Below are 55,666 nucleotides of genomic sequence, written 5' to 3'. Positions count from 1 at the left end.
CCTCGGGCCGGTCGCCACTTCGTTAGCAAGCGCGAATGCGTCGCCATGACATTGACCCATATCAACGCCCGGCGGGGCAACGCTCATGCCCACAAGGCTGCGGCCGGTCCTGTCGTCGATCGCGCCGCGGCCTTTTCGTTCGGCCTCGCATGCGCCGGTAGCACCGGCTGTGCGCGGCCCCTTTATCTGCAACACCATGGAGAATGGACAATCATGAGGAAACGAGATCCAAAGACCGGGGTCGAACGGTCGAGGCTCGCATTGTTGGGCGCGCTTTTCCTGACCGCCCCTTTGGCCGCATGCGGCATAGGCGATCCGGGCTCCTACATGACACCATCGCGCTACGCTGCAACGCCGAGCCAGAAAGCAAAGTGGGCCTATGAGGAGGCCGTGCGCCGATGGCAGCGTTCCGAGGTCAGTCGTCAGGAACTCAATAGAAGCCGGATGGAGCTATGGGAGAAAAAGGGCGGCCGGCGCCCCGTGCTGCTGGAGCCTAAGCCACGGCCGCGACCGGAGGATTACGGCGTTCCTGGCACCAGTGCGCAACCCCGCGAGCTTGGCGGCGAGGGTGGCGGCGGTGGCGGCAGCGGCCACTGACCGCAGGCCGCTATTCCGTTCGATTGTCTTCACCCTGTGAAAACGAGTCGAAAACCGTGAAACACCGCCTGACACGCCGCGCGCTATTGGGGCGCGCGGCGGCCACCACGGCTGCGACGATCGTGGCGGCGCCGGCGGCTGCCGAGCCGGCGCGGGATCGCGCCTTTCGCGATGCCGCGCTCTATGTGCCCGGCTACTATCCGCAGAATGGCTGGGCCAATGGACGGCCGCTGCGGCAGCACCGGCAGTTCTCCCGGCATATCCGCGACTGGGACGGCCCGGCGCGCATGCTGACCCGCATCGGCCCGGACGGCTCCATCCGCCAGACGCTGCTGCCGGTCCATGCGCATGACGTCGACATATCGCCCGACCGCTCCGTCGGCGTGCTCTGCGGCTTCGAGGGCCGGACCCATGTCGCCTTCGATCCGCAGACGCTGGAGCTTGCGGCCGTCGCCGCATCCGTCGGCGACGGCTGGCGCGGCGGCGGCCATGCCGCCTATCTCGGCGAGGACAAGGTCCTGCTCTCGGAACGCGCACCGCGTGCCCCCCTGAACGGTCCACTGGAGCGTCATTTCGGCAAGGTCACGATCCGCGAAGCCGCGACGCTGAAAACCCTGGAGACCTATTCCACCTACGGCGTCGATCCGCACGAGATCCAGTTGATCGAGGGTGGGCGCTATCTGGTCGCTGCCAATTACGGTTCGCTGCCGGACCTGAAGTCGCGCGAGCTGACCGTGCCGCGCCAGGTGATCGACGCCTCGATCACCGTGGTCGACATGCGCGACGGCAGCCTGGTCGACAAATACCGCACGGGCGCGAGCGACATCGAGCTGCGGCACCTGGCGAGCGGCAGGCTCGACCGCATCTTCGCCATACAGGCCCGCCTCGGCGACGACGAGGCCGTGCGCGCGGTCGAGCGGGGCGTCGATGAAGCCTATCCCTTCGATATCACCACCGACCCCGGAGCGAACTACCTTCCCGCCGCGACCCTGCGCTACGACGCCAAGAAGAAGCGCGCGACCAGGATGGGTGGCCGCAACGAGACGGCGCTGATGCGCCACGGCCTGTCGATCATCTATGACGAGCGCAACGACGAGGCGATCGCGACCTATCCCACCGCCCACCGCGTCATGGCCTTCGACGGCGCCAGCGGGGCGGTGACGGCTGTCGTCGATACCAGCCGGATGGGGCTACGTTATCCCTGCGGCATCGCGCTCCTGCCCGACGGCGCCCACTACGCCGTCACCGGATACTGGGAAAACCTCTTTGTATTCGAACGCCGCACCCATCGGCTGGTGCGGGAGCTGTGCCAGTATCCCGTCTTCTTCGGGCACAGCCATATTTCAGTCGGCTGACGCCGTGGCAGCGCCGCGCCGCCGGAGTGAGACAGCGGAGTGATCCTCGCGGATATGCCGTCACCGACCGCCTCAGCATGCGGAGCGAATATCTCTACACCTCGCTCACTTCACCTCCACCATTCCCGGCGAGAACCACGAACCGGATCGCGGTCGGCCCACCGGCCCCGAGTCATAGGTCGCGGCCAGAGTCCTTGCAGATGACCGATGGAGGCGCCCCACTGTCCTTCCAACGCCGATACTCGCCGAATTCAAACTACTTGGATTCGGAGGCGACGGTGATTTGCGCATTGCCGGCTTTGATGGCCTCGGACAAGGCTCGGCCGGGGTGTGAATCTGTCACAAGATGGATGTTCGGTGTCCATGTGGCAATGTCCACGAGTGCGCGCTTGTCGAATTTCAACGCGTCGGCGAGGATCAACGAGCGTCGGGACTGTTCCACCATCGCCGAATACACTTGCGCTCCAGCGATAAAAGAGCCGCTCGCGCCACGCTCGTCGATTCCCGAAACTCCCAATACCGCGACCGGTGCGCTGTATTTCCCAATGGCCGCGAGCGTATCGGGCCCATGCACCAGACCTTCACTGCCGTCGAAGAGCCCAGGCAGCGACATGATCCGCATGCGCGGATTGGACGAAAGCTCCATGGCGACGCTGAAGGACGGCGTCAGGACATAGAGAGGTCTCGAAAGCCTGCGCAGCGCCCTGGCGAAATGCAGCACCGTCGAGCCCCCGCCGATGAACAGCGTGTCGACCCCGTCGAGGAGCGAGAGCGCGGCTTCCGCGATCTCCCAACGCTCGCGGACCTGCAGTTTGAGCCGCTCGGCGAGCCCCGGCTCGAAGACGACGTTGCGAACGGCGCCGCCATAGGTGCGGCTTATCTTTCCAGCCTCGTCCAGCACGGCAAGATCGCGGCGGATTGTCTCGGAGGATACGCCGAACTCATCCGACAGCTCGTTCACCCTGAGAGCGGGGTTCCGGTCCAGAGCGGCCAGGATTTTCTCATGCCGTACCGATTTCTTGCTCATTGCGCGCCATCACGATCGTTCGGTCGAACATACTGAGGCGCCTTGCCCGTGTCGACCTTAAGAAAATTCCGACTTTCAACTTTTTTATGTTGCAAGAAAAAAATTTTTGGCTCACCATTTTATCAATGGAGGGGGCCGTGTTCGATTACGGATCATTTCAATTCGCCTCGAAGGCGGATCTGCTGGAACGGTCGGCGGCCTCATGGAATCCGGGCAAGACCCGTTTCTGGCAGGATGCCGGCACGCCGATGGTCATCGATCGGCGCGAGGGCTACGTCATGCACGACATGTCCGGGAAGCGGCTGATCGACCTTCACCTGAATGGCGGCACGTATAATTTCGGGCACCGCCATCCCGAGCTGGTCGCCGTGCTGAAATCGGCGCTCGATTATTTCGACATGGGCAACCACTGGTTTCCCTCGGTCGCCCGCACCGCTTTCGCGGAAAACCTGGTAGCGACCGCTCCCCACATGAAATACGCGATTTTCGGCGCCGGCGGGGCCGAGGCCGTCGAGATCGCGATCAAGACCGCCCGCTACGCCACGAAGCGCAAGAAGATCGTCTCGATCATCAAGGGCTATCACGGCCATTCCGGCCTCTCGGTCGCCACCGGCGACGAGCGCTTCAGCAAGATCTTCCTCTGCGACCGGCCCGAGGAGTTCATCCAGGTGCCGTTCAACGACGTCGACGCGCTCGAGCGCGTGCTGCGGCAAGGAGACGTCGCGGCTTTCATCATCGAGACGATTCCGGCCACCTACGGCTTTCCGCTGCCTGCGGAAGGTTATCTGGGGGCCTGTCACGACCTGTGCCTGCGCCATGGCGCGAAGTTCATCGCCGACGAGGTCCAGACCGGGCTGATGCGCACCGGCACGATGTGGGGCTGGCAGGGCTACGGCATCGAGCCGGACATCTTCGTCACCGGCAAGGGGCTGGGCGGCGGCATCTATCCTATCAGCGCCTGCCTCACGACGGAGGCGTGCGGAGGCTGGCTGCATGAGGACGGGGCGGCCCATATCAGCACGGCCGGCGGCGCCGAGCTCGGCTGCCTCGTCGGGCATCGCGTCATCGAGATGCTGCAGCGTCCCGAAATTATCGCCAATGTCGGCGTCGTGACCGACTACTTCGCCGGCGCGATGGCCGCGATGATGCAGCGCCACAGCGACATCTTCGTCGGCGTGCGCCAGCGCGGCGTGGTGCTCGGCCTGGAATTCGACCATCCCGAGGGGGCGGCCGCGGTCTCGCGGGCGCTCTATGAGAACGGCGTCTGGGCCATCTTCTCCTCGCTCGACAAGCGCGTCCTGCAGTTCAAGCCGGGCGTGCTTCTCGATACAGACCTTTGCCAGGAGATCATGGATCGGTTCGACGCGGCGATGCCCAGGGCGCGCGAGCTCATGGGCTCCCTGCGGCCCGCAGCGTGAGCGGCAGGTCGATCGCGATGGCTCGCCATGCCCCCGCTTCGATCGGACCCGCCCGAAGATCCTGCTCCCGGTTGCTGGCGCATCGGCCAGCCTTCTTCCCTGGGCCGGCCTCGGCGCCGAAATTCGGCTCATCTGCAAGCACAGGAAGATTCACCGCGGAAACATCGAGAGAACCAGCCGGGCGAAGAGGTCGGAATTCGCGCCGGTGCCGGCAGCGCCGGACCGTTGCCCAGAGGAATGAACGATGAATATCCAGGACCTTTCGCAGATGACGCTGGCCGCGCTACGTGAGGGTTACGCTGCCCGGCGGATCAGCCCGGTCGAGGTCATGGAGCGGACCTTCGCCCAGATCGATGCCGCCAACGGCGCGATCAATGCCCTTTACGACCTACGGCGCGACGAGAGCCTGGCCGCCGCCAAGGACGCGGCCCAGCGCTTCAAGCGCGGAACGCCCGCGGGCGCCCTCGACGGCATCCCCGTCACGATCAAGGATTCCGTCAATGCCGTCGGCATGACCTGGCACCATGGCGCCAGGCTCCACGGCGCCGGCGTGAAGGGCGCGTCCGACGCGCCGCCGACCGCGAAGCTGAAGGCCGCCGGCGCCATCATCATCGCCAAGACGACCATGCCCGATTTCGGCCTGAGCGGCTCGGGCGTCTCGTCCTGCCACGGCATCGCCCGCAATCCCTGGGGGCTGGCCTGGAACACCGGCGGCTCCAGCGCCGGGGCGGGAGCCTCGCTCGCGGCGGGGATCGGCGTGATGTCGGTCGGTTCGGACATCGCCGGCTCGGTGAGGCTGCCGGCGAGCCATTGTGGGCTGGCCGCGCTCAAGCCGACGCAGGGCATGATTCCGCACACGCCCGCCTCCGACGTGCGCTCGGCCGGACCGATGACGCGCCATGCCGCCGATCTGGAAGCCCATCTGCGCATCCTCGGCGGCGTCCATCAGGAAGATCGTTTCTCGGTGCCCGTGGTGGAAGCCTCGGGCGGCTTCGAAGCGGCCCGCGTCGCGGTCTATCGCGATTTCGGCTTCGGCCCGCCGGTCGAGCCGGCGGTGATCGCAGTCCTCGAAGCGGCCGAACGGGCACTCGGCGAACTGGTTGCCGAAGTGTCCTGCAAGGATGCGGCCTTCGACCACGACATCTATCTCGCCATCGACGACCTGCTGAAACTCAGGGGCTGGCGCGAATACGCCCCTGCCTCTGCCGTGCTGCGCCAGGAGATTCCTGCGGGACTCCTGAACTGGTTCAAGGAAGCGGAACATTGGAACGGTGACCGCATCGCCCTTTTCGAGCGCGAGATCGCCCGCGGCGTGCTCCAGACGGCGCAACTGTTCGACGAGGCCGATTTCCTCCTCACCCCGGTGATGCCGGTCGTTAATTTTCCGGCCGAGGAATGCGGTCTCGATCCGGCGATGCCCTTGCGGCACTGCACCTTCACCGCGCCGTTCAACCAGTCCGGCCATCCCGCGGTCAGCCTCTGCGGCGGCTTCGATGCGCGCGGCCTGCCGGTCGGCGTGCAGCTCGTCGGCCGGCGCTTCGACGATGTGCGGCTGTGCCGTCTGGCCACCGCGCTGGAGGCACGGATGCGGGCCGCGGCCGGCGCGATCGACTGGCCGCTCGAGCCGCGCCACTGAACGGGAGACGACCGCCACGCCGGCATGCGCGAGGCAAAAAGCCGGCCCGAGCGCCAATCCGCCGGGCCTTGACACCATGAAACAGAAGAGGGGAGCCAACCGTGAAACTCAGATATCTGGCTGCGACCATTCCGTTCCTGCTCGCCGGCTCCGCCAGCGCGCAGGACATCACCCGTGGCGGCACGCTGACCTATTCCTACAATCCGGAACCGGCCGCGCTGTCGACGATCGCCACCACCTCCGTGCCGGTCGTGATCGCCGCCACCAAGATCTATGAGAGCCTGCTCGAATTCGAAGGGCCGAGCCTCGATCCGAAGCCAGGGCTTGCCGAGAAATGGGAGATCTCGGACGACAAGCTGACCTACACCTTCCACCTGCGGCCCGGCGTCAAATGGCATGACGGCAAGCCCTTCACCAGCCAGGACGTCAAGTTCTCGATCGAGAAGGTGGTCAAGCCGTTCCACTCGCGCGGGCAGACCTATTTCGGCACGCTCCAGGCGATCGATACGCCAGACGACCTGACCGTGATCTTCCGGCTCGGCGCGCCGGTGCCGTTCTTCATGAAGGCGTTCCAGCCGGGCGAGAGCCCGATGATGCCCCGCCACGGCTTCACCGAGGAGGAGATCGCCCAGAACCGGATCCGGCAGGCCGGCATCATGCAAAAGCCGATCGGCACCGGGCCGTTCCGCCTCGCCGAATGGACCAAGGGCAGCCACGTCATCCTGGAGCGCAACGCGGATTACTGGAAACAGGGCAAGCCCTATCTCGACCGCATCGTCATGCGCGCCATCCCCGACGGCGCCGCCCGGGCGATCGCGCTGGAAACCGGCGAGATCGACCTCGTGCCGATGTCGGGCCTGCCGCCGGCGGAGATGAAGCGCCTGGCCGGGCTCGACCACCTCACCGCGACGCTCGCCGGCAGCGAGGCGCTCGGGCCGCTGATGTGGCTCGAGGTCAATGTCCGCGAGAAGCCGCTTGCCGACATGCGCGTGCGCCAGGCGATCAGCTTCGCCATCGACCGCCAGCGCCTGGTCAACGTGATCTGGTACGGCAACGGCAAGCCGGCGCGCGGCCCGCTCGTCAGCTCCAACCCGCGCTTCTTCAACACGGCGCTCGAGCCGCTGCGCTACGATCCGAAGGAGGCGGAAAAGCTGCTCGACGAGGCCGGCTTCAAGCGCGGCAAGGACGGGGTGCGCTTCGAGCTGACCCAGAACGCCCTGCCCTATGGCGAGGAGTGGGTGCGCCAGGCGGAATACATCCGCCAGGAGCTCGGCAAGATCGGCATCAAGGTCAACAACGAAGCGCTCGACATGGGCGGCTGGCTGAAGAAGATCTACACCGACTGGAATTTCCACTTCACCAGCAACTTCATCCACAACCATTCGGACCCGTCGATCGGCCTGCCGCGCAGCTTCACCACCTCCGGCATCCGCAAGGGCGCCTCCTTCACCAACTCGATGGGTTACTCGAACCCGCGCATCGACGAGCTGTTCGTGCAGGCCGCCAAGCTTCCGGACGGCGCAGAGCGTAAGAAGATCTGGGACGAAGTGCAGGTCATTCTGCAGAAGGAGCTGCCGGTCATCTTCCTGATAGAGATGGGCTACAACAACGTCTTCAACAAGCGCGTGAACGGCCTGATCACCAACGGCATCTCGCTCTATTCCAACTGGGATTCCGTCTGGATCAAGAAATAGCCCCGCCTTGAGCGGCGCAAGCCTCGGCCTGCGATCGCGACTTGTCAGAAGGGAACAGCCATGAATCAGGGCGGCCTGTCTTCATTCCTGCGGAAGCTCCTTCATCTCGTTCCCGTCGTCATCGCGATCGCGAGCCTGAACTTCGTCCTGCTCAAGCTCGCCCCCGGCGATGCCGCCGACATCCTCGGCGGCATGACGGGAAGCGCGACGGTGGAGTATCTCGAGCAGCTGCGCCGGGAACTCGGGCTCGATCAGCCGGTCTGGCTGCAATACGTCCACTACATGAAGAGGATGCTGACGCTCGATCTCGGCATGTCGGCGATCCAGGGCGTTCCCGTGATCGACCTCATCCTGCAGCGCCTGCCGGCGACCCTCATCCTGATGCTCGCCGCACTGGTCATCGCCGTGTTCTGCGGCGTGCTGGCCGGCGTCACGGCGGCCCGGTTCAAGGGGAGCTGGATCGACAACCTGACCTCCGTCCTCGCCCTCGTCATCTATGCCACGCCGCAATTCTGGCTCGGCCTGATGCTGATCGTGCTGTTCTCGATCACCCTGGGGCTTCTACCATCCGGGGGGATGATGCGCATCGGCGTCACGCAGACGCCGCTCAGCGCGGCGCTCGACATCGCTCATCACCTGATCCTGCCGGCCGTCACGCTCGGCCTGTTCTACATGGCCGTCTACGCCCGGCTGATGCGCGCCTCGATGCTCGAGGTGCTCTCGCTCGACTATATCTCGACCGCCCGCGCCAAGGGGTTGAGCGAGTCGAAGGTCACCTGGCGCCATGCCTTCCGCAACGCGCTGCTGCCGGTGGTGACCCTGATCGGCATCCAGGTCGGCCATCTCCTCGGCGGTTCGATCCTGGTCGAGACGGTCTTCGGCTGGCCCGGCCTCGGCCGGCTGATCTTCGACGCGCTGCTGCAACGGGACACCGATCTCCTCCTGGGGATTCTCTTCATCTCCTCGGTGAGCGTCGTTCTGGTCAGCCTGATCGTCGACCTTATCTACGGCCTGCTCGATCCCCGGAGTGCTGTGGCATGAGCGGCTTTCGCCTCTTCCTCAAGCGGTTCGGTCAGAACCGCACCGCCGTCGCGGGCCTGATCGTACTCGTGCTGGTGATCGCCATGGCGGTCTTCGGACCGCTGCTCTATCCGCTCGACCCGTTCGAGATGGTCGATCGCCCGTCCTTGCCGCCGCTCGACGGCTATCTGCTCGGCACGGACGTCTCCGGGCGCGACATCCTCGCCGGCGTGCTGCATGGCGCCCGCGTCTCCCTGCTGATCGGAATCCTCGCCAGCGCCTGCGCCACCCTGATCGGGATCGCGATCGGAGCCGTCGCCGGCTACTATGGCGGCACGATCGATACCATCCTGATGCGTGCGACGGATTTCTTCCTGACGATCCCGTCCTTCGTCTTCACGGTCGTGGTGGTCGCGATCTTCTCGCCCACCGTCACCAATGTGATCCTCGCGATCGCGCTCGTCTCCTGGCCTTCGGTCGCCAGGCTCGCCCGGGCGGAATTCCTGTCGCACCGCACGCGCGACTACGTCCAGGCTTGCAAGCTCATCGGCATGGGCGACGGGCGGATCATCATCCGCCAGATCCTGCCGAACGCGCTGCCGCCGATCATCGTGGTGGCGTCGCTCATGGTCGCGACGGCGATCCTGACCGAGGCGGGACTGTCCTTTCTCGGGCTCAGCGACCCCAATGTGATGTCGTGGGGCTATATGATCGGCGTCGCGCGGACTGTCCTGCGGACGGCCTGGTGGATGGCGGCGATTCCCGGTGTCCTCATCCTCGTCACCGTGCTGGCGATCAGCCTGGTCGGAGAGGCGTTGAACGATGCCCTCAATCCGAGGCTCCACCAGCGATAATCCGCGGGCATCGGGTGTTCGGCACCGGCTCATCGAAGGAGTTCCGCGTCATGAGGGCGCAGCCCCGCACCCCTGAAGGAATCCGTGTCAGAGGCGGCCGGGTCGCGCGGCTGGTCGAGGATTTCGCCGGCTTCGGCGCCCTTACCAGCGGAGGCGTATCGCGGCCCTGCGCTTCCCGGGCCGATGGGCTCGCCCGCGACAGGCTGAGCGACATGCTGCGGGAAGCGGGTGCGGAGGTTCTGATCGACGGCGTCGGCAACCAGTTCGGGCTGTTCGGCCTCGCGGCGCGGAACGGGCAGCCTGCCGTGATGATGGGCTCGCATCTGGACAGCCAACCGCGCGGCGGCCGGATCGACGGAACCTTGGGCGTGATGGCGGCCGTCGAGGTCGCGGAGCTGCTCATGGAGGCGAAACGAGGCGGGCAAGGATTCGAGCGGGACTTCTGCATCGTCAACTGGACCAACGAGGAGGGCGCGCGCTTTCGTCCGAGCCTGATGGGCAGCGGGGTGTTCGCCGGGCATCGGACGCAGGCGGAGGTTCTTGCCGCATGCGATGATCAAGGCGTTTCGCTGGCCGATGCGCTTTCCGGGATTGGATATCGGGGGACGGATACGCCGCCGCCGATCCCCGTCTTCTATCTGGAGCTGCATGCGGAGCAGGCCGTAAGGCTTGAGCGCCACGGTTTCCAGATCGGCCTGGTGACCCGCAACTGGGGAGCCGTCAAGCTCGATCTCGTCTTCGAAGGCGAGCAGGCCCATACCGGGCCGACACCGATGAGCGACAGGCGAGATGCCCTGCTGGCCGCATCGCGTGCCATCGTCGCCTTGCGGGCACTCGCGGATTCCGAGCCCGAGGGTCTTCACAGCTCTGTCGGGCGCCTTCTGGTTTCGCCGAATTCGTCCAATGTCGTGCCGGACCGCGTCGTGATGACGGCCGAGGTCCGGGCCGCGGATGACGGCATTCTCGGCGCTGCCGAGGAGGCCATGCTTCGGCTTATCCGCGATGCCGCGGCGTCGGCGAATGTGGAGGTCGGCCTTTCGTCACGATCGTCCCGCCTCGGCCAATCCCTGCCGGCAGGGCCGGTCGATTTCCTCGAAGATTGCGCTCATGCGATTGGTCTTCCCGTCATGCGTCTGGATACCGTCGCCGGGCACGACGCGCTGAGCTTCATCGGCTGCTGCCCGACGGCGCTCGTCTTCGTGCCGAGCGTGAACGGCCTCGCCCATAACGAGGCCGAGCGGACGAGGCCGGAAGACATGGATGCCGGGACGGCCCTGATGCTCGAGGCGGCCTTCCGGCTGTGTCGCGGGGGCGATGCCGCAGCCGCCCCCGACATAACGGCTTCAGGCGGCTGCGAACATCGTGCCGGCGATGCTCTTGCCCCCCTTCGATCTCGACCTTGATCCGGGACCCGCAAGCGGATGCAGGCGCGCCAGATCGCCCTCCAGCCGCGATGGACCATGCTTGAAGGCATTGCATTATGACGGCGACAGACGAATTGCTTGCGAAGACCAGGGATTATCTTTCCTTCGCCGCGGAGATGGCCGATGCGGTGAGGCCGTTGGCGCGGTCCTATTTTCGAACCACGCTCGACATCGATACGAAGCTCGACGAGAGCCCGGTCACCGTGGCGGATCGGACGATCGAGCGGACCTTGCGTGAGCTGATCGACGCACGATTTCCGCATCACGGAATCATCGGTGAGGAGGCCGGACGGAAAGACGGCGGCGATCTGACCTGGGTGATCGACCCGATCGATGGCACCAAGAGCTTCATCACGGGTTTTCCGCTGTTCGGGACCCTGATAGCGCTGGCTTTTCTCGGCGAGCCGCTTTGCGGATTGATCGATATTCCGGCGATCGATGAAAGATGGGCGGCGCTGCCGGGTGCGACACTGTTCAATGGCGAAAGCGCGTCGACCAGCAGCTGCCGGACGATGCGCGAGGCGCGCTTCTACACGACGTCGCCGGATATCTTTACCGGCCGGGAGGCGGAACAATTTGAGCGGCTGTCGCGGGAGACGAAGTTCAGACGCTTCGGTGGGGATTGCTACATGTATGGCCTCCTGGCCTCGGGACATGTCGACCTAATCCTGGAACGCGGGCTCTTGCCGTATGACTACATGGCCCTGGTACCGGTTGTGACCGGCGCGGGAGGTGTCATTACCGACTGGGATGGCAAGCCGCTGACGCTCCAATCGACCGGACGGGTCCTGGCTGCCGCGACCCCGGAACTCCACAGCCGGGCGTTGGAAATCCTCGATCATTAGACCCGGAACTCCATCATTCCATTTGAACCGCCCGCGGTGTCCTGGAGGATGGCGCGCCCTTTTGTGAAGATCGTGCAGACGGATGACCGAGATGACGCAGAGCCACACGCCTGGAAGCTACACGCTCGATGCCTTGAGAGATGACGTGGCCGCCGGCCGCATCGACACCGTGCTGGCCTGCCTCACCGACATGCAGGGGCGCCTGATGGGCAAGCGCTTCCACGCCGCCTTCTTCCTCGAAAGCGGGCATGCGGAGACGCATGCCTGCAACTATCTTCTGGCGACGGACATCGAGATGGAAACCGTTGCCGGCTATGCGGCGACGAGCTGGGCGGCCGGCTATGGCGACTACACGATGAGGCCGGACCTCTCGACGCTGTGCCGGGTGCCCTGGCTGGAAGGGACGGCGCTCGTGCTCTGCGACGTGCTCGACCATCACGGCCATGAGGTCGCGCATTCGCCGCGCGCGGTGCTGAAGCGGCAGGTGAAGCGGCTCGAGGCGATGGGGCTCAAGGCCTGTATGGCGACCGAGCTGGAGTTCTTCCTGTTCGACCAGAGCTATGCCGACGCGTCCGCCTGCGGCTATCGCGACCTGAAGACCGCCAGCTCCTACAACGAGGACTACCACATCTTCCAGACGACCAAGGAAGAGGCGGTGATGCGGGCGATCCGCAACGGCTTGCAGGGCGCCGGCATCCCGGTCGAGAACTCCAAGGGCGAGGCTTCGGCCGGGCAGGAGGAGATCAATGTGCGCTATGCCGAGGCGCTGACGATGGCGGACCGGCACGCGATCATCAAGAACGCCTGCAAGGAGATCGCCTGGGCGCAGGGCAAGTCGATCACCTTCCTCGCCAAGTGGAGCAACGGGCATGCCGGCTCCTCCTCGCATATCCACCAGTCGCTGTGGAGCGCCGACGGCAGGCAGCCGCGCTTTTTCGACCCGCAGGCCGAGCACGGCATGTCGCCGCTGATGCGCAGCTACGTCGCGGGGCTTTTGGCGCATGCTTCCGAGATCACCTTGTTCCTCGCGCCCTACATCAACTCCTACAAGCGCTTCGTCGCCGGCACCTTCGCGCCGACCAAGGCGGTCTGGAGCGCCGACAACCGCACCGCCGGCTACCGGCTCTGCGGCGCCGGCAGCAAGGCCATCCGCATCGAATGCCGGGTCGGCGGCTCGGACCTCAACCCCTATCTCGCCATGGCGGCGCTGATCGCCGCCGGCCTCGACGGCATCGAGAAGAAGATGGCGCTGGAGGAGGCCTTCGTCGGCGACGCCTATGGCGGCCGGGACGTCCGCGAGATCCCGAAGACGCTGCGCGACGCGACCGCCGCGCTCGACGGCTCGGCGATGCTGCGGGCGGCGTTCGGCGACGCGGTGATCGACCATTATGTCCGCACCGCCGCATGGGAGCAGGAGGAATACGACCGCCGGATCACCGATTGGGAAGTGAGGCGCGGCTTCGAGCGCGCCTGATCCCCCTCTTCAACCAGACGGACGATGACGATGACGATGATCCGATGCGTGTCGCCGGTGGACGGCGCGGTCTATGCCGAGCGGCCGGGTTTGAGCCTCGACGCGGCGAAGGCGGTGGTCGCCCGCGCGCGAAAAGCCCGGACGGCCTGGGCGCGGCGCCCGCTCGACGAGCGGATCGCGCTGGTTTTGAAGGGCGTCGCGCGGCTCAACGAGATGGGCGATGAGGTCGTCGCCGAGCTCGCCTGGCAGATGGGCCGGCCGGTGAAGTATGGCGGCGAGTTCAGGGGCTTCAACGAGCGCTCGAACTACATGGCCTCGATCGCGGCTGCGGCGCTGGCGCCGCTCGTCATCGAGGACAGCGCCGCCTTCGAGCGGCGGATCGCGCGCGAGCCGCATGGCGTCGTCTTCGTCATCGCGCCGTGGAACTACCCTTATATGACCGCGATCAATGCGGTCGCGCCGGCGCTGATCGCCGGCAACGCGGTCGTGCTCAAGCAGGCCAGCCAGACGCTGCTGACGGGCGAGCGGCTGGCGCGGGCCTTCCACGAGGCGGGCGTGCCGGAGGAGGTGTTCGCCAACGTCTTCCTCGACCATGAGACGGCCTCGCGCCTGATCGCCGAGAAGCAGTTCGACTTCGTCAACTTCACCGGCTCGGTCGAAGCCGGGCGGGCGATCGAGCGCGCCGCGGCCGGCACCTTCACCGGGATCGGGCTCGAGCTCGGCGGCAAGGACCCGGGCTATGTCATGGAGGATGCCGATCTCGACAAGGCGGTCGATACGCTGATGGACGGCGCGACCTTCAACTCGGGGCAGTGCTGCTGCGGCATCGAGCGCATCTATGTGCATGAGAGCCTCTACGACGCCTTCGTCGAGAAAGCGGTCGCCTGGGTCTCGAACTACCGCCTCGGCAACCCGCTCGATCCGCAGACCTCGCTCGGGCCGATGGCGCATAAGCGCTTCGCGCAGGTGGTGCGCGAGCAGATCGCCGAGGCGGTCGCGAAGGGGGCGCGGGCGCTGGTCGATCCGAAGCTCTTCCCGCAGGACGATGGCGGCGCCTATCTCGCGCCGCAGATCCTGGTCGATGTCGACCATGCGATGAGCTTCATGCGCGAGGAGACCTTCGGCCCCGCCGTCGGCATCATGAAGGTGCGCAGCGATGCCGAGGCGCTGGCGCTGATGAACGATTCCAGATACGGCCTCACCGTCTCGCTGTGGACCGGCGATGCCGGGCGCGCCGCCCGGCTGGGCGAGGCGCTCGAAACCGGCACCGTCTTCATGAACCGTGCCGATTATCTCGACCCGGCCCTGTGCTGGACCGGCGTCAAGGAGACCGGGCGCGGCGGCTCGCTCTCCGTCATCGGCTTCCACACCCTCACCCGTCCGAAATCCTACCATCTCAGGAAGGCAGGCTGATGCCGATCACCGCGAATTGGAGCTATCCGACCGCCGTCAAGCTGGGCGCCGGGCGGATCGCCGAACTGGCCGATCACTGCAGGGCGCTCGGCATGAAGCGGCCGCTGCTCGTCACCGACCGGGGGCTGGCGGGGATGGCGATCACCGCCAAGGCGCTCGACATCCTCGAAGCCGGCGGGCTCGGCCGGGCGATCTTCGCCGATGTCGATCCCAACCCGAACGAGCGCAATCTCGATGCCGGTGTGCGGGCCTTCAAGGCGGGCGGGCATGACGGCGTCGTCGCCTTCGGCGGTGGCTCGGGGCTCGACCTCGGCAAATGCGTCGCCTTCATGGCCGGGCAGACCCGGCCGGTCTGGGATTTCGAGGATGTCGGCGACTGGTGGACGCGCGCCGCGCTCGAGGGCATCGCGCCGATCGTCGCCGTGCCGACCACGGCGGGAACCGGCTCCGAGGTCGGGCGCGCCTCGGTCATCACCAACTCGCGGACGCAGACCAAGAAGATCATCTTCCACCCGAAGTTCCTGCCGGGGGTGACGATCTGCGATCCCGAGCTCACCGTCGGCATGCCGAAGGCGATTACCGCCGGCACCGGCATGGACGCCTTCGCGCATTGCCTGGAAGCCTATTCCTCGCCCTTCTTCCATCCGATGAGCCAGGGCATCGCGCTTGAAGGCATGCGGCTGGTCAAGAGCTATCTGCCGCGCGCCTATGCCGATGGCGGGGACATCGAGGCGCGCACGCAGATGATGGCCGCGGCCGCGATGGGGGCGGTGGCCTTCCAGAAGGGGCTGGGTGCGATCCACTCGCTCTCCCATCCGGTCGGGGCGGTCTACCACACCCATCACGGCACCACGAACGCGGTCGTCATGCCGCCGGTGCTGCGCTTCAACCGCCCGGCGATCGAGGAGAAGATCGCGGCGGCGGCGGCCTATCTCGGCATTGCCGGCGGCTTCGACGGCTTCTACGATTTCGTGCTGGGCCTGCGCGAAGAGCTCGGCATCCCCGACAAGCTCGCGGCGCTCGGCGTCGGCACCGACCGGATCGACGAGCTCGCCGAGGCGGCCGTCGCCGACCCCTCCACCGCCGGGAACCCGGTCGAGCTGACGGTCGAGGCGGCGCGCAAGCTGCTGATCGAGTCGATCTGAAGCCACGGCAGGAAGCGGATCGTTGTGGGCGCGGCAATCAACTGAAGTTGGGCCGCGCGGTAACGAGCGCGCCAACGGCATCGGCCGTGGCTGTGAGATCGCCTGCAATGTTGGCTCTGACTCAGTTTCGCTGCAGGTTGGGGCTGTTCTGACGCTGGTTTCCAGAAGGAATCAGCATGATGAAGCAGCGGTTTCGGCCAGCCAGCCTGGTTCCCTCAGGATTGATGGTCGACGGGATCGCGATCGAAGGCGATCGTGTTGTGCACTGTCCTCCATCCTCTGTTCAGATGATATACTGCTACGGAACGTGGACCTAAACTTCGCCGCCGATGCTGTTTCAAGCGACCCGGGGAGCCCCATCGCATGATCGCTAATCCGCCTTCCGCGACGACGACCGGCACCTGCAATGCCGGAGCATGAACCATGACCTTCCTGCGCGAGGTCCCGCTCGGCGTCTTCCTGTTCGCGCTGATGATGGTGGCGCTGCTCGGCGGCGTCATGATCGTCGCGGCCCTGTGGGCGCGGCGCAACGCGCAGGCGATCCGCGACCTGCCGCCGACCGGGATGTCCGCGCTGACCGAGGGGCGGCATCTGGTCTGGGGCCGCGTTTCCGCGCCGAAGCTGAAAGCGCCGCTGACCGGAAGACCCTGCGCATGGTGGCAGGTCGAGGTCTGGGAATCGCGACGTGAGAAGCAGCCCGACGGCAAGATGGACTATTTCTGGACGCAGGTGCGCAACGAGCAGTCGCAGAAGCCGCTGCGGATTTCCGATGGCGAGGCGGAATGCGGCGTCGACGCCTATGGCGCCACGCTGATGCCGTCCGCCTGGAGCGACTGGCGCGGCGACCGCGAAACGCCCACAGGCGAGGAACCGGAGCTTCTCACCGAAGGCACGCCCGGGTTCGGCATCAGGCATGACGTGCAGGGCACGCTCGGCCCCCGTTTCCGCTATGTCGAGCAATATATCTGGCATGATGCGCCGATCTTCGTGCTGGGGGAGTTCGCCGAGGATGCAAGCGCCTCCCGCAAGCGCAACGCCCCGGCGAAGTGGCTGGCGCGGGGGCCGGCGCGCGCGGATGGCGGCCGCCGGCTGCCGCGCTACCTGCCGCCGGAATTCAGGGCCTTCTTCGCCAGACTGTCCGGTCCGCCCTTCATCGTTTCGACCAGGCATCCGAAGGAGATCGTCGAGACGCAGGAGCTGGGTGCCAAGGCCGGGTTGCCGTTCGGCCTCGCCTTCGCGGCGCTCGGCGCCTTCATGGTCTGGGGCCGGTATTTCGCATAAATGTCGTGGAGCGGCGTGCCACGAGGCTTCCGCGCGGCTTGAGATGCCGAGCTTGCGGTAGATCGAGCGGATATGGCTGGCCACCGTGCTTTCGGTCATCGAGGCGAGCCATTCCAACTGGGTGTTCGACGCCCTCTCCGGCGCGGGCGGGCGCACGATCGTCAGCGCCAGCCAGCCGGCATAGCGCCCCAGCGGTAGTGCTTGCCACATTTAGGGTCCTCGTCTTGTCCAGGCGATAATGGCCAGTGCGGCCATCATCAGGATCATCGCCGTCGCCAGCAACGGAGCGTGGTTCGCCACCTCGATCCATGGCACTCCTAAATGGCTGCGGCGGTCCGGAACCTCTCCTTTCCCGAAACTTTATAAATGGCCTCAAAGGTGCTGACGGCGGACAAATCTCTCCATACAAACATTCTAGAAGAACAGTTTGTCGGTGATGCGCAGAGGTAAATTGCTATGTACCTTGCGTCTACCTCCAAGAAATCGTACCTTTGAACACAAATTTTTTATTTGAATTGCGGTTTCTACGCATGGAAACCTCGTTAGTCTCTGATTATTGATGTGCATCAATGCAGGGATTTGAGCCTTGGCGCATGTTTGGTGGACAGCCGGTGCCATTTAGCTGCCTCGGAGCCATGAAAGGCTTTCCTCATGCCGACCGAAAAAACCGCGACTTCGGATGGTCCCGTTCCCTTCGCGCCGACAGGTCGTTCTGCATCGTGAAGCCTGTGCGGATACAGGGGGAAAGATGACGAGGACGCGCTGCCGCGGCATCGATCTGTTTTTCGCCGGACAGGCGGTGCAGGCCGTCGTGCCGCATCCCCTGCCGCGCCATCTGGCGCTGGTCGGCGAGGATTATCCCGGGCTGCGGCCGCGCTTCGCCGTAAGCGAAGGCGACAGGGTCGCGGCCGGCGATCTGCTGTTCACCGACAGGCGGCGTCCGGGGTCGCGTCATGTCGCGCCTGCCTCCGGCATTGTCGCGGAAATCCGCAAGGGCGGCCGGCAATCGCTCGATCGGGTCGTGATCGCGCTGGATGAGGGCGAGGCGCGCGCCTTCGCCGTTCCGGCCGCGCTCGAGAGCGCGACGCTGCGCGCGCTGCTGATCGAAAGCGGCGCCTGGCAGGCGATCCGGACCCGGCCCTTCGACGACGTCCCGGAGCCGGAGGCCACGCCCGATGCGATCTTCGTGACGGCGATCGACACCCGCCCGCTGGCGCCCGATCCCGCCGTGGTGATCGCACGCCATCGCGCCTGGTTCGCGCGCGGCCTTAAGGCCCTGACGCATCTGGGCGCGGGAGCCGTGCATCTGTGCCATCGGGCCGGCGTCGAGATGCCCGCGGTACCGGATGTGCGCCCCGCCGGCTTTACCGGGCCCCATCCGGCGGGGCTCGCCGGCACGCATATCCACTATCTCCACCCGGTGGAGGCCGGCGGCGCCTGCGTCTGGCATATCGGCTACCAGGAGGTCATCGCCATCGGCCACCTGCTCGAGACCGGCCGGATCTGGGCGCGCCGGGTCGTCGCGCTGGCCGGCGACGGGCTCAGCGCCCCGCGCCTGATCGAGACCGTGCCGGGGGCGGAGCTGCGCGCGCTCTGCGGCGAGGGGCTGGTGGAAGGGGCGGTGCGAATCCGCTCCGGCTCTCCGCTGGACGGACGCGCCGACGCCTATCTGGCGCGCGGCCACCTTCAGGTCACCGTGGAACGGCAGGCACATGGCGCCGCGGCCGGGAGCGGGTTGCTCGCACGCCTGCGGACCTTTCTGGCGGTCGGCGGTTCCGCGATCATCCCCAATGCCGCCCATGAGCGCGCGGCGCCGCCCGGCGTCCTGCCCATCCCCCTGCTGCGGGCGCTCAGCGTCGGCGATGTCGAGACGGCCCGCCAGCTGGGCGCGCTCGGCCTCGCCGAGGAGGACATGGCGCTGCTGAGCCATGTCGATGGCGGGCGCACGGATTTCGGCGCGCTGCTGCGGCGCGCGCTTGACGAACTCAGGGACGCGGCATGAGCGGGCTCGCCAACCGGCTTTACGGGCTGATCGGCCGGCGTGAGGTCGCGCGTAGCAATGTGCCGGCCCTGCTCGGGTTGATGGCGCCGCTCGTCGTGCTGTTCGGGCTCGAAGCCGGGCTCGTCGCGGGCCGGGTCGCGCTGCTCGTCCTGCTGGTGCTGGGCTGGCAGCTGGCCTTCCGCAAGCTGCGCGGGCAGCCCTTCGGGCCCGAAGGGCTGGTCACGGCGCTGCTGATCGCGTTGCTGACGCCGCCTTCCGCACCCTATTGGCAGCTCCTGTTCGCCGGCAGCTTCGGCGTGGTGCTGGCGGAGCTGGCCTTCGGCGGACGGGGGCGCAATTTCGTCCATCCCGCGGTGGCGGCGCTCGCCTTCCTGATGTTCTCCTTCACCGGCGAAGGCTACCGCGCCGGCCCGCAGATTCCGGTCTGGACGCTCGTGCCGGCGCTCGTCCTGCTGCTGGCGAGCGGACAGGCGTCCTGGCGGGTGCTGCTGGCGGCGGGCGGGAGCATGGCTGCGGTCGCCTGGGGCCTCAGCGGCGCCGCTGCCCAGGCCGTTCCGCTCGACGGCGCGGTCGCGGCGGCGCTGCTCTTCCTCGCCGCCGATCCGGTCGCCTCGGCCGCGACCAATCCGGGGCGCTTCGTCCATGGCCTGCTCGCCGGTAGCCTGGCGGCGCTGTTTGCGCTCTCGGGCGAGGCGTTCGGCGCGACGGTGTTCGCGATCCTCGTCGCCTCGGTTTTCGCACCGCTGATCGACCATTGCGTGATCGCGCTGCATGGTCTGCGCAGGAGGCGGCGCCATGTCTGAGCGCCTCTCGCCCCTCGCCCGGTTGCGGGCCGTGCTCGCCCGCCCCAACAGCGACCGGAGCAAGACGCTGCTCGTTTCGCTCCTGGTCGCGCTCGGCTGCGGGCTGTCGGTCTCGATCGCGGCGGTCGTGCTGCGCCCGGCCATCCAAGCGAATGTCGCGGCCGCCCGCAGCGCGCAGATGAGCGCGATGCTTGCGGGCATCCCCGGCATCGGCGAAATCCTCGCCCGGGCCGGGGCGGACGCGATCGAGACCGCGATCGTCGATTTGGCCAGCGGCTTGCGCGCCGAGGGCGTCGACGCGGCGGGCTTCGACCAGGCGGCGATCGCCGCCGATGCCGGCACCAGCACCCAGCTCACCCGCGCACAGGACGTCGTCGGCCTGGGCCGCCGCGAGAACCTGGCGCGGGTCCATCTGGTGCGCCGGGAGGGCAAGCTCGCGCTTATCGTGCTGCCGGTGCGCGGGCGCGGCTACCAGTCGACGATCCGGGCCTATCTGGCGTTGGAGGGCGATCTCGACACGGTCGCCGCCTTCACCGTCTACGACCATGGCGAGACGCCGGGGCTGGGCGCGCGCATCGCGGATGCCGCCTGGCAGGCGCAATGGGCCGGCAAGAAGCTGACCGAGGGCGGCAAGGTGGCGATCGAGGTGGTCACCGGCACGGCCGATGGCCCCAACGAGGTCGACGGCATCTCGGGTGCCTCGGTCACCGGCTATGCGATCACCGACATGATCCATTTCTGGCTCGGCCCGCTCGGCTATGGCCGCTTCCTCGAACGGCTGCGCGCGGGGGAATTCCGATGAACGTCTCGCTGCGCACCCTGACCGATCCGCTGGTCGACAGGAACCCGGTCACGGTCCATATCCTCGGCATCTGTTCGGCGCTCGCCGTCACCACCTCGGTCGGCACCGCCTTCGCGCTCTCCCTGGCGCTCGTCGTCGTGCTGACGGTGGCCGCCGGCATCGTCAGCCTGATCCGCAACCACATCCCATCCTCGATCCGGATCATCATCCAGATCACCATCATCGCCTCGCTGGTGATCGTGGCCGACCAGCTGCTGCAGGCCTTCGCTTATGCGATGAGCCAGCGCCTGTCGGTCTTCGTCGCGCTGATCGCGACGAACTGCATCGTGCTCGGCCGCACCGAAGCCTATGCGATGCACAACCCGCCGCTGCCTGCCATGCTCGACGGGCTCGGCAACGGCCTCGGCTACAGCCTCGTCCTGCTGGTGGTGGCGGCGATCCGCGAATTGTTCGGCGCCGGCACGCTCGCCGGCCTGCCCGTGCTGCCGCTGGCGGCCGAGGGCGGCTGGTACGCGCCGATGCGGCTGATGCTGCTGGCACCCTCCGCCTTCATCATCCTGGGGCTGCTGGTCTGGGCGGTGCGCAGCGTCAAGCGCGGCCAGGTCGAGCCGCGCGAATTCGCGCCGCGGCAGGCCGAGCGGGGCGCGCAGCCATGATCGACCTGTTCCAGCGCTCGATCTTCGAGGAGAATCTGGCGCTCTCCTTCTTCCTCGGCATGTGCACCTTCCTGGCGGTATCGAAGCGGGTGGAGACCGCCTTCGGCGTCGGCGTGGCGCTGATCGCGATCCAGTCGATCAGCGTGCCGCTCAACCATCTCTTCCACGCCTGGCTGCTGGGGGCGGGCGCGCTGGCATGGCTCGGGCTGCCGGAGGTCGATCTCGGCTTCATGCGGCTGCTAACCTTCATCGGCATCGTCGCGGCGCTGGTGCAGATCGCCGAGATGCTGCTCGACCGTTTCGCGCCCGGCCTCTACCGGGCGCTCGGCATCTACCTGCCGCTGCTCGCCATCAACTGCGCAATCATCGGCGGCAGCCTGTTCATGGTCGAGCGCCGCTACGGGCTGGCCGAGAGCGCCGTCTACGGGGTCGGCACCGGCATCGGCTGGGCGCTCGCCATCGTCACGCTGGCCGCAATCCGCGAGCGGATGCGCTATGCCGACATCCCCAGGGGGCTGGAAGGGCTCGGCATCGCCTTCATCGTCACCGGGCTCATGTCCATGGCGTTCTCGGCCTTCGCGGGGTTGCGCCTGCCATGATCGAGATCCTGCTCGCCATCCTGTTCCTGTCGGCGCTGATGGTCGCGCTCGCGGCCATGCTGCACGTGCTGCGCGGCTATCTGCTGCCGGCGCGGCCGGTCACGGTGACCGTCAACGGCGAGCGGCGGCTCGCGGCGGTCGCCAACCACAGGCTGCTCGAGATCCTGAACGGCAACGGCATCGGCGTGCCCTCTGGCTGCGCCGGAGCCGGCACCTGCGGGCTCTGCCGCGTCAGCGGCGTGACCGGTTCGGGCGCGGCGCTGCCGACGGAGAAGGCGCGCCTCACCCCCGCCGAGCTGCGCGCTGGCGTGCGCCTCGCCTGCCAGGTCATGGTGCGCGCCGACATCGGCGTCACCGTGCCCGACGAGGTGCTGTCGACCCGCACGCTGCGCTGCCGGGTCGCCTCGACGCGCAGCCTGACACCGCTGATCAAGGAGATCGTGCTGGCGCTGCCGGAAGGCGAAGATTTCGCGGTGCGCGCCGGCAGCTTCGTCCAGGTCAACGCGCCGCCCTATGCGCTCGACTTCGCCGCGATTGAGATGGCCGAGGCGCACCGCGCGCAGTGGCGCAGGCTCGGCCTCGACCGGCTGCGCGCGGAAAGCGGCGAGCCAGTCTCGCGCGCCTATTCGGTGGCGAGCCGCCCGCAGGATGCCGGGCTGATCGTGCTCGACATCCGCCTCGCAACGCCGCCGCCGGCCGTGCCGGGCGCCCCGCCGGGCATCGTCTCCTCCTGGCTGTTCGGGCTGAAGGCGGGCGAGAGCGTCGAGATCGCCGGCCCCTACGGGCATTTCGGCGCGCAGGACAGCGAGCGCGAGATGGTCTTCATCGGTGGCGGCGTCGGCATGGCGCCGCTCAGGGCGATCATCTTCGACGAGCTGGAGCGGCGCGGCAGCACCCGCCGGATCAGCTTCTGGTACGGCGCGCGCAGCAAGGCCGAGCTGTTCTACCTTGACGAGTTCGAGGCGCTTTCCGCCCGCTACCCGAACTTCAGCTTCACGCCTGCTCTCTCCGAGCCGGCGGCGGGCGATGACTGGACGGGCGCGACCGGCTTCGTCCACGACGTCGTCTTCGCCGCCCATCTCAAGGACCATCCGGCCCCGGAGGCCTGCGAGTATTATCTGTGCGGCCCGCCGCTGATGATCGAGGCGGTCTACGCGATGCTCGACGAATGCGGGGTCGAGCCCGACTCCATCTTCAACGACGATTTCGGGATCTGACGATGGGCATCACCCGGCGCAATGTCGTCATCGGCTGCGGCGCTCTGGCGCTGGCCCTGCCGGCTGAGGCTCAAGCCGGCGCGGTGCTGTCCGGCCGTGCCTTCGGCGGTTCCTGGCGGGTCGTGCTGGCGGACGGCGGACGCGCGGAAGCGGCGGCACGGGAGACCGCGGCCGCGCTCGAAGCGATCGACGCCGCGATGAGCCCGTTCCGGCCCGACAGCGAGCTTGCCCGCTTCAACCGCAGCGCCGGAACCGGCTGGCAGGAGGTAAGCCCGGCCTTCGCCGGCGTCACGGCAGAGGCCCTGCGCATCGCCGGGCTCAGCGGCGGGGCATTCGACCCGAGCATCGGCCCGGTGGTTGCGCGCTACGGCTTCGGCCCGATCACGGGCGTGCGCGCCGGCGACTACCGGGGCCTGGCGGTGCGGGGCGAGGCGATCCGCAAGGACGAGGCCCGCCTCTCTCTCGACCTGTGCGGTATCGCCAAGGGCCATGCGCTCGATGCCGTCCGCGCGCGGCTGGCCGGGATCGGCGTCGGCGACGTGCTGATCGAGATCGGCGGCGAGGTTCTGGCGCGCGGCACGGGGCCGGACGGGCGCGGCTGGCGCATCGGCATCGCCGACCCGGTCGCGGGCGGCGTCCTTGCGCGCGTGAGCGGCGAGGGCCTGGCCTTCGCCACATCGGGCGACGCGATCAACGCCTATGAGGTCGCGGGGCGGCGCTACAGCCACATCATCGATCCCCGCACGAGCGAGCCCGTGCGCAACGCGGTCGCCTCCGTCACGGTGGCGGCGCCGACCGGCGCCATGGCGGACGCGCTGGCGACCGCGCTCGTCGTGCTCGGCCCGGAGCGCGGGCTCAAGCTCGCGGATGCGCTCGGCGTCGGCGCGTTCTTCCTGCTGCGGACGGACGGCGCCGCCGCCCGCTCCAACCCGCGCTTCGATGCGCTGCGGATCGCCTAGAGGTTGCCATGCAGACGCTGATCGCCACCACGCTTCTCGTCCTCCTCGCCATGCTGGCGCTCGGCGTGGGCGTGCTGCTCGGCCGCGGCGAGCCCAGGGGCTCCTGCGGCGGGATCGCCTGCAACGGCGCCTGCGGCGGCTGCGACGGCGGGGAGGGGCGGCCATGACCCCACACCGCGCGGCCACCGTGGCCGACCACATGAAGACGGAGCTGGTGACGCTGACGCCCGATCTGGAGATCGTCAGCGCGGTTGCGATCCTGCTCCAGCGGCACGTCTCCGGCGCCTGCGTGCTCGACGAGAGCGGCGTGCTCGCCGGCGTGCTCTCCAAGCGCGACTGCCTCAAGGCGGCGCTGAGCGCCTCCTACTATAAGGAATGGGGCGGCACGGTCGCCGACTACATGACGGGCGCCCCCCAGACCCTCGATGCGGATCTCGATATCGTCGCCGCCGCGGAGGTCATGATCCGCAGCTCCTACCGCCGCTTCCCCGTCCTGCGCCATGGCCGCTTCGTCGGCCAGATCAGCCGCACGGACGTGCTCGAGGCGCTCAGCGCCTACTGGACGTGACGGCAAACCCACGCCGCCACGCCACCAAACCCGTGAAAGGAAACAGCACATGACCGCATTCACCCGACGTTCGATCGTCGCAGCCTCCGCCGTCGCCGCTGCGGGGCTGGCGCCGCTGCCGGCCGCCGCGCAGCAGGCGAACGGCGCCGCATCGGTGTCGCTGGAGGAGGCGCTGCGCCGGCGCCGCTCGACCCGCCGCTTCGGCACCGCCGAGATCCCGCAGGAACAGCTCCTGCGCCTGCTCTGGGCCGCCAACGGCGTCAACCGCAAGGAGGGCGGCGGGCGCACCGCGCCGGCCTGGCGCGGCTCCAAGGACATCGACATCTACGTGGCGCGCGAGGCGGGCGTGCACCGCTACGACCCCGTCGCCGGCACGCTCGAGCAGGTGCGCGGCGAGGACATCCGCGACAAGGTCAGCCAGACGGCCTATATCCAGCGCGCGCCGGCGGTGCTGATCTACGTTTCCGACCGCAAGCGCCTCGTCGAGGCGGCCGGCGCGGAATCGGCCGGCAACGAGCAGGCGCTCGCCATCGGCGCGCATGTTAACGCGGCGCTGATCTCCCAGAACGTCTATCTGTTCGCGGCGGCGGAGGGGCTGGGCACCGTCCTGATCGGCGGCAGCGCCGACCGCGACGCGACGAAGGCGGCGCTGTCCCTCGGCGAGGGGCACAGCGTCGTCTATATCCAGCCCGTAGGCGCGCCGCGCTGACGGTCGTCGTGGTCGCGCGGACTGCGCTCGCAGGCAGCCACCGCGGTGATGGGCAGGTGCTCGATCACGCTGGCGAGCAGCGTGTTGCTGTTGTCGCCAGCCGCATCATCCCGGTGGCCGCCGGCCTGACGGCGGGCGGAACAGGATACCGCGTCCCTGGTCGTCAAAGACATGATTTGATCCTCTCGAGCAGCCTGGGCGCGCCGGAACTGGTGACGTGAGGATCTCGATGTCGGGATCAGGAAAGAGGGCGATGCACCGGAACCAGGCCAGAATCGACACTCTCCGATCTCCTGCAAGGAGATTCGGTGATGTCGTCTGCTGCTCCGCTTGTGCTGCCCCTTCGCACGTGGGGAGGATATTGGGTGCTGCTGATGCTCAGGCCCGAAGATTACGGATCCTGCTTCAAGGTTCCAGCTTTGAGCCATGCCGCTCAATGTCAATGGGCTGAAGTCTAGGGAAGCTTCGCTGTTCGCGCTGCGAGCGGCCCTGTTCCTGCCGGATCTTTCCCTGTTATCTCGCGTAGGGAATTTTACCAGAAGCCACTGATAATGCGAGTGAATTTCAGCTTAATTTAACGCCAATCCCTGTTTCCGCGCGAAGTTTCCCTGTTTTTCCCGGCAAAACAGGGAACCGCGGCGGAGACCCGTTCGCTCCAGACTGCCTCCACCACCATCCATTTCCTATCCATTTGATTTCCCTTCCTTTTTGGCGGCGCTCCCCGCACTCGGGGACGAGGCGCGGGGCTTGCTGCGCCGATGAGACCGGGCGCTTCCCGTCAGGAAGCGTGGCGCGAGAGCCAGCCCGCCGCCAGATCGCGGTCCTCATCCGTCAGCGCGTGTCCTGCCGGAACGACCTGCGCCTCGACCTCCGCCCCGGCGCGGCGCAATGCGGCCTCGAGGGGCGCGGCCAGATCGCGATAAGGATCCTCGGCGCCGGTCAGCATCAGCAGCGAGACGCCGGTGAGGCCTGCGGCCGGCGGCTCCTCCAGCACCGCGGCCGGGCGCAGGAGCACGGCACGCCGCGCCAGTTCGGGATGAAGCTGCATCGCCGCCGCGAGCAGGTTGGCGCCGTTCGAATAGCCGAGGAAGGCGATACGCTCCGGCGCGAGGGCGTAGGCCGTCCGCGCCTCCGCCATGAAGGCGGCGAGAGCCCCGGCCTCGAAGCGGATATCGTCCTGGTCGAAGGCGCGTTCGGAACGGCGCCGGAACCAGCGCGAGGTTCCTTCCTCGGTGCTGCGGCCACGCAAGCCCAGCAGGGTCGCCCGCGGCGCGACCTGCCGGGCGAAGGGCATCAGGTCGGTTTCGTTGCCGCCGCTGCCATGGAGCAGCACGATCACGCTGCCATCGGCATCGGAGGGTTGCTGGAAGCGGTGGACGAAGGGCAGGTCGCGATAGATGACGCGCTCCTCGCCGGGCAGGGCGAATTGCGGCAGGACGATCCGGATGTCGTCGCTCTCGCCCTGGGCGTCGGGCGGCACGAAGAGCCGGGTGCCCAGCGTCTCGACGGGCTCGTCGACGGCGAAGCCCGGGCCGTCCGTCGCGAATTCGATCAGCGTCCCGCCCGGCTCACGCACATAGAGCGAGATGAAATAATGCCGGTCGTGCAGCGTCGTCGGGCTGGAGTTGCGCTTCTTAAGATCGCGCTCGATGCCCGAAAGCCCGGCCGCATCGGCGACCCGGACCGCGACATGGTCCGCGGTGCCGGTGCCCGGAATGCCGGGCCAGAAGCCGCCGGCGTCGCGGATGTCGAGGCTGTCGCCCGCTTCCGAGCGCAGGCGCTCGGTGGCGCCCTCGCGGGCCTGGCGAGCGAACCCCGCATGGGTGACGAGGAAGTGGATGGTCTCCTCGGTCGTCGCCGAGAGCAGCGTCACGCCGCGCAGGCGGTGGATGCGATGCTCGGGCGGGATGCCGGCGGCCTCCCAGCCTTCGCCGGACAGCGCGCTGCCGACCAGCTTCACCGCGAATCCGTCGGGATCGCGCAGGCGCAGGACGGTTTCGCCGAATTCCTGCCGCGGCCCCTCGGTCGCGATGCCGAAGCGCAGGGCGCGCTCCAGCCAGAAGCCGATCGCCGCCGGAGCGACGGCGAGGGCGATCTCGCTGACCTGGCCGTGCCCGGCGCGCCCCGGAGAGCCGTCCTCCCAGACCAGGAAGGTGACGAGCGATCCGGGCGAGCCGTGCCCGTCGCCATAGAAGAGGTGGAGCTGGCGGGCGTCCTCGTAGCCGCCGGTGCGCTTCACCAGGCGCAGGCCGAGGAAGCCGGCGTAGAAATCGACATTGGCCTGCACCTTGCGGGTGATCAGGGTGACGTGATGCAGGCCGCTCGTCACGTCGGACCTTGTTCCGCCGGCACCTTGGGCAGGCCCGTATCCGCCGCGAAACCCCTTCGGTAGTGAAGCGCTCCTTGCCTCATCGCAGCGGCGGTGCGTAGAGAATGCCGCCCATGCTCCAGAGCTGGTTGAGCCCGCGCGGGATGCCGAGAGTCGAGCCGGTGCCGAGATTGCGCTCGTAGAGCTCGGCATAATTGCCGCCGGCCTTGACGGCGCGGACCGCCCAGTCGGCATCGAGGCCGAGCGCCTTGCCGAAGCCGCCCTCCGCCCCGGTGAAGCGGCGTACGTCCGGCTTCGCCGATTTGAGCGCCTCGTCGAGATTCGTGCTGGAAACGCCGATCTCCTCGGCATTGACCAGCGCGAAATTCACCCATTTCACCACGGTGAACCAGGGAAAGTCGTCGCTGCGCACCACCGGCCCCAGCGGCTCCTTCGAGATCACGTCGGGCAGGACGATCGCCTCGGCGGGCTTGGCGAGCCGGAGCCGGTCGCCATGCAGGGCCGACTGATCGCGGGTCAGCACGTCGCATTGCCCGCCCTCGAAGGCGGCGAAGGCTTCCGCGGCGCTCGGATAGACCTTCTCCTCATAGGTCATCGAGTTGGCCTTGAAGAAATCGGCGAGGTTGAGCTGCGTCGTGGTGCCGGCCTCGACGCAGATCTTCGCCTTGTCGAGCGACAGCGCCGTATCGACCTTGAGCGAACGCTTCGCCAGGAAGCCCTGGCCGTCGTGATAGGTGATGCCGGCGAAGGCGAGGCCGAGCTCGGCCTCGCGGCCGAGCGTCCAGGTCGAGTTGCGCGCCAGCAGGTCGACCTTGCCGCCCTTCAGCGCATCGAAGCGCTGGCTCGCCGAGAGCGGCGTGAAGGCGACCTTGCCCGCATCACCGAGAACCACGGCCGCGACGGCACGGCAGAAATCGACGTCGAAGCCGCGCCAGGCGCCCTGGGCATCCTTCTCCGAGAAGCCGGTCACGCCTTCGCTGACGCCGCATTGCAGCGTGCCGCGCTGCTTCACGGTCTCGAGCGTGCCGGCGCCGGCCGGAAGGGCGAGGCCGACGAGGGCGACAAGCCCGAGGCCGCCGCGGCGCAGCCAGGAGGTCTTCGACATGTCTGTCTGTTCCTTTCGAGGATCGGCGGAGGCGGCGGGCCGGGTCACAGCGTCGCCTTGTGGCGGATGATCACCTTGGTGCCGAGCGGTACGCGGTCGTAGAGATCGGCGACGTCGCCATTGGCGAGGCGGAAGCAGCCCGACGAGATCGCCTGGCCGATCGTCTCCGGCTGGTTGGTGCCGTGGATGCGGAAGACGGTCGAGCCGAGATAGAGCGCGCGCGCGCCCATCGGGTTGCCGGGGCCGCCGGCCATGAAGCGCGGCAGATAGGGCTGGCGCTGCAGCATCTCCGGCGGCGGGCGCCAGTCGGGCCATTCGGCCTTGCGGCTGACCTGGACCTGGCCGGACCAGGTGAAGCCCTCGCGCCCGACGCCGATGCCGTAGCGCAGCGCCCGGCCGTTGCCCTGCACCACATAGAGGAAGCGCTCGGCCGAATGGATCACCACCGTGCCCGGCGCCTCGTTCGAGCGGAACAGCACCATCTGGCGGGCATAGGGCCCTTCGGTGATGGTGGCGTCCGCGGTCGAGACGCGGCCCGGTTCGTCGCCGATGTCCATCGTCTCCTGGGCTGTGGCGGGCGGGCGCGGCTGCGCCGTCACGGCCCCCGAGACGACGAAAATTGCCGCCGCGCCGAGGGCCGGCAGGAGAAGCCCCCGCAGGGCGTCGCGAAGGATGATGCTCATCTCGTCGTCTCCGATCAGGCGCAGCGGCTGTAGATGAAGGTGCCGTAGCGGGCATGCGCGTCGGGATCGACAAAGCGCATCACCAGCATCGAGGGGCTGTGCGACAGGATCTCGCGGTCCTGCGGGTCTCCGGCCGGGGCCTCGAAGCCGACGAAGGTCCTGCCGCCGGGGCCGGCCTTCAGGCGCAGCTCATAGGGCTTCGGATCGTCGGCGACATGCATCATCACGCCGTCGCCCGGGCCCCGCGCGATCGTGTAGGGCTGTTTGCACTGGGCCTTCGCCTCCGCCTCGGTGCGCTTGCGATCCTTCTCGGTGTGGAAGGACGCGACGCCCCAGCGCCCGACCAGGGCGTCGCGCGAGATTCCCGCCGGCGCCGGAGCCTGCGCCGCGGGGCTGCCCGAGGACGACGACAATCCTTCGCCGCCGCCGCATCCGGCGAGGGCCAGAGGCAGAGCGAGACTGCAAACCATCGTGACGAGGACCGGGCCTCGGCCGCCGCGCGGTCCGACAAGGAGCCGTATCATCTTTCCTCCATGATCGCGTAGGGACGGCACGAAGACTAATCGACCGGAGCGATCATGTCGGCAGCGTCCAACGCCGTCAACGCGCCGGCCCGAGTCCCGGTCCAGATGAAATCTCGCTCGCGCCGCAACGCGGGCCACCCCGACCGAAATCCGGCGATCGCGAAACAGCCCCTTCTGCGCGGGGACGCATGCCGCTATCAAAGCCTGCGTGAAGCGGGGCCGGTCGGTGCATGCTTCGCCTTGTTCGGAGTAGCCCGTGAAAAACCCCTATGAGGTTCTCGGCGTCGCCGCGACGGCTTCCGCCGCCGAGATCCAGAGCGCCTATCGCAAGCTCGCCAAGAAGCTGCATCCGGACCTCAACCCCGGCGACAAGGCGGCCGAGGAGAAGTTCAAGGAGGTCGCCGCCGCCAACGACCTGCTCGGCGACGCCGAGAAGCGCAGGCGCTTCGACGCCGGCGAGATCGACGCGTCCGGCTCCGAGCGGCCGCAGCATCCCTATTATCGGGACTTCGCGGGCTCGCAGCAGGGCGATCGCTACGCCGATGCCGCCGGTTTCTCCGATTTCATGGACCAGGACGATGCCTTCGCCGAACTGTTGCGCCGCAGCCGGCAGGCGCGCGCGAACCGCCGCGGGCCGGACCTGAATTATCATCTGACGGTCGATCTGGTCGATTCGATCGCCGGCGCGACCAAGCGGCTGGTGCTGCCGGACGGCGGCACGATCGAGGTGAGGATCCCGCCGGGGCTGGTCGATGGCCAGACGCTGCGTCTCAAGGGCAAGGGCGCGCCCGGCGCCGGGACGGGCGGGCCGGGCGATGCCCTGATCGAGGTCGAGGTCAGGCCCGATCCCCGCTTCACCCGCGACGGAGACGACATTACGCTCGAGCTGCCGATCTCGCTGACGGAGGCGGTTCTGGGCGCGGAGGTCCGCGTCCCGACGCCGACGGGCGACGTGACGCTCACGGTGCCGAAGGGGTCGAACACCGGCACGAAGCTGAGGCTGCGCGGCCGGGGCGTGCCGCGGCGTGCCGGCGGCCATGGCGACCAGTTCGTCAGGCTCAAGGTGGTCCTGCCGAAAGCGCCCGATCCGGAGCTCGAGAGCTTCGTATCGGGCTGGAAGGACAAGGGCTACGATCCGCGCGAGGGCAGGCCATGACCAGGATGACGAAGCAGGAATTTCTCTCCTCGTCCGGGCTTCAGGTCCAGGTGCTGGAGCTTTGGCTGGAGCAGCGCTGGCTGATCCCGGAGGAGGCCGAGGCGGAGATGCTGTTCAGCGAGGCCGACATGGCGCGCGCCCATCTCATCCTGCAGCTCAAGGACGATCTCGGCGCCAATGACGAGGGTATCGACGTGATCCTGCATCTCGTCGATCAGGTCCACGGGCTCAGGCGCGTCCTCAGCGAGCTGCGCGAGGAGATCAAGCGGCGGTGAGGACCTCGCCGGCGCGCCGACGCCGCAAGGCAAGTAGCGGGAAAAGCGTTTCGACAGGGGCGGGCGGGGCAGGAGAAGAGGAGGAGAGGCGATGGCTGAAAGCTTCAAGGTCGGCGACCATGTCGGCTGGAACTCCGAGGCGGGTCATGTCTCGGGCGTGATCATCGCGGTCCGCACCGCCGATTTCGACTATAAGGGCCATACTCACCGCGCCTCGCCGGACGCGCCGCAATATCTGATCAAGAGCGACAGGACCGACCATGTCGCCGCCCACAAGGGCAGCGCGCTGCGGCATATCGATTAGGGCGGGCGAGGGGTTGCGCCTGCCTTTCTTCACCATCGGCCATTCCGACCGCAGCATCGAAGACTTCGTCGATCTGCTGGAAGGGGCCGAGGTCGCGCTCGTCGCGGATATCCGCAAGATCCCGCAATCGCGGGCCAATCCGCAGTTCAACGCCGAGGCCCTGGCGCCGGCGCTCGCCCGGCGCGGCATCGGCTACGAGCGCATCGCCGAGCTGGGCGGCCTGCGCGGCAGGGCCGACGCCGTGCCGCCGGAGCTGAACGGGTTCTGGACGAACCGGAGCTTCCACAACTATGCCGATTACGCGCTTTCGGAGCGCTTCCGCGCCGGTCTCGACCGCCTCCTGCGTGACGGGCGGGAGCGGCGCTGCGCGACCCTGTGCGCGGAGGCGGTGTGGTGGCGCTGTCACCGGCGCATCGTCAGCGATCATCTGATCGCGCGGGGCGAGACGGTCTTCAACATCATGGGGGCGGGGCGGCTGGAGCCGGCCCGCCTGACGGAAGGCGCCGCCATCCGCGACGACGGCAGCGTGATCTATCCGGCCCGCCCTGCCGAAGCGAATCGACCGGGCCGGGATGCTCAGAAGCGATAGCTCACGCCGGCGCGGATGGTGTGATGGCGCGGCTCCTGCGTGCCGGTGAAGCCCGGGAACGCGATGAGCGAATCGTTGCGGATGCGCTCGAACTGGGTGAAGCGGTATTCGATGCGGGCCGAGAGCGATGACGTAAAGGCATATTCGACGCCGCCGCCGACCGTGAAGCCGGTCACCGTCTTGCTGAAGCTTTCGCCGGTGCCGGGCCAGTTCCAGTAGGTGCTCTTGATGTCGGCGATGGCGAGGCCGCCCGTGGCGTAGATCAGCGCCGGCCCGATCGCATAGCCCAGGCGCAGGCGCAGCGAGCCTTGCATGTCGATCTCGGTCCTGCCGCGGCCGCCCGGATTGAACGGGGCCGCCGGCGGGTCGACGAAGCCGCCGTCGATCCGGCCGAACTCGATATCGCCCTCGAGGCCGGCGACGAACGCGCCGAACTGATAGTTCGCTCCCGCATGGACGCCGCCGAAGAGGCCGTCGGGCTCGAAGCGGTTCTTCAGGCCGACATAGCCCATCGTGGCGGTCAGGAATTCCTTCGTCGTGTCGACGCCCCAGCCATAGCCGGCCTGTCCGCCGACATAGAAGCCCGTCCAGGTCATGGCAGGCGGCAGTGGCGGAACTTCGCGCGGGTTGCGCAGGTCGGCAGCCATCACGCCTGACGACAGGCCCGACAGCAGTGCGGTAACTAGGACATGGCGGGAGCCACGCATATCGATCGGCCCTTCAAGGTCGCGCCCACGCTGGAGAATCCGGCATTCCAGAGCGTGCTTCTTCCTGCCACGGATATGGTTAACGCTTTCTCACCTGCGGAGCGCGAGGGCGCGCCCGGATGGCGGCAGGGGGTGGATTCCCTAGAGTATCCGATCTACCCTTTGGTAACTATCCGGCAGAATCTATAGTTAATATAAGTAAATTAGCCGATGTACACCGGAACTTAATCCGACTTCTGGTATTGATCGCCGCAGTCGGCAAGCAATGCCGCGAGCAAGACGACAGGGTCGGAGTTTCAGACGATGAAGACATATGAGAATCTGCCGAATGCGGCGCTGACCGGCAGCATGCGCGATTTCCGCGTGCCGGGCGGGGCTGATCTGGAGCGGCGTGTCGGCAATTTCTTCAAGTGGCAGAACCTGCGGCGCCAGAACGGCCTGTGGCCGTTCTCGCGTGCGACCGATTTCGGGCCGCGCACGGAAGTTCTGGCCACGGACGACCGCGGCATCGGCATGGAGGGGGTGAACTTCGCCTCGCAGGACTATCTGAGCATGTCCTCCCATCCGGCCATCAAGGAAACGGCGCTGGCGGCGATCGAGCGCTACGGCGTCCATAGCGCGGGCTCGGCGGCGCTCGTCGGCAACACCACCCATTCGGTCGCGCTCGAGCGCAAGATCGCCGATTTCCTCAAGATGGAGGATTGCCTGCTCTATCCGACCGGCTGGGGCGCCGGCTATGGCGTGATCCGCGGGCTCGTGCGCTCGTCCGACCATATCGTCATGGATGCGCTGGCGCATACCTGCCTGCAGGAGGGCGCCAATGCCGCCACCCGCAACATCTATCTGTTCCGCCATCTCGACGTCGCCCATTGCCGCCGCTGGCTCGAGAAGATCCGCTCCACCGATACCGAGAACGGCATCATGGTGGTGACGGAGGGGCTGTTCTCGATGGACTCCGACACGCCCGACATCGCCGCGATGCAGGAGCTGTGCAACGAGTTCAACGCCACGCTGATGGTCGACGTCGCCCATGACCTCGGCGCGCTCGGGCCGGGCGGGCGCGGCCATATCGGCGCGCAGGACATGCTCGGCAAGGTCGATATCGTGATGGGCTCGTTCTCGAAGACCTTCGCCTCGAACGGCGGCTTCGTCGCGGTCAAGGAGCGGCCGGTCAAGGAATACCTGCGCTTCTACAGCCCGACGACGACGTTCTCGAACGCGATGTCGCCGGTCAATGCCGCGATCGTCCTGAAGGCTTTCGAGATCATCGAGACCGAGGAGGGGCAGGGCCTGCGCGACGAGCTGATGGCCAATGTGCTCGAGCTGCGCCGTCAGGTCCGCGAGGCCGGGCTCGACTATTACGGCGACCCGTCCGCCATCGTCGCCGTCAAGATGGGCTCGGAAGGGCTTGCGCGCCTGGTCAGCCGGGAGCTGCCGGAGCTCGGTCTGCTCGCCAACCTCGTCGAATATCCGGCCGTCGGGAAGGGCTCCGCGCGCTTCCGCATGCAGGTCATGGCGAAGCATTCGCGCCAGAACATCACCAATGCGGTCGAGCGCATCGTCGCCGCCAAGGCCACGGCCGAGATCGCGCTGGCGGCGGCGGAAGCCGGACGTCCGACCCTGCGCGCGGTGGCTTGAGGGATCCCCCTCCGCTACGGAACCACAAAAGAAACCGGAGCGTGGCGTAACGTAAGAGACGCTTAACTCTTGCAAACCATGCTCCGGACAACCTTAGCGCGCGTCGATCGAGGATTAGAGTTTATGAGCCCGAGCCAGAAGGCGAGCGCCTCGGATATTCCCTTTTCGGTTCCGGCGGACGGGCGAGCCCAGCCCGCCACGCTCGGCCGGATCCTCCTGGTCGACGACGTTCTCGACAACCGCATCGTGCTCGGGCGCCGGCTGCAGCGCCGCGGCTACGAGATCGTCGAGGCCGATTGCGGCGAAGCCGCCCTCGACCTCCTGGCGCGGGAGCGCTTCGACCTCGTGCTGCTCGACGTGATGATGCCCGGCATGAGCGGGCTTGCCGTCGTCACCGAGATCCGCAAGACCAGGAGCTCGCAGCAGCTGCCGGTGATCATGGTCACGGCCAAGTCGCTGACCGACGATGTCGTCGAGGCCCTGCAATGCGGCGCCGACGACTACATCACCAAGCCGGTCGACTTCGAGGTCGCCCAGGCGCGCATCGTCCTCCAGATCAGCCGCAAGCGTGCCGCCGACACGCTGGAGCAATGCGTCAGGGACCGCACCGCCGCGCTCTCCGAGGCGGCGACCGTGATCAACCGCGAGGTCGAGCAGAACCGGCAGTCGACGCTGCGCGCCGAGTTCCTCTCGCGCCACGATTCGCTGACCAAGCTGATGAATCGCGCCGCCTTCCTCGAGGCGGCGACGGATGCCTCCGAGGCGCATGCCGCGGGCGGCGCGCCCTACGACATCCTCTTCCTCGACCTCGACCGCTTCAAGATCATCAACGACACCTTCGGCCATGGCGTCGGCGATCTCGCTCTCAAGAGCCTGGCCGAGAAGCTCGAGGCGATCGTCTCGACCAAGGACGCGCTGGCGCGCTTCGGCGGTGACGAGTTCCTCGTGCTGCATCGCTGCGGGCCGGGCGACGAGCGCACGGCGACGCTGGCCGAGCGCATCATCCGCAAGCTGACCGAGCCCCTGGTCGTGGAAGGCCACGAGGTCTCCGTCGGCATCAGCATCGGCGTCGCGGCGCCCGCCGGCAAGCTCGAGCCGGCCGAGATCACCATCGGCCATGCCGACATCGCGATGTACCGGGCCAAGAAGGACGGCGGCGACCGCTACCGCCTGTTCGATCCGGAGCTCGCCGAGGCGACGCGCCGCCGCTCGGAGCTCGAACGCGATCTGCGCGTCGCGTTGAAGTGCGGGCAGTTCAACGTCGTCTACCAGCCGGTGGTCGAGCTCGCCGACCATTCGATCAGCGGCTTCGAGGCGCTGCTGCGCTGGAACCACCCCCGGCGCGGCGCGATCTCGCCGGCCGAGTTCATCCCGATCGCCGAGGAGACCGGCGTCATCGTCCAGATCGGCGAGTGGGTCCTGCGCCAGGCCTGCGCCACCGCGATGACCTGGCCCGGCGAGGCCAAGGTCGCGGTCAACCTCTCCGCGATCCAGTTCGAGCGCAGCCCGATCGTCTCGATCGTGATGAACGCGCTCGCCGCCTCGGGCCTGGCGCCGGAGCGCCTCGAGCTCGAGATCACCGAGACGCTGATCCTGCTCAGCGCGCCCCAGACGCTCGAGGCGCTGCGCCAGCTGCGCCAGCTCGGCGTGCGCATCGTCATGGACGATTTCGGCACCGGCTATTCCAGCCTGAGCTATCTGCGCGACTTCGAGTTCGACAAGATCAAGGTCGACCAGTCCTTCATCCGCTCGCTGCCCACCGACGAGGGCACGCGCGCCATCGTCGCCTCGATCTCCCAGCTCGCCCAGACGCTGGGTGTGGCGACCACCGCCGAAGGCGTCGAGACCGAGGAGCAGCTCGAGCACGTCAAGACCAACGGCATCGGCCTCGTCCAGGGCTTCTTCTTCGGAAAGCCGATCACGGCCATGGAGATCGAAGGCGTCTTCGATGCGCTCGACAGCCACGGCCTGCAAACCGGCTTCCCGGTCAATTTCTGAGAAAGGCCGCGCCGAGCCAGCCACGCCGCAAGGCCGTCATCGCGCGCAATGGCGAAACGGCGCGCTCGCGCGTCAGAACCTGTAGGTCAGGCCGGTGTGCAGGACCAGCGGATCGAGCGTGACCGTCGCCCGGATCGGGGTGGGGCCCAGATAGCCGCGGGTCTTGGCGCGCAGATAGACTTTCTTGGCGTCGAGGAAGAAGCCCCAGTTGTCGTCCAGCATGTAGTTGAAGCCGATCTGTCCGGTGAAGCCGGGGGCGTGGTCGGTCTTGAGGCCGGTGACGACGCGGTCATGGTCCTTGAAGACCACCATCAGCGCGGGGCCCGCGCCGATATAGGGCTGGAAGCGGCCGAGCCCGGTGAAATGATACTGGGCGGTCAGCGCCATCGGGCCGCCGTCGACCTTGCCGAGCGTGCCGAGGCCGGTGAGGGAGCCGCGGGCCTCGACCTTGGTCAGGGGCGGGTAGCCGGCGGCGAGCCCGATGGCGAAATTCGGGGTGAAGTGATAGCCCGCCTCGATCGCGAAGGTATAGGAGTTGGGGACGCGGACATCCGCGCCCGGGACCGGGAAGCCGCCGGCATGCATCCTGGCGCCTTCGGCATAGAACAACCCCGCCGGGCCGGCATGCAGGAAGAAGCGCTTGAACGCCGGTTCCTGGGGCGGCGGGGCCGGCGGTTGCAGGTCGGCGGCCGATGCACCGCAGCAACCCGCGATGCCGGCAAGCATGGTCACGGCAGTGAGAGGAAGACGCATCGGGTCGATCCCGTAACGGCCGAACGGCGCGAGGACTGAAGTCTCCCGTTGATAATCTATTAGGCTTAACGAAAGGTTAGCGACGCCGTCCGGACGAGGGGGGCCGGCGCGGGCGGGGGGGCTTCAGCCCTGTTCGAGGCAGCCGCGGATCTTGCCCAGGAGGCGCGGCAGGTCGATCGGCTTGGTATCGAAATCCGCGCAGCCGACCTCGACGCTGCGGGCCTTGTCGCTGGCGAGCGCGTGCGCGGTCAGGGCGATGACGGGGATGCCGGCCGTGGCGGGGGAAGCCTTGATCCGCTGCGTCGCCTCCCAGCCGTCCATTTCGCCGAGCGCCACGTCCATCAGGATCAGGTCGGGCCTCTCGGCCCCGGCCATGGCGACCCCGGTCGGGCCGTCGGGGGCGCAGAGCACGGTGAAGCCCTGCTTCTGCAGGCGCCGGCTCAGCATGTCCCGGTTCATCTCGTTGTCTTCGACGAGCAGGATCCTAGGCATGGGCGGCCATCGCCTGCAAGGCGCGTGCGGACCGGGCGGCGGCCGTTGGCCCGATCCGCGTCGTCGCGTCGGGAAGGGTGAGCGTGAAGGTCGAGCCGATGCCGGGCCGGTTCTCGACGACGATCTCGCCGCCCGAGAGCCTGGCGATCTTGCGGCTGAGCGCGAGGCCGAGCCGGGCGCCGCCGTATTTGCTGCCGTTGGCATCCCCGGCATCGGTGAACTGCTCGAACAGCACCGGCATCAGCTCCGGGTCGATGCCGCCGCCGGTGTCGCGGACCGCCACGGTGAGATGCCCGCGCGGCGAGGTCGCGGCGATGAGGTCGATGCGGCCGTCGCGCGTGAACTTGATGGCGTTCACGACGAGCTCGGCCAGGATCTGCCTGAGCTTGGCCTTGTCGACCAGGAGCCGCCGCGGGGCCCGGGCGGTGTCGAGGGTGATGCGGGTGCCCGCCGCGAGCGCCGGCTCGCGGAACTCGTCCGCGACGGAGGCGACGATCTCGGCCGGATCGACCGCTTCGAGATGGAGCTCCATCTTGCCGGCCTCGATCTTGGCGAGGTCGAGGATCTCGTTGACGAGCTTGAGCAGCAGGTGCCCGGAGCTCTGGATGCGGGCGAGGTCGCGTGCCGTATCCTCGTCGCCTTCGTCGCGCACCTCCTCCAGCAGGATCTCGCTGTAGCCGATCACGGCGTTGAGCGGGGTGCGCAGCTCATGGCTCATCCTGGCGATGAACTCCGTCCTGGCGGCGCCGGCGCGCTCGGTCGCCTCGATCGCGTCGCGCAGTTCCGCCGCGGTCTGCATATGGCCCTGCATCGCGGTCTCGAGCTCGCTCTGCGAGGCGAGGAGGCGGGCGTAGAACAGCGCCATCATGGCGACGTAGAGGGAGGCCGCGATCGTCGAGACGAGGCCGAGCCCCTCCCGCGCCGCGACGTCGAGCCGGCTCGGCATGGCTCCGCCGAGGAACCAGATCGCGCCGAAGGCCGCGAGATTGGCGGCGAAGAGGCTGAGCGCGACCACCCTGAGCCTCGGCTCCGAGCCGATGTAGAACAGGGCGAGCAGCGGGATGGTCAGCACCCAGGGCAGCGTCGGCGAGGTGATGCCGCCGTAGAAATAGCAGCTCCACAGGATGCAGAAATTCAGGTTCTGGATCGAGGCCAGGGCCAGCGCATTGTAGTGCCCCCAGGCCCGCAGCACGAACGGGAAGAGCCAGAAGGCGGAGATCGACAGCGCCAGCACCAGCACGGGATAGCCGGGATCGGGATCGAAGACGTAGAGCGCGAGCGGAACGGTGTTGCCGATGAAGGGCCCGAACAGGTGGCTGATGAGGAACATCCGCACCTGCTTCAGATTCTGACGGTCCCGCGCGATGTCGGCCGGGATGAACCAGTCGACGAAATCGTTCAGCGTCATTCCGAATCGGCGCTTACCCTGCGTCATCGCCATGAAACCCGAAGGCACGAGGACGGGTTTCGAGACATGCGGGCGACAGGCCCGCCATTCGTGCGAACCCGTTTCGCATGAAGTCGTTCTCAATGACGTAAAGGCATTAAGGCGGCGTGAATCGCGGCCGGCATCCTGCGCGAGGCGCCAGGATCGATCGTTAACGACCGTCGTCTATCCTGGAAGCCAGGATGATGCGCCGCATGCCGCGGCGAGACCGGGGCCCATAACCCGATGCTGAAGTTTATCGACTGGTTCCTGCCGGAAGCCGCGAAGTTCGACAGCGCGGAACGCAGCCTCGGCCGCAACTTCGTCTTCACCCACCTGTTCGGGCCTCTGCTGAGCCAGCCGATCGGCGTGTTCCTCTACCTGATCGATCCCGATCCCGGCTTCGCCTGCTGGGCCATCATCGTCTGCACCTGGCTGTTCTGGCTCCTGCCCTTCGTGCTGAAGCTGACCGGGCAATTGCAGTTGACCGCGCTGATCTCGGTCGAGCTCCTCGCCTTCACGGCCCTGTTCGGAGCCTTCCATTACGGCGGCGTCAGCTCGCCCTTCCTGCCCTGGCTGATCATCAGCCTGCTGCTCGGCTTCTTCTATCTGCACGACAGGCCGCTCCTGGTGCTCGGCATGTTCGCGCTGAACATCGTGACCTTCTCGGCGGCCTATCTGGCCTTCGGCTTCCCGACGCTGGTGCCGCTCGAGGAGCTGCAGAAGGTCGGCTGGATCTCGATCCTGGCGGCGGCGGTCTACATGTCCTGGATGGCGGTCTACTACGCCAGCATCACCGCCAAGCGCTCCGAGATCGAGCGCGAAACGGAACGCCACCGCGAGACCGCGCAGCGCCTCCAGGCCGCCAAGGAGGCCGCCGACGCCGCGACGCATCTGAAATCGATCTTCGTCGCCAAGATGAGCCACGAGCTGCGCACCCCGCTCAACGCCGTGATCGGCTACAGCGAGATGCTGCTGGAGAACTTCGAGGACGAGGGCCGCAGCGAGAGCAAATGCGCCGATCTGCGCCGCATCAACGCGGCCGGAAAGCATCTCCTGGCGCTGGTCTCCGACGTGCTCGACATGTCGCGGATCGAGACCCAGAACGACAGCTTCGCCATCACCGTCTTCGATGTCGGCTGGCTGGCGGAGGAGGCGGTCTCGACCGCCCAGCACCTGGCCGAGGAGAACGGCAGCCGGATCACGCTGAACTGCATCGGCAAGCTCGGCACGATGCAGTCGGATTCCACCAAGGTCAGGCAGGTCATCCTCAACCTGCTCGGCAACGCCGCGAAATTCACCACCGACGGCTCCATCACGCTCGCGGTCAGGCGGGAAGCGAAGCCCGGCGGCGACTGGATCGAGTTCCAGGTCCGCGATACCGGCATCGGCATCGCGCCCGAGGGGCTGGCGCGGCTGTTCCAGAACTTCGGCCAGGCCACCGCCGGGATCTCCGGCCGCTATGGCGGGACGGGGCTCGGCCTTGCGATCAGCCAGAAGCTGTGCGTGCTGATGGGCGGCACCATCTCGGTGGCGAGCGAGCCGGGCAAGGGCTCCTGCTTCACCGTGCGCCTGCCGGCCCTGCGCAGCACCGCCGAGGCGCGCCATCCCGAGGCGGCCCAGGACGGCGCGCCGCGCGCCGCCGCCTGAGCGGGAGCCGGCTCCCCGCCGCCGCGGCGGGGGAACCTTCATCTTGTGCTTTTGTTTTATCGCGAACTGGATCAATGATGGTCGCGTGCGTTTAACGTCCGCGTAACCATATGAGAGAGTTCCATGCAAGCCGAGCGCGTGCGACGGTTTCCCGCGCCTGTCCAGGCCCAAGGCTTCGGCCGGCGGCCACGGGCGGCCAACGACAACGAGCCGGAGATCGGCGAGAGCGTCGCCAGCATCGTCATCGGCCGTTCCCTGCTCGTCGGGGCGGCGCTTCTGGTCGTGGCGTTCGCCGTCGCTGGGGGCGTCTGGCTCGTGCAGGCGGTGGGGCGGCACTTCGGCTGACCGCGGCGCGCCGCGGGGGCCTCAGCGGGCGTTGGCGAAAGCCTTCCGGCTCAGCACGGTCCGGAACAGGATCCCGATGTCGAGCCAGAACGACCAGTTGTCGATGTACCAGTGGTCGTAGGCGATGCGCTCGGCCATCTTCTCGTCGGTATCGGTCTCGCCGCGCAGGCCGTTCACCTGCGCCCAGCCGGTGATGCCGGGCTTGACGTTGTGGCGGCGGGCGTAGTTGGCGATCTTGCGCTGGAACGCGACATCGTGGGCGAGGGCGTGGGGGCGCGGGCCGACGAGCGACATGTCGCCGGCCAGAACGTTCAGGAACTGCGGCAGCTCGTCCAGATTGTAGCGCCGCAGCAGCGCGCCGAGGCGGGTGATCCGGGGATCGCCCTTCCTCGCCTGGACGACGACCTGGCCGTCGTCGATCGTGGTCATGGTGCGGAACTTGAAGATCCGGAACGCCTGCTGGTTGAAGCCGTAGCGGCGCTGGCGGAAGAGCACGGGGCCCGGCGAATCGAGCCGGATCAGCGCCGCGATCAGCAGAAGGAGCGGCAGGCTCAGCACGAGGCCGCAGGAGGCGGCGACGATGTCGAAGGCGCGCTTGGCCGCGATCTCCGCCGTCGAGAGCGGCCGGCGCGTCAGCCGCAGGCTCGACAGGGTGCCGGCGTGGACGACACGCGCATTGGCGAAGCGCGCCAGGCTCGGCTCGGGCGCGAGATGGATCGCGACCGGCAGGTTCTGGAAGGCGTCGACGCAGGCCGAGACGGTCTCCTGCTCGGACCAGGGAACGGCGATGAAGACCGCATCGGGCCGCTCCCTGCGGCAGCGCGCCACCGCGGCGGCGAGATCGGCGGCAAGCGCGGCTGCCCCGCCGCCCGGCTTGAGAAAGGCGACGTCGTTCACCGAGAATCCCGCGAGCCAGGGCTTGTGCCGCGAGACGAAGGCCATGACGTTCGCCTCCCGTCCGATCAGGAAGGCGCGCTCGGCGGTGATCCGCCCGGCGCGGCTGCCGGCGGCGATCAGCCTGACCACAGCCGCCCGGGAGAGGGCGATGACGGGAATGCCGCCGAGATAGGTCGCGACGATGACGGCGCGCGAATAGTGATCGGCGATCTTGGCGAGGAACAGCAGGACGACGAAGACCAGGAGCGTGATGTTCCAGACGGCGACGGCGGAGCCCATCTGCCCCTGCGTCGAGAGGTAGTTGCCGATCCGGTAGCGCCCGCGCATCAGGTTGACGAAGACGAACAGCGTAGCCAGCATCGCCGCCAGTTCCGGCGCGGAGCGGTCGATCCCCGGCATGCCGGTGGCGGCGAGGTAATAGCCGAACGACATCCCATAGACGAGGGCGGCGACCACCGCCGCATCGCCCGCCGCCGTCAGCGGCCCGATCCAGAGGCGCCAGAGGCCCGGCCGGCGGCCGGGCGCGGTCTGGGAGACGCCGCTCAGATGGTCGATGCTCATTGCAGTCCTCGGTGGCCCGCGCCGGTCCGTACCTGTCCCGATCCGGCACAGGGAACCGGCGCCGGATCGGCGCCGGGAGCAGCGTGGCAAGGCCCGTGCCGGGCGCTTCAGGCGCAGTCGCGCCGGCGCTGGGCCATCGAATCGAGGACGGCGGAAAGGAGGCTGCCGAACACGGCGCCGGCGATCTTCACGATCGCGTCGCGCGGCAGGCCGTGGCGCGTGGCCTCCCAGGTCTGGAGCCATTCGAGGCCGATGGCGAGGACGACGAGCCCGGCGAGGATGCGCCAGCGCTGCCGGGGATAGGCGAAGGCGAAGGTGGTGCCGGCGGCGAAAAAGGCGAGGAAGCGTTCCGCATTCGCGCTGAGCCCGTGAAGATGCGGGCGCGCGCCCAGGGGCGACAACGTCGCGATCAGGATCACGAGCAGGACAGCCCAGCCCGCGAACAGGGCGAGGCGGCGCAGCTTTTCAAGCGGAAGCATCAAGGCCGGGCTCCGGGCGGGCGGCGGGGCGGGGAAGGGCCCGGCATCGGCGCGATGCGCGCGAGCCGGCGTCCGCGCGTTATGGCGGGCCGATAACGGCGAAGCAATGGCGGATCCGGCAGGCGGGCCGTATCAAGCGAGGTCCGCGGGCACCGCAATCCGCCGCCAATTTGCGTTTTCGCAAATTGGCGGCAGGCCCTTCCGGTTAATGGTGCAGCGCAGCGAGGGACGGAAGGTGCCTGCTGCATTGAAGGAGAAGGCAGATGTTCAGGACGTTTCTCGCTGGCGCGCTGATGGCGCTGGCAGCCGCCGGTGCCAATGCGGCGGAGATCGAGGTCAAGATGCTCAACAAGGGCGAGGCCGGTGCCATGGTGTTCGAGCCGGCGCTGATCAAGATCGCACCGGGCGACACGGTGAAGTTCCTGCCCACCGACAAGAGCCACAATGCGGAAAGCGTTCCCGAGATGATGCCGGCCGGCGCCGAGCCCTTCATCGGCAAGATGAACGAGCAGGTCGACATCACCTTCAACAAGGACGGCGTCTACGGCATCAAGTGCAAGCCGCATTACGGCATGGGCATGGTGGCGCTGGTCGTGGTCGGCGAGCCGACCAATCTGGAGGCCGCCGCCACCGCCAAGCATCCGGGCAAGGCGAAGACGGTCTTCGCCGGCCTGATCGCCAAGGTAAAGTGACCGCGCCGCGGTGCGGCAGGTGAAAGGGGCAGGGGCGCGGCCCAGGGCTGCGCCCGGTCGGAACAGGAGAGGTTAGCATGGCGCCGATCCCGAGGCTGCGGGCCTATGACGGCCCCGCCCTGCTGTCCTACGGCTTCAGGCCGCTTTTTCTGCTCGCGGCCCTGCAGGCGGGGCTTGCGGTCCTGGTCTGGCTCGTCTTCGTCACCGGCCATCTTACCGTTCCCACGGCCTTCGCGCCGGTGGACTGGCATATCCATGAAATGCTCTTCGGTTATCAGGCGGCCGCGATCGGCGGCTTCCTGCTGACCGCCATCCCCAACTGGACCGGACGGCTGCCCGTGCAGGGCACGCCGCTTCTGGTGCTGGTCCTGGCCTGGATCGCGGGGCGGGTCGCGGTCGGGGTCTCAGGCCTGATCGGCTGGCGGCTCGCCATGGCGGTCGATGCGCTCTATCTCGCCCTGCTCGCCGGTGCCGCCGCGCGCGAGATCTTGGCCGGCCGCAACTGGCGCAATCTCAAGGTCGTCCTGCTGATCGGCCTCTTGCTCGCGGCCAATCTCGCCTTCCATGCGGAGGCCGCGCTCGGGGGCGGGGCCGACTATGCCCGCCGCTTCGCCATCGCCGTCGTGCTGATGCTGCTCATGCTGATCGCCGGGCGGATCGTGCCGAGCTTCACGCGCAACTGGCTGGCGCCGCGCGGGGAGGGGCGCCTGCCGGTGCCCTTCGGCGGCTATGACAAGGCCGTGCTGGCGGCGGGCGCGATCGGGCTTTGCCTGTGGGTCGTCCTGCCGGACGCGGCCGTGACCGGGGCTGCGCTCATCCTCTGCGCCGGCCTCAACGCCGTCAGGCTCGCGCGCTGGGCGGGCGAGCGCACCTGGCGCAACCCGCTGCTCGTCATCCTGCATGTCGGCTATGCCTTCGTGCCGCTGGGTTTCGCGCTCTCGGCGGCGGCGAGCTTCGGACTGACCGGCCCTGGCGCCGGCCTGCACGCCTGGACGGCCGGCGCCTTCGGCACCATGACGCTGGCGGTGATGTCGCGGGCGACCCTCGGCCATACCGGGCGCCCGCTTGCCGCCACTGCCGCCACACAGGCCTGCTACGCCCTGGTGGTGATCGGCTCGGTGGCGCGGATCTGCTCGGCGCTCGGCCATGGCCCGGTTGCGCTGCTGCATGTCGCGGGGCTCAGCTGGTCGCTGGCCTTCCTCGGCTTCGCGGTGGCCTATTGGCCGGCCCTGACCGGCGAGCGGCTCGGCGCGAAGGCCCCCTCCGCCGCGGGAGCCGCCCGATGACGCGCTTTCCGTCCTTTTTCGCCGAGGCGCCGCGCCTCACCGTGCGGGACCCGCTCGCCGCCTTCCTGGGGACCTGCGCGGGCGGCATCGTCGAATACGGCTATGAGGACGCCGTAAGGCTGACCGGCCATTCCTGCCCGGCCGTGGCCGGCGCCTATCTGATGGTGATCAACGGGCTCGGCTTCCTCCATGACGGCGGGATCCCCGAGCGCGGCGGCATCGAGGTGTTCATGCGCGGTGAGCCCGGCCAGGGCACGACGGGGGTATTGGCCTCGGTCGCGACGCTTTTGACCGGCGCCGCGCCCGAGACCGGTTTCGGCGGGATCGGGCCGTCGCGGCGCTTCGCCCGGCGCGATCTCCTGCATTTCGGTGCCGACATCGACGGAGCGATCGGCTTGCGCCGCCGCGACACCGGGGCCGGCGTCGTCGTCGATATCGACACCGGCGCGGTGCCCCATGCGGCGGCGATGGACGGGCTCCTGGCGCAGGCCTTGGCGGGGCGGGCGGATGCCGAGGGGCTCGAAAGCTTCGCCGCGCTCTGGCAGGACCGCGTCCGGCGGATGCTGGTCGAGCATGCCGACGACCCGAAGCTGATCCATCTCTACGACTGGCCGGCGGCCGAGGCCTGATTCAGCCGGTATTCTCCGCCAGCCGCTTCAGGCCGGCGGCGTCGCAGACCACGAGCTTCTGGCGGCCGCCCTCGACCAGCCCTTGCGTCTCCCAGGCGCTGAGGATGCGCGAGACCGTGTGCAGCGTCGTTCCCGTCATCTCGGCGATGTCGCGCCGCGAGATCGGGAAATCGACATGCACGCCCGCATCGTCGCGCCGGCCGGCCTGCTCGACCAGCCTGAGCACGGCATGCGCCACGCGCCGCTCGACCTCCTCGGTCGACATCTCGCGGATGCGGGTATGGGCCTCGTCCAGGCGCTGGCCGATGGTGCGGATCGCGTTCATCGCCAGATGCGGGTTGTCGGCGACGAAGACGTCCCAGGTCTCGGTCGGCCAGCTCGCGATCAGGCTGTCGACCGCCGCCGTAGCGGTGCCCGGATAGTCGCTGCGGCCGAGCGCCCGGGTGAAGCCGAAGAGGTCGCCCGGATGGACGACGCGCACGATGATCTGCTGGCCGTCGCGCGTGACCTGCGTCACCTTCAGCCGGCCGTGCAGCAGAAGATAGAACGCCTTGGCCGGGTCGCCCTGCTCGAACACGGCCTCGCCCTGCGGAATCCGGCGCGCGCTGGCCTGTGCCGTCATGCGGTCGAGCTGGGCATCGCTCATCGCCGCGAACAGCGGAACGCTGCGCAGCACGCTGCGGTCCATTCCCACGTGACAGCCTTTCCTTCAGACGGGCTCGGCGGCGTTGGCGACGTCCCGAGCCATCGGGGCGCGGCGTCGGATAAGACCGCAATCGCTCCCGGCGTTCAAGTGCGGCACGATCGCCCGCTCTACCGTGGCGCAGCCTCGTCGTCTGCTTCGCTGTCGATGAGGATGCGTTCGCCCGCGCCGTCGAGATCCTCGTACTGGCCGCTCTTCAAGGCCCAGAGAAAGGCGACGAGGCCGACGCCGCCGAGCAGCAGGGCGACCGGAATGAGATAGACGAGGACAGTCACGCCCGCTCCACTTGCACGGGACGATCGATGGCCGCCGCGCCCCGTGCCGCGCGGACGGGCCGCTCCCGCATCCCGATCAGCCGCAGCGCATTGCCGATGACCAGGAGCGACGACCCCGACATGGCGACGGCCGCGATCAGCGGCGTGACATGGCCCAGGATCGCGATGGGAACCGCGATGATATTGTAGACGATCGCCAGCCCGATATTCTGGCGGATCAACTGTCCGGCGCGCTCGGAGATCACGATGGCGAACGGCACGGCCTCGAGGCTGTCGTGCAGGAAGACGAAATCGGCGGCGTTGCGGCCGATATCGGCCGCCGTCGCAGGCGCCATCGAGACGTGGGCGGCCGCCAGCGCCGGTGCGTCGTTCAGCCCGTCGCCGACCATCAGCGTCCTGTGGCCGTCCGCCGCCATCTCGGCGATGCGCGCCACCTTTTCGGAGGGCAGCAGGGCCGCGGCATAACGCGAAATGCCGAGGTTCTCCGCCACCTGCCGGCAGGCGGCTTGCGTATCGCCCGACAGCATCTCGACCGCTTTGCCCGCCTGTCGCAGCGCCCGGATCGCTTGCGCCGCATCCGTCCTCGGCACATCCTCGAACCGGAACGCGGCGCATGCGCGGCCGTCGCGGGCGAGAATCGTACCGGACCGGTCCGTCGCGACGATCTCCTCGCCCCGGCCCAGCGCCCAGCCGGCCCGGCCGAGCCGCCAGACCGATCCGTGAGCCCGGCCCTCCACGCCGAAACCGGGGATTTCGGAGATCTCCTCGAAATCGTCGGCGCCGGCCTGCCCGGCGGCGGCCTGCATGATCGCCTGCGACAGCGGGTGGCGCGAGTGGGCGCCAAGCCCCGCGGCGATCGCGAGCATGGCAGGCTCGATCTCGGCCAGGTTGGACAGCCAGGGACGTCCCGCCGTCAGCGTCCCGGTCTTGTCGAACACCACCGTGTCGGCTTCCACCAGGCGTTCCATCGCCGAGCCGTCGCGCACCATCACGCCGCGCTCGAACAGGCGCCGCGCCGCGACCACCTGCACGATCGGCACCGCCAGCCCCAGCGCGCAGGGGCAGGTGATGATCAGCACGGCGACCGCGATGGTGATCGCCTTGTGCCAGTCGCCGTCGATGGCGACCCAGCCGAGGAAGGTCAGGAACGCCGTCAGATGCACGACCGGCGCGTAGAGCGAGGAGACCCGGTCGGCGATGCGCCGGTAGCGCGTGCGCCCGCCTTCGGCCGCCTCCATCATGCGCACCATCTCGGCCAGGAAGGAATCCTCGGCGCGTGCCGTCGCTTCCAGCGTCAGCGGCCCGGTGAGGTTGAGCGTTCCCGCCTGGACGTGCGCGCCGGGCTCGACCCGCCGGGGCCAGCTTTCGCCGTTGACCAGCGAGCAGTCGAGCTCGGAGGCGCCGGCGGTGACCCGCGCATCGACGCAGATGCGCTCGCCGGCCGCGATCGCTAGCCGGGTGCCGGGCTCGATCTCGCCGGCCGGCCGGTATTCCCGGCTGCCGTCCGGCGCGATCACGATCGCCCCGCGCGGGGCCAGCCGCGCCAGCCCCATCACGGCGGAGCGGGCCCTGTCGCGCATCACATGGTCGAGCGTGCGGCCGATGAGCAGGAAGAACAGCAGCGTGACCGCCGCGTCGAAATAGGCGTGCTCGGCGTGGTTGAAGGTCTCGTAGAGGCTCATCGCATAGGCGAGCGTCACGCCGATGGCGATCGGCACGTCCATGTTCATGCGGCCATGGCTGAGCGCGTTCCAGGCCGAGCGGTAGAAGACCCTGCCCGCGAAGGCGAGCGTCGGCAGCGCGATCAGCGCCGAGACCCAATGGAACAGATCCCGCGTCGCCCCGTCGGCGCCGGACCAGACCGAGACCGAGAGCAGCATGACGTTGCCGGCGGCGAAGCCGGAGATCGCCACGGCGCGCAAAAGCTCCGTCAGCGTCCGCTCCCGGCCACTGATGCTCGTCTCGTCGAAGAGATGGGGCGGATAACCGAGCCCGGACAGGGTCTCCGCCAGCGGCGGCATCTTATCCTCGCGGAAGCGCACGCTGACGCGCCTGGTCGACAGGTTGACGCGGGCGCTGACCACGCCGTCAAGCCGCGACAGGCCCCGCTCCACGGTGTGGATGCAGGCGCCGCAATGCACGCCCGGCACCGACAGCTCGACCTGCGCCGTTCCATCGCCCAGGCTGCGCGCGGCATGGCGCAGCTCGTCCGACGACAGGATGCCGCTCTCGACGTGCTGGCCGAGGCCGGGGGCGCAGCAGCTCATTGGACCGCCCCGCCGCGCAGCTGCAGTCGCCGGACATCGCGATAGGGACGCTCGAGCCCGGCCTCGGTCCGGATCTCGACGATCCAGAGGCCGTCGCGCAGCTCGACGGGCGCGGCCAGCGAACCGTCGAGCTGCCGGGTCAGCGTCACCTCATGATCCTCGGAGGCATAGGCGGGCCGCCGGAAGCTCACCGTGGCCTGCGCCGCCGGCACGGCCTTGCCCTGAGCATCGGCCAGCCGGTAGCTGAGCTTGCCATCGGCGATGACGAGCTCAGGCTTCCAGCCGAGCGCCGCCTGGGCGCGGCCTTCCGCCGCCTTGGCGTTGAACTCCCGGCCCGCGACATGGACATTGTCGACGATCAGCCCGGTCCAGCTCGACCGGGCGAAGAAGGCCATGGTCAGGTTCACGGCGATGACGACCGAGAAGAAGCTCACCATGATCGCCAGCACATGCCAGCCGGTCAGCTCCCGTTTTCCGCGCGCCACGCTCATTTGCTCGCCTCCGGTGCCTCAAAGGTCGCGTTGTAGTGGTCGCTTTCGAAGCTCGACCTGTCCTCGACCACGAAGGTGAAATGCTGCGTCGGGCCGGTGATAGCCTCACGCGGCTGGCGCACATAGACCCTGAGCGTCTTGAGCCGGTCGGGCTCCGCCTCGACGGTGAAGGAGGTTCCGCCCGCCTGCGGCATGCCGACGACGGTCATCTCCGCCCCTTCGAGGCCCTTGATCGACACGGAAAGCGTGCGCAGCTCCGGGATCATGTTGAGCAGCTTGACCGTATAGCCGTTGCGGATCGAGCCGTCCGCCAGCACGACGAATTGCGGATTGCGGTCGGCCAGGACGTTCAACTGGAGCCGGTCGCGCATCATGAGCGCGGTCAGCAGGCCGAGCCCCACCAGCGACCAGGCCCCGAAATAGACCAGCGTGCGCGGCCGCAGCAGCTTCTTCAGATGGAAGGTCGCGACCTTGTCGGAGAGCTTGCCGTCGGGTCCGCGCACCTTGCGCGGGTCGATGGCCGTGGTTCCGTTCGCCGTCGCCAGCATCATGTTGGATTCGTATTGCGCGAGCGTCGCATAGGCGATCAGCCCGCGCTCCTTGCCGATCTTGTCCATGACGCTGTCGCAGGCGTCGATGCAGAGCGCGCAGGTGATGCATTCGAGCTGCTGCCCGTCGCGGATATCGATGCCCATCGGGCAGACCGCGACGCAGGCGTTGCAATCGACGCAGTCGCCGACCGCCTGCCCGGCCGCCGCCGCCTTCTTGGCGTGGCGCGAGCGCTGCTCGCCGCGCCAGGCGTTGTAGGTGACGGTGAGCGAGTTCTCGTCGAGCATCGCCGCCTGGATGCGCGGCCAGGGGCACATATAGGTGCAGACCTGCTCGCGCATCAGCCCGCCGAAGATATAGGTGGTGGCGGTCAGGATCGCGATCGTCATATAGGCGACCGGGGCGGCCCGGCCGGTCACCAGATCGCGCAGCAGGGTCGGCGCATCGGCGAAATAGAAGATCCAGGCGCCGCCCGTCGCCATGGCGATGGCGAGCCAGATCGCGTGCTTAGAAACCCGCTTGGCGAGCTTGTTCGCCGACCAGGGGGCGGCGTCGAGCTTCATGCGGGCATTGCGGTCGCCCTCGACGGCGCCCTCGACCAGCAGGAAGAGATCGACCCAGACGGTCTGCGGGCAGGTGTAGCCGCACCAGGCGCGGCCGACCGTCGAGGTGATCAGGAACAGCCCGAACCCCGCCATGATCAGCAGGCCGGCGACGAAATAGAGCTCCTGCGGCCAGATCTCGATCGGGAAGAAATAGAACCGCCGGTTGGCGAGATCGACCAGAACGGCCTGATCGGGGGCATGCGGGCCACGGTCCCAGCGCAGCCAGGGCGTCAGGTAATAGATGCCGAGCGTGACGAGCATCACGATCCACTTGAAGCGCCGGAACCGGCCCTCGGCCTTCTTCGGGAAGATTTTCTTTCGCGCTGCGTAGAGCGGCTGACGCACCTGCGCCGAATTCACCGCCGTTGCATCAAACGTCTCGACATCCGACGTTTCGAGCATATCCGTCATCTCCTGGAGCACGCCCGCGCTTCGTCAAGACGCGGACAGGCCCCAACTTTCATGTCAAACGCATTCTCTTCACGCGAGGCGGTGCCCGCTTCGCTCGAAAATGCCCTGGCCGGACGCACCCGTTCGGGCGCGCCGGCCGCCGGCTCCATGCACTCCTGCGCGACCTGATCGCATCGCGCTCGCCCCCCCGGGGCGCCCTGCAATGGCCGTCTGTCTTTCCGCGGCCGGGATCGCCCGGCCGCGGGGTCTTCTTTTTATCCTTCGCGTCAGCCCTCTATTTGCCGCCTCCCAGCGAATGGACATAAACCGCCAGCTCCTTGACGAGCGTATCGCCGAGGCGCGCCTGCCAGGCCGGCATGACGCCGTGCCGCGGCGCCCTGATCTGGGCGGAGATCTCGGCCGGCGACGAGCCGTAGAACCAGATCGCGTCCGTCAGGTCCGGCGCGCCGAGCTCGTGGTTGCCCTTGCCGTCATCGGCATGGCATGCGGCGCAGTTCTGGGCGAAGACCTCCTTGCCGGCGGCGACGTCCTCGGGCTTGGCCGTGCCGGCCTTGCCCGACAGCGAGAGCACGAAGGAGGTGACCTGCGCGATCTGCTTCGGCTCGAGCATGCCGGCGAAGGCAGGCATTTCCGAGGCCCTGGTATCGGGATCCTCGGCGTAGCGGATGCCATGGGCGATGGTCTGCTGGATGTCGCGGGCGGTGCCGCCCCACAGCCATTCGTCGTCGTTGAGATTGGGATAGCCGGGGAAACCCTGCGCGCCCGAGCCGTGGCACTGGACGCAGTTGACCTTGAAGGCCGCGGCGCCCGCCATCATGGCGAAGGTGCGCAGCTTTTCGTCGGCCATGATCTCGTCGATCGACTTGGCGGAGACCGCCGCGGTATAATCGGCCTTGGCCGCCTTGGCGGCATCCAGCTCCTTGCGGATCTCGCCGCGGCTCGTATAGCCGAGCAGACCCGTCGTCGCCGTGTTGATCAGCGGCCAGGCCGGATAGGCGATCATATAGCCGATCGCCCAGACGATGGTCACGTAGTAGGTGATCAGCCACCAGCGTGGCATCGGGTTGTCGAGTTCCTTGATCCCGTCCCAGGAGTGACCGGTCGTGGAGACGCCGGAGATCTCGTCGACTTCCTTTTCGCTCATGTCAGTCATCCTGCAGGGGAATGCGGGCGGCCTCGTCCGCGAGATCGCGGCTGCCGGGGCGGAAGGCGAAGGCGATGGCGCCGACGAAGAACAGGGCCATGCCCAGAAGGCCCCAGCTATCGGCGAAATGCCGCATGGCGGTGTAGTCGTCCATCGGCCCCTCCTCAGCGGTAGCCAGCGGCTTCGTCATAGGTCGAGAAATCGACCAGCGTGCCGAGCATCTGGAGATAGGCGACCATGGCGTCCATCTCGGTCAGCTCCTGCTTCCTGCCGTCGAAATTGCCGGTCTTGACCTTGGGATAGCGCGATTCCAGCCCGGCATGGTCGGCGTCCGGATCGGCCTGCGCCCGCATGTCGGAGGCGGCATGGGCGATCATCTCGTCGGAATAGGGCACGCCGACGCGGCTGTTGGCGGTCAGGTGAGCCGAGATCCCGGCGACGTCGAGCGGCTTTTCCCTGAGGAAGGCATAGCTCGGCATCACCGATTCCGGCACGACCGAGCGCGGCTCGACCAGATGCTGGACATGCCATTCGTTCGAATAGCGCTGGCCGACGCGGGCGAGATCGGGGCCGGTGCGCTTCGATCCCCACTGGAAGGAGCGATCATACATCGATTCCGCCGCCAGGCTGTAATGGCCGTAGCGCTCGACCTCGTCGCGGAACGGCCGGATCATCTGCGAGTGGCAGGCATAGCAGCCCTCGCGGACGTAGATGTTGCGCCCGGCGAGCTCGAGCGGGGTGTAGGGGCGCATGCCCTCGACCTTCTCGACCGTGTTCTGCAGGTAGAACAGCGGCGCGATCTCGACGAGGCCACCGACCGTCACCACGAGCAGCGAGTAGATCAGCAGCAGCGTGGCGTTCTTTTCGAGCTTGGTGTGGTTCTTCAGAATGGACATGGATCGCACCTTCACTCGGCAGCCTGGACGGCCATTCCGCCATTGGCCCGCAAGGTCGTGCCCATCGGCGTCTCGTCGCGGACCCGCCCCCGGATGGTCTGATAGACGTTCCAGACCATGAGGAAGCCGCCGATGAGATAGAAGACCCCGCCCAAAGCGCGGATGATGTAATAGGGATGCATGGCGGCGACGGTCTCGGCGAAGGAATAGACCAGGAAGCCCTGCTCGTCGTATTCGCGCCACATCAGGCCCTGCATGATGCCCGACACCCACATGGCCGAGGCGTAGAGCACGATCCCCAGCGTCGCCAGCCAGAAATGCCAGTTGACCATGCGGATGGAGTAGAGCCGCTCGCGACCCCACAGCTTCGGCACCAGGAAGTAGACGGCGGCGAAGGTGATCATGCCGTTCCAGCCGAGCGCGCCGGCATGGACGTGGGCGATGGTCCAGTCGGTGTAGTGCGAGAGCCCGTTGACGGCCCGGATCGACAGCATCGGCCCCTCGAAGGTCGCCATGCCGTAGAAGGCGATGGCCGCGACCATCAGGCGCACGATCGGATCGGTCCTGATCGCGTCCCATCGGCCCGACAGCGTCATCAGGCCGTTGATCATGCCGCCCCAGGACGGCATCCACAGCATGATCGAGAACACCATGCCGAGCGTCTGCGCCCATTCGGGAACGGCCGTGTAGTGCAGGTGATGCGGGCCGGCCCAGATGTAAAGGAAGATGATCGACCAGAAATGCACGATCGACAGGCGATAGGAATAGATCGGCCGGTCGACCTGCTTGGGCACGAAATAATACATCATCGCCAGGAACGGCACCGTCAGGAAGAAGGCCACCGCGTTATGGCCGTACCACCATTGCGTGACCGCATCCTGCACGCCCGCGAAGGCGGAGTAGCTCTTCGAGCCGACGAACGAGACCGGGATCGCCATGTTGTTGATCACGTGCAGCATCGCGATCGTGATGATGAACGACATGAAGAACCAGTTCGCCACATAGATATGCGGCTCCTTCCGGCGCAGCAGGGTTCCCATGAAGATGACGAGATAGGCCACCCAGACGATGGTCAGCCAGAGATCGACATACCATTCCGGCTCGGCATATTCGCGCGACTGGGTGATGCCGAGCAGGTAGCCGGTGGCGGCCATGACGATGAAGAGCTGGTAGCCCCAGAAGACGAACCAGACGAGATCGCCGCCGAACAGGCGCGCGCGGCAGGTGCGCTGCACGATATAGAACGAGGTGGCGATCAGCGCGTTGCCGCCGAAGGCGAAGATGACCGCGGAGGTATGCAGCGGCCGGACACGGCCGAAATTCAGCCACGGCTCGACGTTGAGGTCGGGGACGGCGAGCTGAAGGGCGATGAACACGCCGACGAGGAAGCCGACGACGCCCCAGAACACCGTGGCGATCACGCCGTAGCGGATCGGCTCGTCCATATAGGTCGATTCGTCGACCGGCGCGGCGGGCTGGAAGTCCGCGTTCCGCATCAGCAGGATCGCGAAGCCCAGGAGCGTGACGAAGGCGATCGTCATATGCTGCCGGAACAGATCGTCGACCGCCAATGCGGCGCCGAGCATGGCCAGGAAGGCCAACGCCACCGTGAGGATGATCCCTGTGCCGTGCTTCATGAAGTGGCCCCCACTCGAGTTCGTCATGATCGACGCCGCGGGGCACCGATCCCGAGACTTCTCTTCCGCGTCGCGGGTCCTTGCCTTGATCCAGGTCAAGGGCCGCACGCGATTGCTTCAGTCGCCCACGCAGCGTCTCGAATCATCTTCCAAGACTTGCGATGTATTCGATTGATCTTGACTCAGTTGTCAGCACCCCGAACTGGGTCTCATTATCATAATTGGAAGCTGGCGTAAGGCGTGACGTTGCGATCACAGTGGATGGCATTCTGACGCAGGCGACCGGCTTCGACGACAGGGCGGCGATCGATGTGAGGTTGCGCCTTGTCTTCTCTCGGGCGTCGCGGAGGCTGGCGGGTTCCGCGCCGCCCGTCCGTCAGTCCCGCTGAAGGAGGAGCATCATGGCTGCAATCGGGACCGGACCGGAGATGCCGTTCGTGCGGGACGCGGACGGCTCCTTCGTGCTCGATGCCGGGCGGCTTGCCGTGCGCTTCGGCTGGTCGGAGCAGGAACTGCAGGCGCTGATGCGCCGCGGCCTGGTGACGAGCCGGGTCGAGCGGGGGGAGGGCGAGGATGCCGGGCGCTGGCGCCTGTCCGTCCGCTGCGGCAATCGCCGCTGGCAGGCTGTCGTCCTGGCCGACGGGACGCTCGCCGAGGAAGAGCTCGCCTTCG

At 67.7% G+C, this 55,666-nt stretch carries 56 protein-coding genes (1 of these 56 only partly in view); 35 read left to right on the top strand and 21 right to left on the bottom strand.

The annotated features are described in order from the left end of the window. Positions 1-45: 45 nt before the first annotated feature. Positions 46-597, top strand: a complete 552-nt coding sequence (locus M9917_RS21665; RefSeq protein ID WP_297257080.1) for a hypothetical protein — start codon at positions 46-48, stop codon at positions 595-597. Between the two features lie 56 nt (positions 598-653). Continuing rightward, entirely contained in the window at positions 654-1,952 is a 1,299-nt protein-coding gene (locus M9917_RS21660) for a DUF1513 domain-containing protein (RefSeq protein WP_297257079.1), read from the top strand. Between the two features lie 256 nt (positions 1,953-2,208). On the opposite strand, the gene M9917_RS21655 is transcribed toward M9917_RS21660, so the two are convergent. After that, the gene (locus tag M9917_RS21655) at positions 2,209-2,979 is read right to left on the bottom strand and encodes a DeoR/GlpR family DNA-binding transcription regulator (protein ID WP_297257078.1); all 771 of its coding nucleotides are present in this window, start codon (positions 2,977-2,979) and stop codon (positions 2,209-2,211) included. Between the two features lie 137 nt (positions 2,980-3,116). On the opposite strand from M9917_RS21655, the gene M9917_RS21650 reads away from it, so the two are divergent. The 21 genes from M9917_RS21650 (at position 3,117) to M9917_RS21550 (ending at position 25,498) form a co-directional block, all read left to right on the top strand. Then, on the top strand, positions 3,117-4,397 hold the full coding sequence (locus M9917_RS21650; protein ID WP_297257077.1) for a class-III pyridoxal-phosphate-dependent aminotransferase: 1,281 nt from the start codon (positions 3,117-3,119) through the stop codon (positions 4,395-4,397). A gap of 244 nt (positions 4,398-4,641) precedes the next feature. After that, positions 4,642-6,033 (top strand): amidase family protein, encoded by a 1,392-nt coding sequence (locus M9917_RS21645; protein ID WP_297257076.1) that lies wholly within the window; start codon positions 4,642-4,644, stop codon positions 6,031-6,033. 101 nt (positions 6,034-6,134) lie between these two features. Beyond that, on the top strand, positions 6,135-7,727 hold the full coding sequence (locus tag M9917_RS21640; RefSeq protein WP_297257075.1) for an ABC transporter substrate-binding protein: 1,593 nt from the start codon (positions 6,135-6,137) through the stop codon (positions 7,725-7,727). A gap of 60 nt (positions 7,728-7,787) precedes the next feature. After that, entirely contained in the window at positions 7,788-8,768 is a 981-nt protein-coding gene (locus M9917_RS21635) for an ABC transporter permease (protein ID WP_297257074.1), read from the top strand. Next, the gene (locus tag M9917_RS21630; protein WP_297257073.1) at positions 8,765-9,601 is read left to right on the top strand and encodes an ABC transporter permease; all 837 of its coding nucleotides are present in this window, start codon (positions 8,765-8,767) and stop codon (positions 9,599-9,601) included. Before M9917_RS21635 ends, M9917_RS21630 begins: the two co-directional genes overlap by 4 nt. 50 nt (positions 9,602-9,651) lie before the next feature. Beyond that, positions 9,652-11,004: a Zn-dependent hydrolase gene (locus tag M9917_RS21625; RefSeq protein WP_297257072.1), complete on the top strand. Its 1,353-nt coding sequence runs from the start codon at positions 9,652-9,654 to the stop codon at positions 11,002-11,004. A 77-nt stretch (positions 11,005-11,081) separates the two neighbouring features. After that, positions 11,082-11,870 carry a histidinol-phosphatase gene (hisN, locus tag M9917_RS21620; protein WP_297257071.1) on the top strand — a complete coding sequence of 263 codons (789 nt, stop codon included), beginning with the start codon at positions 11,082-11,084 and terminating at the stop codon, positions 11,868-11,870. Positions 11,871-11,961: 91 nt separating this feature from the next. After that, positions 11,962-13,344, top strand: coding sequence for a glutamine synthetase family protein (locus M9917_RS21615; protein WP_297257070.1), 1,383 nt, complete (start codon positions 11,962-11,964; stop codon positions 13,342-13,344). Between the two features lie 30 nt (positions 13,345-13,374). Further along, the gene (locus tag M9917_RS21610; RefSeq protein WP_297257069.1) at positions 13,375-14,757 is read left to right on the top strand and encodes an aldehyde dehydrogenase family protein; all 1,383 of its coding nucleotides are present in this window, start codon (positions 13,375-13,377) and stop codon (positions 14,755-14,757) included. Next, entirely contained in the window at positions 14,757-15,902 is a 1,146-nt protein-coding gene (locus tag M9917_RS21605; RefSeq protein ID WP_297257068.1) for an iron-containing alcohol dehydrogenase, read from the top strand. The genes M9917_RS21610 and M9917_RS21605 overlap by 1 nt, the downstream gene beginning before the upstream one ends. A 423-nt stretch (positions 15,903-16,325) precedes the next feature. Further along, positions 16,326-17,183 carry a hypothetical protein gene (locus tag M9917_RS21600; RefSeq protein WP_297257067.1) on the top strand — a complete coding sequence of 286 codons (858 nt, stop codon included), beginning with the start codon at positions 16,326-16,328 and terminating at the stop codon, positions 17,181-17,183. Positions 17,184-17,931: 748 nt separating this feature from the next. After that, on the top strand, positions 17,932-19,185 hold the full coding sequence (locus M9917_RS21595; protein ID WP_297257066.1) for an NADH:ubiquinone reductase (Na(+)-transporting) subunit A: 1,254 nt from the start codon (positions 17,932-17,934) through the stop codon (positions 19,183-19,185). After that, positions 19,182-19,988, top strand: a complete 807-nt coding sequence (locus M9917_RS21590) for an RnfABCDGE type electron transport complex subunit D (RefSeq protein ID WP_297257065.1) — start codon at positions 19,182-19,184, stop codon at positions 19,986-19,988. Before M9917_RS21595 ends, M9917_RS21590 begins: the two co-directional genes overlap by 4 nt. Next, complete coding sequence (gene nqrC / locus M9917_RS21585; RefSeq protein ID WP_297257064.1) at positions 19,981-20,790, top strand: NADH:ubiquinone reductase (Na(+)-transporting) subunit C; 810 nt, start codon at positions 19,981-19,983, stop codon at positions 20,788-20,790. The genes M9917_RS21590 and nqrC overlap by 8 nt, the downstream gene beginning before the upstream one ends. Continuing rightward, the gene (locus M9917_RS21580; protein WP_297257063.1) at positions 20,787-21,446 is read left to right on the top strand and encodes an NADH:ubiquinone reductase (Na(+)-transporting) subunit D; all 660 of its coding nucleotides are present in this window, start codon (positions 20,787-20,789) and stop codon (positions 21,444-21,446) included. Before nqrC ends, M9917_RS21580 begins: the two co-directional genes overlap by 4 nt. Further along, on the top strand, positions 21,443-22,045 hold the full coding sequence (gene nqrE / locus M9917_RS21575) for an NADH:ubiquinone reductase (Na(+)-transporting) subunit E (protein ID WP_297257062.1): 603 nt from the start codon (positions 21,443-21,445) through the stop codon (positions 22,043-22,045). The genes M9917_RS21580 and nqrE overlap by 4 nt, the downstream gene beginning before the upstream one ends. Then, entirely contained in the window at positions 22,042-23,262 is a 1,221-nt protein-coding gene (nqrF, locus tag M9917_RS21570; protein ID WP_297257061.1) for an NADH:ubiquinone reductase (Na(+)-transporting) subunit F, read from the top strand. Before nqrE ends, nqrF begins: the two co-directional genes overlap by 4 nt. Before the next feature lie 2 nt (positions 23,263-23,264). Beyond that, the gene (locus M9917_RS21565; protein WP_297257060.1) at positions 23,265-24,221 is read left to right on the top strand and encodes an FAD:protein FMN transferase; all 957 of its coding nucleotides are present in this window, start codon (positions 23,265-23,267) and stop codon (positions 24,219-24,221) included. 8 nt (positions 24,222-24,229) lie between these two features. Further along, entirely contained in the window at positions 24,230-24,388 is a 159-nt protein-coding gene (locus tag M9917_RS21560) for a hypothetical protein (protein WP_297257059.1), read from the top strand. Next, on the top strand, positions 24,385-24,789 hold the full coding sequence (locus M9917_RS21555) for a CBS domain-containing protein (protein ID WP_297257058.1): 405 nt from the start codon (positions 24,385-24,387) through the stop codon (positions 24,787-24,789). Before M9917_RS21560 ends, M9917_RS21555 begins: the two co-directional genes overlap by 4 nt. A gap of 49 nt (positions 24,790-24,838) precedes the next feature. Further along, positions 24,839-25,498: a nitroreductase family protein gene (locus M9917_RS21550; protein ID WP_297257057.1), complete on the top strand. Its 660-nt coding sequence runs from the start codon at positions 24,839-24,841 to the stop codon at positions 25,496-25,498. Here M9917_RS21550 and M9917_RS21545 read toward each other — a convergent pair. The 5 genes from M9917_RS21545 to M9917_RS21525 all read right to left on the bottom strand — a co-directional run bounded on the left by M9917_RS21545 (position 25,468) and on the right by M9917_RS21525 (position 30,139). Continuing rightward, the gene (locus M9917_RS21545; protein WP_297257056.1) at positions 25,468-25,671 is read right to left on the bottom strand and encodes a hypothetical protein; all 204 of its coding nucleotides are present in this window, start codon (positions 25,669-25,671) and stop codon (positions 25,468-25,470) included. The two genes, M9917_RS21550 and M9917_RS21545, sit on opposite strands and share 31 nt — an antisense overlap. A gap of 605 nt (positions 25,672-26,276) precedes the next feature. After that, positions 26,277-27,827 (bottom strand): VOC family protein, encoded by a 1,551-nt coding sequence (locus M9917_RS21540; RefSeq protein ID WP_297257055.1) that lies wholly within the window; start codon positions 27,825-27,827, stop codon positions 26,277-26,279. A gap of 79 nt (positions 27,828-27,906) precedes the next feature. Next, entirely contained in the window at positions 27,907-28,932 is a 1,026-nt protein-coding gene (locus M9917_RS21535; protein ID WP_297257054.1) for an amino acid ABC transporter substrate-binding protein, read from the bottom strand. 44 nt (positions 28,933-28,976) lie between these two features. Further along, positions 28,977-29,615 carry a L,D-transpeptidase gene (locus tag M9917_RS21530; protein ID WP_297257053.1) on the bottom strand — a complete coding sequence of 213 codons (639 nt, stop codon included), beginning with the start codon at positions 29,613-29,615 and terminating at the stop codon, positions 28,977-28,979. 14 nt (positions 29,616-29,629) lie between these two features. Further along, a complete protein-coding gene (locus M9917_RS21525; protein ID WP_297257052.1) occupies positions 29,630-30,139 on the bottom strand; it encodes a hypothetical protein in 510 nt (169 codons plus the stop codon). 256 nt (positions 30,140-30,395) lie between these two features. On the opposite strand from M9917_RS21525, the gene M9917_RS21520 reads away from it, so the two are divergent. The 4 genes from M9917_RS21520 to M9917_RS21505 all read left to right on the top strand — a co-directional run bounded on the left by M9917_RS21520 (position 30,396) and on the right by M9917_RS21505 (position 32,463). After that, on the top strand, positions 30,396-31,295 hold the full coding sequence (locus M9917_RS21520; protein WP_297257051.1) for a DnaJ C-terminal domain-containing protein: 900 nt from the start codon (positions 30,396-30,398) through the stop codon (positions 31,293-31,295). A gap of 5 nt (positions 31,296-31,300) precedes the next feature. After that, positions 31,301-31,570 carry a chaperone modulator CbpM gene (locus tag M9917_RS21515; protein ID WP_297257143.1) on the top strand — a complete coding sequence of 90 codons (270 nt, stop codon included), beginning with the start codon at positions 31,301-31,303 and terminating at the stop codon, positions 31,568-31,570. 91 nt (positions 31,571-31,661) lie between these two features. Continuing rightward, a complete protein-coding gene (locus M9917_RS21510; RefSeq protein WP_297257050.1) occupies positions 31,662-31,874 on the top strand; it encodes a hypervirulence associated TUDOR domain-containing protein in 213 nt (70 codons plus the stop codon). Positions 31,875-31,887: 13 nt separating this feature from the next. Further along, on the top strand, positions 31,888-32,463 hold the full coding sequence (locus M9917_RS21505; RefSeq protein WP_297257049.1) for a DUF488 domain-containing protein: 576 nt from the start codon (positions 31,888-31,890) through the stop codon (positions 32,461-32,463). On the opposite strand, the gene M9917_RS21500 is transcribed toward M9917_RS21505, so the two are convergent. Next, the gene (locus M9917_RS21500; RefSeq protein WP_297257048.1) at positions 32,451-33,170 is read right to left on the bottom strand and encodes an outer membrane protein; all 720 of its coding nucleotides are present in this window, start codon (positions 33,168-33,170) and stop codon (positions 32,451-32,453) included. The two genes, M9917_RS21505 and M9917_RS21500, sit on opposite strands and share 13 nt — an antisense overlap. 303 nt (positions 33,171-33,473) lie before the next feature. On the opposite strand from M9917_RS21500, the gene M9917_RS21495 reads away from it, so the two are divergent. Both M9917_RS21495 and M9917_RS21490 read left to right on the top strand, forming a co-directional pair. After that, positions 33,474-34,808 carry an aminotransferase class I/II-fold pyridoxal phosphate-dependent enzyme gene (locus tag M9917_RS21495; RefSeq protein ID WP_297257047.1) on the top strand — a complete coding sequence of 445 codons (1,335 nt, stop codon included), beginning with the start codon at positions 33,474-33,476 and terminating at the stop codon, positions 34,806-34,808. Positions 34,809-34,931: 123 nt separating this feature from the next. Further along, positions 34,932-36,806, top strand: coding sequence for a putative bifunctional diguanylate cyclase/phosphodiesterase (locus tag M9917_RS21490; protein WP_297257046.1), 1,875 nt, complete (start codon positions 34,932-34,934; stop codon positions 36,804-36,806). A 72-nt stretch (positions 36,807-36,878) separates the two neighbouring features. Here M9917_RS21490 and M9917_RS21485 read toward each other — a convergent pair whose 3' ends face one another. The 3 genes from M9917_RS21485 to M9917_RS21475 all read right to left on the bottom strand — a co-directional run bounded on the left by M9917_RS21485 (position 36,879) and on the right by M9917_RS21475 (position 39,459). After that, positions 36,879-37,559, bottom strand: a complete 681-nt coding sequence (locus M9917_RS21485) for an OmpW/AlkL family protein (RefSeq protein WP_297257045.1) — start codon at positions 37,557-37,559, stop codon at positions 36,879-36,881. Between the two features lie 123 nt (positions 37,560-37,682). After that, on the bottom strand, positions 37,683-38,051 hold the full coding sequence (locus tag M9917_RS21480; protein WP_297257044.1) for a response regulator: 369 nt from the start codon (positions 38,049-38,051) through the stop codon (positions 37,683-37,685). Beyond that, the gene (locus tag M9917_RS21475) at positions 38,044-39,459 is read right to left on the bottom strand and encodes a sensor histidine kinase (RefSeq protein ID WP_297257043.1); all 1,416 of its coding nucleotides are present in this window, start codon (positions 39,457-39,459) and stop codon (positions 38,044-38,046) included. Before M9917_RS21475 ends, M9917_RS21480 begins: the two co-directional genes overlap by 8 nt. A 264-nt stretch (positions 39,460-39,723) precedes the next feature. On the opposite strand from M9917_RS21475, the gene M9917_RS21470 reads away from it, so the two are divergent. Then, entirely contained in the window at positions 39,724-41,127 is a 1,404-nt protein-coding gene (locus tag M9917_RS21470) for a sensor histidine kinase (RefSeq protein ID WP_297257042.1), read from the top strand. A gap of 123 nt (positions 41,128-41,250) precedes the next feature. Next, positions 41,251-41,472, top strand: coding sequence for a hypothetical protein (locus M9917_RS21465; protein ID WP_297257041.1), 222 nt, complete (start codon positions 41,251-41,253; stop codon positions 41,470-41,472). A 21-nt stretch (positions 41,473-41,493) separates the two neighbouring features. Here the strand turns inward: M9917_RS21465 and M9917_RS21460 are convergent, their stop codons facing one another. Both M9917_RS21460 and M9917_RS21455 read right to left on the bottom strand, forming a co-directional pair. Then, positions 41,494-42,930 carry an undecaprenyl-phosphate glucose phosphotransferase gene (locus M9917_RS21460; RefSeq protein ID WP_297257040.1) on the bottom strand — a complete coding sequence of 479 codons (1,437 nt, stop codon included), beginning with the start codon at positions 42,928-42,930 and terminating at the stop codon, positions 41,494-41,496. Between the two features lie 107 nt (positions 42,931-43,037). Beyond that, positions 43,038-43,409: a VanZ family protein gene (locus tag M9917_RS21455; protein ID WP_297257039.1), complete on the bottom strand. Its 372-nt coding sequence runs from the start codon at positions 43,407-43,409 to the stop codon at positions 43,038-43,040. 263 nt (positions 43,410-43,672) lie between these two features. Between M9917_RS21455 and M9917_RS21450 the strand changes: the two genes are divergently transcribed. From M9917_RS21450 to M9917_RS21440, 3 genes are all read left to right on the top strand, one after another. Then, the gene (locus M9917_RS21450) at positions 43,673-44,101 is read left to right on the top strand and encodes a pseudoazurin (RefSeq protein ID WP_297257038.1); all 429 of its coding nucleotides are present in this window, start codon (positions 43,673-43,675) and stop codon (positions 44,099-44,101) included. A gap of 77 nt (positions 44,102-44,178) precedes the next feature. Then, a complete protein-coding gene (locus M9917_RS21445) occupies positions 44,179-45,387 on the top strand; it encodes an NnrS family protein (RefSeq protein ID WP_297257037.1) in 1,209 nt (402 codons plus the stop codon). Next, positions 45,384-46,016, top strand: coding sequence for a hypothetical protein (locus M9917_RS21440; protein WP_297257036.1), 633 nt, complete (start codon positions 45,384-45,386; stop codon positions 46,014-46,016). The genes M9917_RS21445 and M9917_RS21440 overlap by 4 nt, the downstream gene beginning before the upstream one ends. A gap of 1 nt (position 46,017) precedes the next feature. Here the strand turns inward: M9917_RS21440 and M9917_RS21435 are convergent, their stop codons facing one another. From M9917_RS21435 to ccoN, 9 genes are all read right to left on the bottom strand, one after another. Next, positions 46,018-46,710, bottom strand: coding sequence for a Crp/Fnr family transcriptional regulator (locus M9917_RS21435; protein WP_297257035.1), 693 nt, complete (start codon positions 46,708-46,710; stop codon positions 46,018-46,020). 119 nt (positions 46,711-46,829) lie between these two features. Further along, positions 46,830-46,994 carry a cbb3-type cytochrome oxidase assembly protein CcoS gene (gene ccoS / locus M9917_RS21430; protein WP_297257034.1) on the bottom strand — a complete coding sequence of 55 codons (165 nt, stop codon included), beginning with the start codon at positions 46,992-46,994 and terminating at the stop codon, positions 46,830-46,832. Beyond that, positions 46,991-49,261, bottom strand: coding sequence for a cation-translocating P-type ATPase (locus M9917_RS21425; protein ID WP_297257033.1), 2,271 nt, complete (start codon positions 49,259-49,261; stop codon positions 46,991-46,993). The genes ccoS and M9917_RS21425 overlap by 4 nt, the downstream gene beginning before the upstream one ends. Further along, a complete protein-coding gene (locus M9917_RS21420; protein WP_297257032.1) occupies positions 49,258-49,752 on the bottom strand; it encodes a FixH family protein in 495 nt (164 codons plus the stop codon). Before M9917_RS21420 ends, M9917_RS21425 begins: the two co-directional genes overlap by 4 nt. Next, positions 49,749-51,308 (bottom strand): cytochrome c oxidase accessory protein CcoG, encoded by a 1,560-nt coding sequence (gene ccoG, locus M9917_RS21415; protein WP_297257031.1) that lies wholly within the window; start codon positions 51,306-51,308, stop codon positions 49,749-49,751. The genes M9917_RS21420 and ccoG overlap by 4 nt, the downstream gene beginning before the upstream one ends. A gap of 283 nt (positions 51,309-51,591) precedes the next feature. Further along, the gene (gene ccoP, locus M9917_RS21410; RefSeq protein WP_297257030.1) at positions 51,592-52,461 is read right to left on the bottom strand and encodes a cytochrome-c oxidase, cbb3-type subunit III; all 870 of its coding nucleotides are present in this window, start codon (positions 52,459-52,461) and stop codon (positions 51,592-51,594) included. 1 nt (position 52,462) lies between these two features. After that, on the bottom strand, positions 52,463-52,615 hold the full coding sequence (locus M9917_RS21405; RefSeq protein ID WP_297257029.1) for a cbb3-type cytochrome c oxidase subunit 3: 153 nt from the start codon (positions 52,613-52,615) through the stop codon (positions 52,463-52,465). A gap of 10 nt (positions 52,616-52,625) precedes the next feature. Continuing rightward, on the bottom strand, positions 52,626-53,357 hold the full coding sequence (ccoO, locus tag M9917_RS21400; RefSeq protein ID WP_297257028.1) for a cytochrome-c oxidase, cbb3-type subunit II: 732 nt from the start codon (positions 53,355-53,357) through the stop codon (positions 52,626-52,628). A gap of 11 nt (positions 53,358-53,368) precedes the next feature. Further along, positions 53,369-54,943, bottom strand: coding sequence for a cytochrome-c oxidase, cbb3-type subunit I (gene ccoN / locus M9917_RS21395; protein ID WP_465246415.1), 1,575 nt, complete (start codon positions 54,941-54,943; stop codon positions 53,369-53,371). 452 nt (positions 54,944-55,395) lie between these two features. Here ccoN and M9917_RS21390 point away from each other — a divergent pair, with 452 nt between their 5' ends. Continuing rightward, positions 55,396-55,666: the 5' portion of a DUF6522 family protein gene (locus M9917_RS21390; protein WP_297257027.1), read on the top strand. 32 nt of this gene lie beyond the right edge of the window; only the first 271 of its 303 coding nucleotides appear in the window; the start codon lies at positions 55,396-55,398; its stop codon lies off the right edge, out of view.

The sequence above is a fragment of the Bosea sp. (in: a-proteobacteria) genome (genome assembly GCF_023953965.1).
Lineage (GTDB): Bacteria > Pseudomonadota > Alphaproteobacteria > Rhizobiales > Beijerinckiaceae > Allobosea.
The sequence above is the reverse complement of the archived record's forward strand: the minus strand, read 5'-3'. Positions and strand labels throughout refer to the sequence as shown.

What these genes read in the sequence shown, in the direction of transcription:
- M9917_RS21530 (WP_297257053.1), bottom strand. Translation starts at nt 29,615, where the DNA reads ATGAGCATCATCCTTCGCGACGCCCTGCGGGGGCTTCTCCTGCCGGCC.
- M9917_RS21590 (WP_297257065.1), top strand. Translation starts at nt 19,182, where the DNA reads ATGAGCGGGCTCGCCAACCGGCTTTACGGGCTGATCGGCCGGCGTGAG.
- M9917_RS21495 (WP_297257047.1), top strand. Translation starts at nt 33,474, where the DNA reads ATGAAGACATATGAGAATCTGCCGAATGCGGCGCTGACCGGCAGCATG.
- M9917_RS21475 (WP_297257043.1), bottom strand. Translation starts at nt 39,459, where the DNA reads ATGACGCTGAACGATTTCGTCGACTGGTTCATCCCGGCCGACATCGCG.
- M9917_RS21560 (WP_297257059.1), top strand. Translation starts at nt 24,230, where the DNA reads ATGCAGACGCTGATCGCCACCACGCTTCTCGTCCTCCTCGCCATGCTG.
- M9917_RS21515 (WP_297257143.1), top strand. Translation starts at nt 31,301, where the DNA reads ATGACGAAGCAGGAATTTCTCTCCTCGTCCGGGCTTCAGGTCCAGGTG.
- M9917_RS21525 (WP_297257052.1), bottom strand. Translation starts at nt 30,139, where the DNA reads ATGATACGGCTCCTTGTCGGACCGCGCGGCGGCCGAGGCCCGGTCCTC.
- M9917_RS21420 (WP_297257032.1), bottom strand. Translation starts at nt 49,752, where the DNA reads ATGAGCGTGGCGCGCGGAAAACGGGAGCTGACCGGCTGGCATGTGCTG.
- M9917_RS21555 (WP_297257058.1), top strand. Translation starts at nt 24,385, where the DNA reads ATGACCCCACACCGCGCGGCCACCGTGGCCGACCACATGAAGACGGAG.
- M9917_RS21600 (WP_297257067.1), top strand. Translation starts at nt 16,326, where the DNA reads ATGACCTTCCTGCGCGAGGTCCCGCTCGGCGTCTTCCTGTTCGCGCTG.
- M9917_RS21550 (WP_297257057.1), top strand. Translation starts at nt 24,839, where the DNA reads ATGACCGCATTCACCCGACGTTCGATCGTCGCAGCCTCCGCCGTCGCC.
- M9917_RS21665 (WP_297257080.1), top strand. Translation starts at nt 46, where the DNA reads ATGACATTGACCCATATCAACGCCCGGCGGGGCAACGCTCATGCCCAC.
- nqrE (WP_297257062.1), top strand. Translation starts at nt 21,443, where the DNA reads ATGATCGACCTGTTCCAGCGCTCGATCTTCGAGGAGAATCTGGCGCTC.
- M9917_RS21500 (WP_297257048.1), bottom strand. Translation starts at nt 33,170, where the DNA reads ATGCGTGGCTCCCGCCATGTCCTAGTTACCGCACTGCTGTCGGGCCTG.
- M9917_RS21450 (WP_297257038.1), top strand. Translation starts at nt 43,673, where the DNA reads ATGTTCAGGACGTTTCTCGCTGGCGCGCTGATGGCGCTGGCAGCCGCC.
- M9917_RS21460 (WP_297257040.1), bottom strand. Translation starts at nt 42,930, where the DNA reads ATGAGCATCGACCATCTGAGCGGCGTCTCCCAGACCGCGCCCGGCCGC.
- nqrF (WP_297257061.1), top strand. Translation starts at nt 22,042, where the DNA reads ATGATCGAGATCCTGCTCGCCATCCTGTTCCTGTCGGCGCTGATGGTC.
- M9917_RS21545 (WP_297257056.1), bottom strand. Translation starts at nt 25,671, where the DNA reads ATGTCTTTGACGACCAGGGACGCGGTATCCTGTTCCGCCCGCCGTCAG.
- M9917_RS21440 (WP_297257036.1), top strand. Translation starts at nt 45,384, where the DNA reads ATGACGCGCTTTCCGTCCTTTTTCGCCGAGGCGCCGCGCCTCACCGTG.
- hisN (WP_297257071.1), top strand. Translation starts at nt 11,082, where the DNA reads ATGACGGCGACAGACGAATTGCTTGCGAAGACCAGGGATTATCTTTCC.
- M9917_RS21425 (WP_297257033.1), bottom strand. Translation starts at nt 49,261, where the DNA reads ATGAGCTGCTGCGCCCCCGGCCTCGGCCAGCACGTCGAGAGCGGCATC.
- M9917_RS21465 (WP_297257041.1), top strand. Translation starts at nt 41,251, where the DNA reads ATGCAAGCCGAGCGCGTGCGACGGTTTCCCGCGCCTGTCCAGGCCCAA.
- M9917_RS21470 (WP_297257042.1), top strand. Translation starts at nt 39,724, where the DNA reads ATGCTGAAGTTTATCGACTGGTTCCTGCCGGAAGCCGCGAAGTTCGAC.
- M9917_RS21485 (WP_297257045.1), bottom strand. Translation starts at nt 37,559, where the DNA reads ATGCGTCTTCCTCTCACTGCCGTGACCATGCTTGCCGGCATCGCGGGT.
- M9917_RS21580 (WP_297257063.1), top strand. Translation starts at nt 20,787, where the DNA reads ATGAACGTCTCGCTGCGCACCCTGACCGATCCGCTGGTCGACAGGAAC.
- M9917_RS21655 (WP_297257078.1), bottom strand. Translation starts at nt 2,979, where the DNA reads ATGAGCAAGAAATCGGTACGGCATGAGAAAATCCTGGCCGCTCTGGAC.
- M9917_RS21445 (WP_297257037.1), top strand. Translation starts at nt 44,179, where the DNA reads ATGGCGCCGATCCCGAGGCTGCGGGCCTATGACGGCCCCGCCCTGCTG.
- M9917_RS21405 (WP_297257029.1), bottom strand. Translation starts at nt 52,615, where the DNA reads ATGGACGACTACACCGCCATGCGGCATTTCGCCGATAGCTGGGGCCTT.
- ccoN (WP_465246415.1), bottom strand. Translation starts at nt 54,943, where the DNA reads ATGCTCGGCGCCGCATTGGCGGTCGACGATCTGTTCCGGCAGCATATG.
- M9917_RS21630 (WP_297257073.1), top strand. Translation starts at nt 8,765, where the DNA reads ATGAGCGGCTTTCGCCTCTTCCTCAAGCGGTTCGGTCAGAACCGCACC.
- M9917_RS21610 (WP_297257069.1), top strand. Translation starts at nt 13,375, where the DNA reads ATGACGATGATCCGATGCGTGTCGCCGGTGGACGGCGCGGTCTATGCC.
- M9917_RS21625 (WP_297257072.1), top strand. Translation starts at nt 9,652, where the DNA reads ATGAGGGCGCAGCCCCGCACCCCTGAAGGAATCCGTGTCAGAGGCGGC.
- ccoP (WP_297257030.1), bottom strand. Translation starts at nt 52,461, where the DNA reads ATGAGCGAAAAGGAAGTCGACGAGATCTCCGGCGTCTCCACGACCGGT.
- M9917_RS21645 (WP_297257076.1), top strand. Translation starts at nt 4,642, where the DNA reads ATGAATATCCAGGACCTTTCGCAGATGACGCTGGCCGCGCTACGTGAG.
- M9917_RS21605 (WP_297257068.1), top strand. Translation starts at nt 14,757, where the DNA reads ATGCCGATCACCGCGAATTGGAGCTATCCGACCGCCGTCAAGCTGGGC.
- M9917_RS21535 (WP_297257054.1), bottom strand. Translation starts at nt 28,932, where the DNA reads ATGTCGAAGACCTCCTGGCTGCGCCGCGGCGGCCTCGGGCTTGTCGCC.
- M9917_RS21480 (WP_297257044.1), bottom strand. Translation starts at nt 38,051, where the DNA reads ATGCCTAGGATCCTGCTCGTCGAAGACAACGAGATGAACCGGGACATG.
- M9917_RS21635 (WP_297257074.1), top strand. Translation starts at nt 7,788, where the DNA reads ATGAATCAGGGCGGCCTGTCTTCATTCCTGCGGAAGCTCCTTCATCTC.
- ccoG (WP_297257031.1), bottom strand. Translation starts at nt 51,308, where the DNA reads ATGCTCGAAACGTCGGATGTCGAGACGTTTGATGCAACGGCGGTGAAT.
- M9917_RS21455 (WP_297257039.1), bottom strand. Translation starts at nt 43,409, where the DNA reads ATGCTTCCGCTTGAAAAGCTGCGCCGCCTCGCCCTGTTCGCGGGCTGG.
- M9917_RS21490 (WP_297257046.1), top strand. Translation starts at nt 34,932, where the DNA reads ATGAGCCCGAGCCAGAAGGCGAGCGCCTCGGATATTCCCTTTTCGGTT.
- nqrC (WP_297257064.1), top strand. Translation starts at nt 19,981, where the DNA reads ATGTCTGAGCGCCTCTCGCCCCTCGCCCGGTTGCGGGCCGTGCTCGCC.
- M9917_RS21565 (WP_297257060.1), top strand. Translation starts at nt 23,265, where the DNA reads ATGGGCATCACCCGGCGCAATGTCGTCATCGGCTGCGGCGCTCTGGCG.
- M9917_RS21595 (WP_297257066.1), top strand. Translation starts at nt 17,932, where the DNA reads ATGACGAGGACGCGCTGCCGCGGCATCGATCTGTTTTTCGCCGGACAG.
- ccoO (WP_297257028.1), bottom strand. Translation starts at nt 53,357, where the DNA reads ATGTCCATTCTGAAGAACCACACCAAGCTCGAAAAGAACGCCACGCTG.
- M9917_RS21615 (WP_297257070.1), top strand. Translation starts at nt 11,962, where the DNA reads ATGACGCAGAGCCACACGCCTGGAAGCTACACGCTCGATGCCTTGAGA.
- M9917_RS21510 (WP_297257050.1), top strand. Translation starts at nt 31,662, where the DNA reads ATGGCTGAAAGCTTCAAGGTCGGCGACCATGTCGGCTGGAACTCCGAG.